This is a genomic window from Dactylosporangium sp. NPDC006015 (assembly GCF_040614215.1).
Lineage (GTDB): Bacteria > Actinomycetota > Actinomycetes > Mycobacteriales > Micromonosporaceae > Dactylosporangium > Dactylosporangium maewongense.
In genome coordinates, this window is sequence record NZ_JBEXUD010000001.1 from 424,269 (window position 1) to 480,780 (window position 56,512).

Consider the following 56,512-nt stretch of genomic DNA (forward strand, 5'->3'; position numbering starts at 1 on the left):
ACACGAGCAGGCCCAGGGTGCGCCGCTGGAGGACGGCGGGTGCGTCGATCACGCCGTCATCCTGGCGTAGGCACCGCAGCCCGCACCACTCCTTACCGCGGAGGCGGACGGCTACTCGTACTCCGCCAGCAGCGCCGCCAGGGCGGATACCGCGTCGGCCGCGTCGGCGCCTGTGGCGGACACCACCACCGAGGAGCCCGCGCGGGCGTTCAGCCCCATCACGCCGAGCACGCTGCGGGCATTCACCCGCCGCTCGCCTGCGGTGATCTCGACGGTACTGGTGAACCCCGCAGCTGCCCGCACCAGCGCGCCGGCGGGGCGTGCGTGCAGGTCCGCCGGCAACACCACCGTCGCCTCAGAGCTTGCGGACATCGCGGGCCTCCGTCGCCGCCCGGATGCATTCCGCGAGGTCGGCACCGGCGCCGGCCAGTACCGCCGAAGCCACCGCTCCCTCGACGAACGGCGCGTCCACCAGGGTGGCCGTGTTGGCGACCCGGTCCTCGAGCACGGTCTGCGCGGTGAGGACGGCGCTGCCCAGGTCCGTCAGGACCAGCACCCCGGCGCCCCGGTCGGCCCGGTCGATCGCGACCAGGATCCGGTCGTAGCTCGTGCCGAGCCCGCCGTCGTCCGTGCCACCCGCCGCCTCGATCGGCACCTCCTCCCCCGCGACCTGCACGAGCATGTCCCGCAACCCGTGCGCGAGCCGTTCGCTGTGTGAAACCAGCACGATTCCCACCATGTGTGCCACGTGAGCAATGCTATGCAGCCGCTGTACCGCCAAAATGCTAGGCATGAAGAAGTTCATCAACGATCCGGACGACGTGGTCCGGGAAGCGCTCGCCGGGATGGCCGCCGCGCACCCTGAGCTGCGCGTGGACCTCGACGAGCAGATCATCGTCCGGGCCGACGCGCCCCGCCCCGGCAAGGTCGGCCTCGTCTCGGGCGGTGGCTCCGGCCACGAGCCGCTGCACGGAGGGTTCGTCGGGCTCGGGATGCTCGACGCCGCGTGCCCCGGCGAGATCTTCACCTCCCCCGTCCCCGACCAGATCCTGGCCGCCACCAGGGCCGTCGACGGCGGCGCGGGGGTCCTGCACATCGTCAAGAACTACACCGGCGACGTCATGAACTTCGAGATGGCCGCGGAGGACGCCGAAACCCCGATCGAGAGCGTCCTCGTCGACGACGACGTCGCGGTCGACGGCTCCACCTGGACCGCGGGCCGCCGCGGTACGGGCGCCACCCTGCTGGTCGAGAAGATCGCCGGGGCGCTCGCGGAGCAGGGCGCGGCACTCGCCGAGGTCGCCGCCGTGGCGCGTGACGTCAACGAGCGGTCGGCCTCGTTCGCGATCGCCCTCACCGCCGGCACGACCCCGGCCGCCGGCAAGCCCGGGTTCGACCTGCCGGAGGACGAGATCGAGGTCGGCGTCGGCATCCACGGCGAGCCCGGCCGCGCCCGCGAGCAGCTGCGCCCCGCCCGTGACCTCGCCGCCCGCATCGTCGAGCCGATCCTCACCGCCAAGCCGCTCGCGCCCGGCAGCGAGGTGATCATGCTGGTCAACGGGCTGGGCGGGACACCGCTGCTGGAGCTCTACCTCATGTTCAACGAGGTCAGCCGTCTGCTGGCCGATGCTGGTGTACAGGTGGCCCGCAGCCTCGTCGGCAACTACGTCACCAGCCTGGACATGGCCGGGATCTCGCTCACGGTGTGCCGCGCCGACGAGCGGCTCCTGCGCCTCTGGGACGCCCCGGTCCGCACCCCCGGCCTGCGGTGGGGTGCCTGACATGGATGCCACCCCGACCTCCGGTGGCGTGCCCGGCGGGGACGCCACCCCGGCCTCCGGCGGCCTGACGTCCGGCACCGACGCGGCCCCGCCGTCCGGCACCGACACCGCCCCGCCGTCCGGCTCTGACGCCGCACCGCCGTCCGGCTCCGACGTGGCACCGCCGTCCGGTGGGGCGGCCGGGGTGGACGCCGCGCTGGCTCGTGCGTGGGTCGCGGCCGTCGCCGCCTCCGTCACCGCGCACGCCGCCGAGCTGACCGACCTCGACGCCGCCATCGGCGACGGCGACCACGGCGTCAACCTGCGCCGCGGGTTCGACGCGGTGGTCGCGGCCCTCGCCACGTTGGAGGCGGACACGGCCGGCGCGGTCCTGACGAAGACCGGCACGACCCTGGTGTCGAAGGTCGGCGGCGCCTCCGGCCCCCTGTACGGCAGCCTCTTCCGCGCCCTCGGCAAGACCCTGTCCGACGACTCGTCCGTCACCACCTTCGGTGCCGGCCTGCGAGCGGGCCTGGACGCGATCGTGCGGCTCGGCAAGGCCGAGCCCGGCGACAAGACCATGGTCGACGCGCTCACCCCGGCCGTCGCGGCGTTCGAGGCCGCGACCTCGTCCGGTCTCGTGGCCGCCGCCACCGCGGCGGCCACGGCGGCGGCGGACGGGGCGGCCGCGACGACGCCGCTGCAGGCCCGCAAGGGCAGGGCGTCCTACCTCGGCGAACGCAGCGTCGGCCACCAGGACCCGGGCGCCACGTCCACCGCGCTGATCTTCGCCGCTCTCGCCGATGTGACCTAGACCCCGAGGCTGCGCCCGATGATCTCCTTCATGATCTCGGTCGTGCCGCCGTAGATCGTCTGGACGCGGCTGTTCAGCCAGGCCTTCGCGACCGGGTACTCCATCATGAAGCCGTACCCGCCGTGCAGCTGGACGCAGCGGTCCGCCACCTTGTTCTGCAGCTCCGTGGTCCACCACTTCGCCTTGGCCGCGTCGGCGACCGTGAGCCGCCCCGCGTTCTGCTCGACGATGCACTGGTTCAGGAACGTCCTGGCGATCGTCACCTCCGTGTCGAGCTCGGCGAGCACGAACCGGTTGTGCTGGAACGACCCGATCGGCTTGCCGAACGCCTGCCGCGTCTTCGCGTAGTCGAGCGTGATCGCGAGCACCTGCTCGGCCGACGCCACGGCGGCGACGGCGATGCCGAGCCGCTCCCGCGGCAGGTTCGCCATCAGGTGGTAGAAGCCCGCGTTCTCCTGCCCGAGCAGGTGGTCGGCGGGGATGCGGCAGTCGTCGAAGAACAGCTCGGCGGTGTCGTTGGCCTTGAGGCCCACCTTCTCCAGGCGGCGCCCCCGCGTGAACCCGGGCGTCCCCGACTCGACCACGAACAGGCTGATGCCGTGCGCCCCGAGCGCGGGATCGGTCTTCGCCACCACGACGACGAGGTCCGCCAGCTCACCGTTCGTGATGAACGTCTTCTGCCCGTTGAGGACCCACTCGTCCCCGTCCCGCACCGCCGAGGTCCGCACCCCGGCGAGGTCGCTCCCGGCGCCCGGCTCGCTCATCGCGATGGCGGTCACGATGTCTCCGGAGCAGAACCCGGGCAGCCACCGCTTCCGCTGCTCCTCCGTCGCCAGGTCCGTCAGGTACGGCGCCACGACGTCGTTGTGCAGCCCGAACCCGAGCCCGGACGCCCCCGCCGCGACGATCTCCTCGACGAGCACGGCGTTGAAGCGGAAGTCCTTCTGCCCGCCGCCCCCGTGCTCCTCGTCGACGTCCATCCCGAGCAGCCCGGCCGCGCCCGCCTTCCGCCAGACCTCCCGGTCGACGATGCCGGCCTTGTCCCACTCGTCGTTGTACGGCACCGCCTCGCGGGCCAGGAACGCCTTGCACAGTTCCCGGAAGGCTTCGTGCTCGGCTTCGTACAGGTGCTGTTCCATGACGTGCAGTGTTCTCCGTGAGACGCGGTCTCGCCTACCCCCATCGTGCTCTGCCGGGCGGGCGGGAATCAGAGGCCGAGCATGCCGTACAGGTGGTCCGGTAACGGCTCGGCGCCGGCCGGCGCGGTGGTGGTCAGGCTGGTGCCGAAGTCGGTGTAGGTGGCGGTGACGGGGTTGTCGGGGATCTCGACCGTCATCGCGACGAGACGGTCGTGGTCGTCGACCGTCGCCTCGAACGGGATCCTGGTGGCCGCCTGCCCCAGCTGCATCACCTGCGGGATGTTGACAGGCCCCCAGGTGGTCACGCGGGTCATGTCGACGGTGCCGTTGTAGGAGCGGTCCTCGCGGCGTACGTCGTGCGTCGCGGCGATCAGCGCCTGGATGCCGGTCGGGTCCTTGACGGCGCTGAGACCGAGCGAGCCGGGCCGCGTGATGCGGGCGGGATCGACGCGGAACCAGGTGGCGCCGTCGAAGCCCGGCAGGGGCAGGCCGGTGAGCCGGGTGTACGCGGTCCCGCGCACCGCCACGGTGTCGATCTTCAGGGTGGCGCCGTCGGAGGTGACGCTGACCGTGGCGTCGAGCAGGTCCGCGACGGGGTCGATGCCGCCGGTGTAGCTGCCCTCCTTGGCCACCACCTTGAACCGGTAGCCGCCGTTGATCAGCGCGCCGAGGCTCTTCGCCAGCTCGCTCTGCGAGGGCGCGACCGACGGGCCGGCGGTCGGCTTCGGCGGGTCGCTCTTGCCGAACGAGCACCCCGCCAACGCCACCGCCGCGACCAGCCCCACCGCCAGCGCGCCCACCAGCCTGCCGCGCCGCACACCACCCCGCGAACCCGTCGGCCGAACGCTCCACGCACCGCCCGGCAGGCCCGCAGTGCGAACGCTCCACCCACCACCTGGCAGGCCCGCAGCCCGAACGAGCCGCCCGCCACCCGGCAGGCCCGCAGCCCGAACGAGCCGCGCGGACAGGCGGGCCGGTGCAGGCGACTGGCCCGGGGCGGATGGCCGGAGTGGCTGTTGTCGTGACATGGAGGTCAGCCGTTGAGCAGGCCGTAGACGGCGGCGGGGGCGGCGGCGACGTCGGCGGTCTTGGGCGCGGCGACCGCGACCGGCTGTCCGTGGCCGGTGTAGTCGACCGTCAGGGCCTGCTCGGCGACCGTGCCGTAGGCCGGGACCGTGATCTTCAAGGAGACCAGGTGCTTGCCGTCGAGGGTCGCGGTGAACGGGGCCGACTTGGCCTTGTCGCCGAGGGCCTGCAGCACCGCGGCGTCGTCGATGCCGAGGTCGCCGCCGCTGCTGAGGTCATAAGTGCCGGTGACGGTGGCCGGGTCGCTCTGCGTGGCGGTGGCGACGCGGGACATGAGGCCCTGGCTGACGGTCGGGTCCTTCGCCTCGATCAGCCCGATGATCGCGTCCTTCTTGACCTTCGATCGATCTAGCTTGTACCACTTCTTGGCGTTGATGCCCGTGGTCGGGATGCTGGTCTTGAAGTAGTAGTCGGTGCCGAGCGTGATGCCCTCGATCGTGTACTTGACGCCGCCGGCGGCAACCCCGTCGACCTTCACCTGCTGCTTGCCGGCGGGGTCGATCGAGCCCGTGAACGTGCCTTCGGGGATCTTCATCGTGTAGCTGTAGGCGCCCGCGTTGAGGTCCTTGACGGCCGCGGCGAGCGTGTCCTTCGCGGACGGTGCCTGCGACGCGCTGCCGCTGGAGCCCTTCGAGGCGTTGCTGGTCGTGTTGTCGTCGCCGCCCCCGCAGGCTGTCACCAGTGCCAGTGCGACCGTCGCGACGGCGATGCCGAACGTCCTGAACGTGCTGCTGCGCATGCCATTCCCTCCTTGATGACGCGCCCTGAGAACGCTGCTCCCTGCCCAACAGCGCGCAGACGACTTCGGGTGCGTCGATGGCCGCAGAACCCCGCAGCCACCCACGGAGACTAACCGCCGGGTCCGACAATTCCGCCCCGCGGGTCACGCCTGCAGCCGGGAGGTGCCGGCCAGGCGGCGCATCACCGCGTCGGCCACCCGTCCGGCGTCACGGGGGTCGAGGCAGGCCGTCGTGATACGGATCCCAGGGGGTGTGAGCAGCCGATACATGGATCCTGGCGCCACGGCGATGCCGTCCTCGCGCAGCCCTGCAACCATCGACGTCTCGTCCGGCACGGGGAGCCAGACATTGATGCCGCTGACGCCGCGGGCCGGCAGATCGCCGAGCGCGGCGCGCATCGCCTCCCGGCGGGTCGCGTAGACGTCGCGGGCGCGGTCGACCGTCGCGGTGGCGTCCGGGTCCTTCCACAGCTCGACGACCAGGCGCTGCAGGACGGTGGAGACCCAGCCCGCGCCGAGTCGCATTCGCCCTTCGATCCTTGCGATGGTCACCTCGTCGCCGACGACCGCCGCGACGCGGAGATCCGGCCCGTACGGCTTGGACAGCGACCGAACGTATGCCCATGCACCAGTCGAGCCGGCCAACGGGTGCGCCCGGTCGTGCGCGAGCTCCGCCGCGTGGTCGTCCTCCAGGACCAGCAGCTGCCGGTACATGCTGAGCTGACGCCGCAACGCAGCGGATCGCCGCCCGGAGATCACCGCTCCGGTGGGGTTCTGGGCGCGGGACGTCACGACCAGTCCGGCCACCCCCGCGCTCAGCGCCGCCCGCAGTCCTTCCTCGGTAGGGCCCTCGTCGTCGACGGGCACGGACACGGGCGTGTAGCCGAGCGCCGCGACCAGGTCCAGGAGGTTTGCCCAGCCCGGATCCTCGACCGCGACCTTGTCGCCGGGGCGCAGGTGCGCGACGAGGGCGCGCTCGATCGCGTCGAGGGCCCCGCCCGCGACGGTGAGGCGCCCGGACGGGATGCCGTCGGCGGCGAACCGCTCACCGGCCAGGTCGAGCAGCTCAGGCAGAGGGCCTCCCCCGGAGTAGCCGACCGCGGGCATGGTCTCGGCCAATCGGATCAGATGCGGCGCGTACATCGGCAGCAGCGCCCGATCGGGGGCACCGCTGGCCAGGTCGAGGCCGCCGGCGGGCACCGCCAACCCGTGCTGGCCGCGCCTGGCCACAGGGGGGCGCGGGCGGACCCGCGTGCCGCCGCGGCCCGCCGTCTCGACCAGGCCCCGCTCGCGTAACGACCGATAGGCGGCCGCGACGGTGGCGGGGCTCACACCGAGGTCTGCCGCGAGCGCGCGGACGGACGGCAGCGCCGCGCCAGGATCGAGCTCGCCGGTGCGGATGCCGCGCTCGACGCTGGCCGAAATCTGGGCTGCCGTCGCACCTGTCGGCTGGTACTGTACTGCCACAGTTCAGGGATTGTACTAGAACAAACGAGGTCATGGTGGAAACCTACCTGCGAACGCCGAAAACGACGCCGAGACGGATGAGCGAGCGCGCGTCGTACGACGCCGATCTGGTGCACTCGGTCCTCGATGAGGGATATGTCTGCCACGTCGGATTCGTCGTCGACGGCGAGCCGCGGGTCCTGCCGAACCTGCACGCGCGCATCGGCGACACGGTCTACCTGCACGGCTCGACCGGGAGCAGTTCGGCGCTCGCGGCCCGCCCCGGCGGCCTGCCGATCTGCGTGACGGTGACGCTGATCGACGGGCTGGTCCTCGCGCGCTCGCAGTTCCACCACAGCGCCAACTACCGCTCCGTGGTCGCGCACGGCGCCGCGCGGCTGGTCACCGACCCCGGCGAGCGCGACCGGGCGTTCGCGGCGCTGGTCGACAAGATCATGCCCGGCCGCGCCGCCGACAGCCGCCCGCCAGACACGAAGGAGCTGGCCAAGACCGCGGTGCTGGCCCTGACGCTGCAGGAAGTCTCGGCGAAGGTCCGCACCGGCGGCGTCGGCGACGACGAGGAAGACCTGCTCTTGCCGCATTGGGCGGGTGTTGTACCGCTGAAGCTCGTCACCGGGCAGCCAGAGCCCGCACCCGGCGTGCTCGTGCCGCTGCCCGGCTATCTTCGCCCCGCCGAGGACGGCTGGCGGGGCGCGCCGGCGCTGCGGGGACGGCACGTCGTGCTGGAGCGGCTCGACCACGTGCACACGGAGGGCCTGTTCGCGGCGCTCGACGACGCCGAGGTCTGGACGCACCTCACCGTCGCCCGACCCGCCTCGGCCGCCGGGATGGCCGCGATCGTGGACGCGGCGATCAAGGATCCGGCGCGGACTCCCTTCGTACAGCGGAATCCGTCGACCGGAGAGATCCTCGGCAGCACCTCCTTCTACGCGATCGACGAGGCGCGCCGCTCGATCGCGATCGGGCACACGATGCTCGGCCGCCCGCACTGGCGCACGGCGATCAACACCGAGTCGAAGCTGCTGCTCATGGCGCACGCGTTCGACACGTTGGGCGCGGTCCGGCTCGAGTGGCACACCGACATCCGCAACGAGCGCTCACAGCAGGCGATCGCGCGGCTCGGCGCGCAGCGCGAGGGTCTGCTGCGCGCGCACCGGCAGCGTCCCGACGGCAGCTGGCGCGACACGGTCTGCTTCTCGATGCTCGCCGACGAGTGGCCCGCGGCGCGGGACCGGCTGACCGCGGCGCTGGAAGCGGGCGGGCGCTGATGCTCGGCGTGACCAACCCCTGGACGTATCTGCTGGGCACGGCCGCGATCGTGCTCCTGCCCGGCCCCAACTCGCTGTACGTGCTGTCCGTCGCCGCCCGTCGCGGCGTGCGGGACGGATATCGGGGCGCGGCCGGGGTCTGGCTCGGTGACGCGGTGCTCATGGTCCTTTCGGCCGGTGGCGTCGCCTCGCTGCTGCACACGTATCCCTGGCTGTTTCTCCTGGTGAAGTACGCGGGTGCCGGCTACCTGGCCTATCTCGGCATCCGCCTGGTGGTCGACACCGTCCGGCGGTTACGGGCACCCGCCTCGGCGCCGCAGCCCGAGGCGCCGGCCGACCGCCCGTTCCGGCGCGCGCTGGTGATCAGCCTGCTCAACCCGAAGGCGATCCTGTTCTTCGTGTCGTTCTTCATCCAGTTCGTCGACCCCGGCTATGCCCACCCGGCGGTGAGCTTCCTGCTGCTCGGGATCGTCGCCGAGGTGCTGAGCGCGATCTATCTGTCCGTGCTCATCTTCGCCGGGCGGTATCTGGCCGAGCAGTTCCGCTCCCGGCGGAAGCTCGCCGCGGGGCTGAGCACCTCGGTCGGCGGCCTGTTCCTGGCGTTCAGCATCAAGCTGGCGACGGCCAGCATCTCCTAGCGCTGCGACTGGTCCCGTAACGCATGGAGGGTCCCCCACTGGTTATGGGGGACCCTCTTCGCTGCCCGGCCAGGCAAGTCATCAGTGCTCGACTATCAGGTCGGCGCGACCGAGGTCGCGGAGCAGGTCGTTGACGACGCGGTCGTCGTCACCCTGACGGCGCCGGTCGGCGGGGGCCCGTCCGCCGGTCAGCAGCGCCAGCCTGGCGCCACCGCCGGTCCGGGCCGGGCCGTCGCCGGCGGCGCCGCGGTAGACGAAGTAGTGCACGGCGGCGCGGACGCGGGCCCGGTCGACCGCGCTCGACCTGGCGGTGTCGGCGATCAGGCGGCGCAGCGCCTCAGCCATCCGCTCGGCATGCCCGACGTCCGTGGTGCCGCATCCGGTGCGCAGGGCGGCCAGGTATGCGTCCAGCTGGCGCAGCAGCACTTCCGACTCCTGGCGGATCGCCCGCTGGGCGATCGTGCGCTGTGCTGCCACCGGCTGCTCCTGTGTTCTGGGGATTGGTGCATCTTAGCCAAATTCCCCCTTTCGTACAAATCGGACTAATCCGATCGGCGGCGCCGGCCGGGCGGGGGAAAGTGTCGTACCCCGGGGGCAGGATGGAGGCATGGATGAGCTGGGTCGGTTCGGTGCGGCGACGCGGGAGTGGTTCGGTGCGGCGTTCGCGGCGCCCACCGCCGCGCAGGCGGGCGCGTGGCAGGCGATCAGCGCCGGCCGGCACGCCCTCGTGGTCGCGCCGACCGGCTCCGGCAAGACCCTGGCCGCGTTCCTGTGGTCCCTCGATCAGTTGGCGGCCCGACCAGACGTCGAGGCGGCGAAGCGCTGCCGGGTGCTGTATGTCAGCCCTCTGAAGGCGCTGGCGGTCGACGTCGAGCGCAACCTGCGGGCCCCCCTCGCCGGCATCAGGCAGGCGGCGGCGCGACTCGGGCAGGAGCCGCCCGACATCAGGGTCGGCATGCGCACCGGTGACACCCCGGCCGACGAGCGGCGCGCGTTCACCAAGACCCCGCCCGACATCCTGATCACCACGCCCGAGTCGCTCTTCCTGCTGCTCACCTCGCAGGCCAGGGAGTCGCTGCGCAGCGTCGAGACGGTGATCGTCGACGAGGTCCACGCGGTCTGCGCGACGAAGCGCGGCGCGCACCTGGCGCTGTCGCTGGAGCGGCTCGACGCCCTGCTGGAGCGGCCCGCGCAACGGATCGGCCTGTCCGCGACCGTCCGCCCGATCGAGGAGACCGCCAGGTTCCTCGGCGGGTCAGCGCCCGTCGAGGTCGTGCAGCCGCCCAGTGCCAAGACCATCCAGGTCGAGGTGCAGGTGCCCGTCGAGGACATGACCGCCCTCGGCGAGGCCGACCCCTCGCAGGACGACGACGGGGCGCCCAGGCAGGCGTCGATCTGGCCCGCCGTGGAGGAGCGGGTCCTCGACCTGATCGAGGGCCACCGCTCCACGATCGTGTTCACCAACTCTCGACGCGGCGCGGAGCGCCTCTGCGCCAGGATCAACGAGCTGTCCTCTGCCCGTGCCGGTGTCCCCGCACCCACCCCGCCACGGACGCCGGCGGAGATGATGGCGCAGGCCGGCACCGCCAACGGTGCCGCGCCCGTCGTGGCGCGCGCCCACCACGGCAGCGTCTCCCGCGAGGAGCGCAAGCACATCGAGGAGGCGCTCAAGTCCGGCCAGCTGCCGGCGGTCGTCGCCACCTCCAGCCTGGAGCTCGGCATCGACATGGGCTCCGTCGACCTGGTCGTGCAGATCGAGGCGCCGCCGAGCGTCGCCGCCGGCCTGCAGCGGGTCGGGCGCGCCGGGCACCAGGTCGGCGCCGTGTCCCGCGGCGTGGTGTTCCCGAAGCACCGCGGCGACCTCGTCTCGTGCGCCGTGGTCGCCGAGCGGATGGTCGAGGGCGGCATCGAGGAGCTGCGCTATCCGCGCAACCCGCTGGACGTGCTCGCCCAGCAGATCATCGCGATGGTCGCCATGGAGCCGTGGCACGTCGACGAGCTGGCGGCCCTGGTGCGCCGCACCGCCGTGTTCGCCGAGCTGCCCGAGTCGGCGCTGTTCGCGGTGCTCGACATGCTCGCCGGGCGCTATCCGTCGACCGCGTTCGCCGAGCTGCGCCCACGCATCGTGTGGGACCGCACCGACGGGGTCCTCACCGCCCGCCCCGGCGCCCAGCGCCTCGCCGTCACCAGCGGCGGCACCATCCCCGACCGCGGGCTCTTCGGCGTGTTCCTGGCCGGCGCGGAGAAGGCCGCCCGCGTCGGCGAGCTCGACGAGGAGATGGTCTACGAGTCCCGCGTCGGCGACGTGTTCCTGCTCGGCTCGACCTCGTGGCGCATCGAGGACATCACCCCCGACCGGGTGCTGGTCTCTCCCGCGCCGGGCGCCGCCGCGAAGATGCCGTTCTGGAAGGGTGACTCCCCCGGCCGCCCCGTCGAGCTCGGCCGCGCGATCGGCGCCCGCCTGCGCGGCTTCGTCAAGGCTGGCGACGAGGTCGCCCACCAGCAGCTGCGCAGCGGCGGGCTCGACGAGTGGGCCGCCGACAACCTCCTGGCCTACCTGCGCGAGCAGCGCGAAGCGACGCGTCACCTGCCCGACGACCGCACCGTGCTGGTCGAGCGGTTCCGCGACGAGCTCGGCGACTGGCGGATGACCGTCCACTGTGTCCTCGGTGCCCGGGTCAACGCGCCGTGGGCCCTGGCGATCACCCGCCGGCTCAACGAGCGCTATGGCGTCGACGCGCAGGTCATGCCCAGCGACGACGGCATCGTGGTCCGCCTGCCCGACGTCGCCGACGAGCCGCCCGGCGCCGACCTGGTCGCGTTCGACCCCGACGAGATCGCCGGCATCGTCGAGGAGACCGTCGGCACGTCGGCCATGTTCGCCGCCCGGTTCCGCGAGTGCGCCGCCCGTGCCCTGCTCCTGCCCCGCCGCGACCCGCGCCGCCGCCAGCCGCTGTGGCAGCAGCGGCAGCGCTCCGCCCAGCTGCTCGACGTCGCCCGCGACTACGCCGACTTCCCGATCACCCTCGAGGCCGCGCGGGAGTGCCTGCAGGACGTGTTCGACGTCGCCGGGCTCGTCGGCGTCATGCGCGACATCGCCGGGCGCAAGCTGCGCCTCGTCGAGGTGGAGACGCCACGGCCGTCACCGTTCGCCCGGTCGCTGCTCTTCGGCTATGTCGGCGCCTTCCTGTATGAGGGCGACTCACCGCTCGCCGAGCGCCGGGCCGCCGCGCTCGCCCTCGACCCGACGCTGCTCGCCGAGCTCCTCGGCCGGGTCGAGCTGCGCGACCTCCTCGACCCCGAGGTCGTCTCCGAGACCGAGCGCACCCTGCAGTGGCTCGGCGACCAGCGCACCCCGCGCGACGCCGAGGACGTCGCCGAGATGCTCCGCGTCCTGGGCGACCTGTCCGACGCCGAGCTCACCGCCCGCGGCGCCGACCCCGCGTGGGCGGCGGAGCTGGGCGCGCAGCGCCGCGCCATCCAGGTCCGCGTCGCCAGGGAGCCCCGCTGGATCGCGGTCGAGGACGCGGCCCGCTTCCGCGACGCCCTCGGCGTCGCGCTGCCCGTCGGCCTCCCCACTGCTTACCTGGAGCCGGTCGCGGACCCGCTCGGCGACCTCGTCACCCGCTATGGCCGCACGCACGCACCGTTCACCGCGGCGACCTGCGCGGCCCGCCTCGGGCTCGGCGTCTTCGTCGTCGAGCAGGCGCTGCGCCGCCTGCCGGCGATGGTCTCCGGCGAGTTCACGCCCGGCGGCGCCGGCACCGAGTGGTGCGACGCCGAGATCCTGCGGTTGCTGCGCCGCCGGTCCCTGGCCGCGCTGCGCCGCGAGATCGAGCCCGTGCCGCCCCGCGCGCTGGCCCGCTTCCTGCCGCAGTGGCACCAGGTCGGCTCGTCCCGGGCCCGGGGCATCGACGCCGTCGCCGCCGCGGTCGAGCAGCTCCAGGGCATCGCCATGCCGGCATCCGCCCTGGAGCGGCTGATCCTGCCTGCCCGCGTCGCCGACTACACGCCCGCCTACCTCGACGAGCTGTGCGCGTCCGGCGACCTGCTCTGGTCCGGGGGCGGCGCCATCGGCGAGCACGACGGGTGGGTCAGTCTCGCGTTCGCCGACACCGCGTCGCTGCTCCTCCCGCCGCCCGCCGACGTCGGCGGCCCTGTCCACGCCGCGATCCTCACCGCGCTCGCGGGTGGGCAGGCCTTGTTCCTGCGGACGCTGGCGGAGCGGGTCAACGAGATCCTCGCCTCCGCTCCGCCACCTTCCGCGGTGGGCAGGGAGCTGCCGCCCGCGGCCGGGTCGTCGCCGAAGGGAGGCGCGAGTTCGCCCTCTGCGGCTGGGTCGTCGTCCAGGGGCGGCGCGAGCTCGTCGTCCGTGGCTGGGGCCTCCGCGACCGAGGGCCGGGCGCGTCCGGGCGGGAAGGGTGTCAGGTCATCGACATCCGGTGGCGAGTCGACGCCGTGGTCGGTGTCCGGCGGCGGGTCCGTGGCGTTGCCAGCATCCAGCGGCGATGTCGGGGCGATGCCGGCGCCAGGCGACGGGTCCGTGGCGAGGCCGGCGCCAGGCGACGGGTCCGTGGCGAGGCCGGCGCCAAGCGGCGAATTCGGGGCGGCGTCGGCATCCGGTGACGGGTCCGTGGTGTCGTCGGGGGCCGGCGGGCCAGCGCCTTTGTCGGAGCCTGACAACGGAGCCGTGGCCTTGCCCGCAGCGGACGACGAGGCCACCACGCGGAGGCGTGCGGGCAGTTCCGCCGGTGGCGCGGAGCCTGATGCGGTCGTGCCGCCGCCGGTTCCAGTCGCCAGGCTGCGGAGGGCGAAGGCGGCACCCGGCTCGATCAGCGAAACCCTGCGCGGCGTCGAAGCGTCGCTCCACGCCGGGTCGGCTGGCTCACGCGACGCCGGCGGTCCGGGTGGGGACTCGGACGGTTGGGGTGCGCCGGGGTTCGTCAGCGAGGCGGAGGTGCTCGACGCTGTCTGGGATCTGGTGTGGGCCGGGCAGCTGTCCAACGACACGCTCGGTCCTCTGCGGGCGAAGCTCGGTGGTGGTGGAGCGCACAAGGCGAAGCCGGCGGCGCCGCGGTCGCGGTACCGGCGCGCTGGCATCGCGGCGGCGCGGGCGGCGCTCGCCGGTGGGCGGTCAGGGCCGCCGACCGGTGCCGGGCGGTGGCACCGGCTGCCCGATCGGGACCTCGACCCGACCCGCCGGGCGACCGCCAACGCCGAGCTGCTCCTGGACCGGCACGGGATCGTCACCCGTGGGGCGGTGATGGCCGAGGATCTGCCGGGGGCGTTCGCCGGCGTGTATCCCGTGCTCGCGGCGATGGAGGAGCGGGGCGCCGCCCGGCGGGGCTACTTCGTCGAAGGTCTGGGCGCGGCACAGTTCGCGCTGCCGGGGGCCGTCGACCGGTTGCGCGGCGGCACCGACACCCGCGACGCGTTGGTGCTCGCCTCGACCGATCCAGCCAATCCGTACGGGGCCGCGCTGCCCTGGCCCGAGCGGGTCGTCGACGCCGGTGACGGTGAGCGCTCCGGGCACCGGCCGGGGCGCAAGGCGGGCGCGCTCGTCGTCACGGTCGGCGGTGACCTCGTCATCTATGTGGAGCGCGGAGGGCGGACGCTGCTGTCGTACGTCGAGGACACCGAGCTGCTCGCGCTCGCCGCGAAGGCCCTCGCCGACGCCGTCCACGGCGGTGCGCTCGGCGCGATGTCGGTCGAGCGTGCCGACGGGGAGTCCATCCACGCGTCGGCGCTCGGCGACGCGCTGTCGGCAGCAGGGTTCCGGACCACCCCGAAGGGACTCCGCCTGCGGAACTGATCCACACCCGATCAAGCGCTCCACCCACGGAGCTGAGCCACACACCCGACCGAACGCTCCCCCGCGGAGCTGAGCCACACGCCCGACCGAACGCTCCACCCACGGAACTGAGCCACACGCCCGACCGAACGCTCCACCCACGGAACTGAGCCACACACCAGATCAGGCGCTCCACCCGCAGAGCTGAACCGCACCCAGCTGGACGCTTCGGCTGCGGAGCTGGCGACCGGCACGCGACCATCGCGTGTGACCGCGGAAGGAGACGGCGCGATGAGTGAACTCGCAGGCGAGCGGCGGGTCTCGCTGTTCGAGCACGCCGGTGGCGCTCCGGCGTTCCAGGCGCTGGCGGCGGCGTTGCATGAGCGGTGCCTTGCGGATCCGGTGCTCAACCATCCGTTCGGGCATCCGGGGCAGCATCCTGAGCATGTGCAGCGGCTCGGGACGTACCTGGCCGAGGTGTTCGGCGGTCCGCCCGCGTACTCGCAGACGTGCGGCACCCACTTCGGCGTGCTCGACCTGCACGCGCGGATGGGCGCCGAGGACGACCTCGGGGAGCGGTTCGTGCGTTGCTTCGTGCTCGCGTGCGACGACGCCGGCCTGCCCGCGGACCCGGAGTTCCGGGCGGCCCTGCGTGACTACATGACCTGGGCGGCGGCGGACGTCATGCAGTACTCGCCGCCGGACTCCCAGGTGCCCGCCGACGTCACGATGCCGCACTGGACCTGGGACGGACCGCGGTGAGCCGGCCCGGCGGCACGGGTCAGACCGGCTCGGCGCGGCGCTCCAACTGGATGATCTCGTCGCCGTCGAGGAGGTGGGTGGTGCGGCCGTTCGGGACGTAGCCGGCGGCGGCGTAGAGACGCTGGGCGCGTTCGTTGGATCGGCGGGTCCACAGCGTCGTGCGGGTGTAGCCGAGGGCGTGGACCGCGCGGAGGAGGTGCTGTCCGTAGCCGTTCGACCAGTGGGAGGGGTGGACGAACACCATCGACACGTGACCGTACCCGGGAATCAACGTACCCTCGCCGTCGTCGGCGCGCCCCGGCTCGACCAGGGCCATGCCGACCACCGTCCCGGCCTCGGCAGGCATCGCCCCGGGTCCGCTCGTCGCCGCCGCGACCCGCGCCGGAGCGACCTCGGACTCACCCCGTCCGGCCGTCGAACCAGCGGGTGCCGACCCGTCCGCAGCACCCGTGCGTCCAGTCGGGGGACAGGCAGGTCCGGCGAGTGGCGGTGCGGGCTCGGACGGAGCTGGAACAGCCACCGGTCCAGCAGGTCCGGGCGCGGCGAGCACGTCCGCCGGAGCCACAGATTCCGTCGGGGAATGGGCAGATCCGGCCACGGAACCGGCGAGGTGCGGTGCGGGCTCGGTGGGCGCCGACCCGAATGAAGCTGGAGCAGCCACCGGACCGGCAGGCCCAGGCTCGGGCAGGGTGGCGATCAGGACCTGAGCGTCCGGGGCGGCCAGTTTCTCGCGGACGCGGGCGAGGCGTTGTGGGGTTGGCGGGAGGCCGCGGGCGGCGTTCGCCGCGTGCCAGACGTCGGCTGCGGCGGGCAGGTCGGCGGGGTGGGCAGAGCGGACGGCGATCACTCGGACGATTGAAGCACCTGACGGGTCAGTGGGGTCAGTCGCTGGCAGAGGGTGGGATGGGGCCAGGTGACGTCGCGGAGCTCGTCTGTGTAGGAGCTCCAGTAGTGGCCGCTGCCGTCGTGGTCGAAGTAGGCGTGGGACTCGTACGCGACGCGGTGCAGCGGGTCGTGGATCCAGGCTCGCGGGTGCATGAGGCCCCACGAGGGCGGGCCCATCGGCATGTAGCCGCTGACGAGCAGGGCGCGGCGGTCGCCGATGGCGCGGAGGGCGTCGACGGTCTGCTGGGCGGCGCGTTCCCAGATCAGGGCGCCGGCGCGGCCGTCGGCGGCGAGGCGGGTGGGTTCGTTGAGGAGGCCCAGGCCGATGACGGCGGGGTTGTCGGCGGCGGGGGCCATGCGGCGCCAGAAGTCCGCCAGCGCGGTGGTCGGCAGGCCGGGGGCGCCGAGACGCAGCAGGGTCTGCTGGTGGCGGCCGCCGCCGAGAGCGAAGTCGCCGTACCCGTGCAGGTCCAGTACGACGAGGAGGCCGGCGGCGCTGGCGTGGTCGAGCGCGAGGCGGACCCGGGCGACCTCCTCGGAGGACAAAGGCCCGAAGGGGACGGGCTGGAGGCGTTCCCAGTTGACGGCGAGGCGGACGAGGCGGATGCCGCGCGAGGCCAGGAACTCGTAGCTGGAGGGGGTCTCGTACGTGTAGTCGTCGCCGTACCGGCCGGGGTTGGCGCTGCCGAAGCCGCCGTTGACCTCGGAGGTGGCGAAGGAGCCGGCGGCCAGGTTGACGCCGCGGAGGTAGCCGGCGGAGGTGCCGTGGCGCTCGACGACGTGGGCCTGCGGGCCGACGACGTCGACGTCCATGCCGTGCGCGACCGGGCGGTAGACGGCCATCGGGTAGTTGGCCGGCCAGGTGCCGGCCGCCCAGGCGGTGACGGGCAGCCCGACGGCGTCGGCGGCGGTGTACCAGGCCTCGGCGACCGCGGACCACTGCGCCGCGTCGCGGTCGGCGGGCCAGCCGATCTCCCCGATGAACCCGGTCGCGTTGTTGCGGCGCAGCCAGGCGGAGAAGTTGGCCAGCCCGGCGACGGCCCTGGCCTGGACGATGTCCGTGGTGCACACCGTCTGCAGCGCGCGCGGCCACGACACCGGCACCACCAGCGCCGTCACGAGCAGCAGCAGCACCATCGCCAGCGCCGGAGCTTTGCGAGCCACCGCACGCCACTGCCCGACCGCCCCCGGGTCACACCCCCGGGAACCCCGAAAAGCGGCTCACAGGCAGGGCCTAGGCCTTCCTGGCCACACCCCCGTAGACGGAGACCTGGGTGTCGGTGACGTCGGGTGAGACCTCGGCGTCGGGGCGCCACTTCGTGACGAGCGGCAGGCCGGGGTCGACGAGCTCCAGCCCGGTGAAGAACCGGGCGATGTCGGCGTGCGGGCGGACCTGCATCGTCACGCCCTGGCGGGCGTAGATGGCGGCGACGTGCTCCCAGGCGACGGGGTCGAAGTCGCCGGTGAGGTGCGACAGCGCGAGGTAGCTGCCGGACGGCAGGGCGTCGACGAGCTCCTGCACGATCCGGTACGGCTCGTCGGCGTCGCCCACGAAGTGCAGGATCGCGATCAGCAGCAGGCCCACCGGCTGGTCGAAGTCGATGACCTCGCGCAGCTGCGGCGAGTCCAGGATCCGGCGGGTGTCGCGCAGGTCGGCGTCGATGTACTCGGTGCGGCCCTCGGGCTTGCTGGTCAGCAGCGCGCGGGCGTGGGCGAGGACGATCGGGTCGTTGTCGACGTAGACGATCCGGGAGTCGGGCGCGATCGCCTGGGCGACCTCGTGCACGTTGGGTGACGTCGGGATGCCGGTGCCGATGTCGAGGAACTGCCGGATGCCCGCCTCGCGGGCCAGGTGCTCCACCGCGCGGCGCAGGAACGCCCGGTTCTCGCGCGGGGGGATGCGGCTGTTGGGGTTGGCCCGCAGGCCGGCCTCGGCGGCGCCCCGGTCGGCGGGGAAGTTGTCCTTGCCGCCCAACAGAAAGTCGTAGACCCGGGCCGGGTGTGGCCGGTCCGTCTGCAGGTCGACCGGCTCGCGGGCCTCGTCGGGCTTGGGCTTCATCCAGTCGGCGCCTGACATGTCCCACTCTCCGCCAGTTGTGATGCCATGTGTGATCGATCGGACGGCTGGATCATATGCCGGGACATCACCCTCCGTCACTCTCGACCACGTGCGGCGACGATGCGGCTACGTGGCGTGAACGATGGTCACGCGGTCGCCGGCCCGGACGCCGAGCAGCTCGGCGGCGCTGCCACCGTTGACCGCGACGGCCAGGTAGTCGGCGGAGTCGGTGAACACCACGAGCCCGCCGGCGGGCGCGTCGCCGAAGGTGCCGCCCGAGACGGCCGGCGCACCGTTGACGGTGACCACGCCCCCGGGGAAGGAACCGGGCGAAGCCAGCTGCAGGTTGCCGAACCGGTCGACCGTCAGTACCGAGGCCACCACACCGGACGGCGTCACCTCGAGGAACGGCGGCGGTAGTCGTACAAGAGCCGCGGTGGCACTTCCTGCCAGGGACAGGTCGGCGCCGGCGGCGAGGCGGGCGGCCACCGGGGCGAACACGTCGCGGCCGTGGAAGGTGCGCGACACGTCCGGCGCGAACCACGCCGCGTTGGTGAGGTGGACGGCGCGACGGATGCCGCCGAGGGCCTCCGCCGCCGGGATCAGCAGGCCGTTGTCCGGCCCGACGAGGAACCCGCCGTCCGCGGCCTCGATCGCGATCGGCCGGCGTGCGGTGCCGACCCCGGGATCGACGACGGCGAGGTGTACGCCACGCGGCAGCGACGGCACGGTCTGTGCCAGCACGTGCGCCCCTCGGCCGATGTCGCCGGGCGGCACGAGGTGCGTCACGTCGATGACCCGCGCGGCGGGCGCCAGGCGGGCGATCACCCCGTGGCAGGCGGCGACGAACCCGTCCTCGAGCCCGTAGTCGGTGGTGAAGGAGATCCAGGGGTCCATCAGGATAGTGTCGGACGCATGCGGCTCTGCGTGTTCATCGAACCTCAGCTCGGCGCCACGTACGAGGACCAGCTCGCCTTCGCGCAGCACGCCGAGCGGCTCGGCTTCGAGGGCTTCTTCCGCTCGGACCACTACATGGCGACCCGCGGCGGGGCGCCCGGCCCGACCGACTCGTGGGTGACGCTCGGCGCGCTCGCCCGCGAGACGTCCACGATCCGCCTCGGCACGCTGGTGTCCTCGGCGACGTTCCGGCTTCCGGGGCCGCTCGCGGTGGCGGTGGCGCAGGTCGACGCGATGAGCGGTGGCCGGGTCGAGCTGGGGCTCGGCACCGGATGGTACGAGCGGGAGCACCTGGCGTACGGGGTTCCGTTCCCCCCGGTCGGCGAACGGTTCGACCGGCTGGAGGAGCAGCTGGAGATCGTGACCGGGCTGTGGGCGACGCCGGACGGCGCCACGTTCAGCTACCAGGGCCGCCACTACGACCTCATCGACTCGCCCGCGCTGCCGAAGCCCGCGCAGCGGCCCGGCCCGCCGATCATCGTGGGCGGCAAGGGCCTCAAGCGGACCCCGCTGCTGGCGGCGCGGTTCGCCGACGAGTTCAACGTGCCGTTCTCGAGCCTGGCGGAGACCACCGCGTCCTACGACCGGGTCGTCGCCGCGATCGAGGCCGAGGGGCGCGACGGGCGGGCGCCGATCGTGTTCTCGTTCGCGCAGACGATCGTGTGCGGCGCGACCGAGGCGGAGGTCCGGCGGCGGGCGGAGGCGTCCGGGCTCGACCCGAAGGGGCCGCCGGCGTCGGGCGGGCAGTTGTACGGCACGCCGGCGCGGGTGGCGGAGCAGCTGGCCGACTTCATGAAGGCGGGCGCGTCGCGGGCGTTCCTGCAGGTGCTCGACCTGCACGACCTGGAGCACCTCGACCTGCTCGCCACGGAAGTCGCGCCGCTGCTCCCATAAGCTAGGCCGGTGCCCGAAGGCGACACCGTCTGGAACACCGCCCGCGTGCTCGCCGACGCCCTGGACGGTCACGAGCTGACCCGCAGCGACTTCCGGGTGCCGAAGCTCGCGACCACGGACCTCGCCGGCTGGCGGGTGCACGAGTCCGCCAGCTACGGCAAGCACCTGCTGCTCCGCCTGACCCGCGAGCCCGACCGCGCCTACACGCTGCACTCGCATCTGCGGATGGACGGGGCGTGGCGCACGTACCGTCCGGGCGAGCGCTGGACCGGCCGCCCCGCGCACCTGATCCGGGTCGCGCTGCACACCCCGACGGCCGTCGCCGTCGGCTTCCACCTGCACGAGCTCGCGCTGGTGGCGACCAGGGACGAGCGCCAGTTGATCGGGCACCTCGGGCCCGACCTGATGGGCGACGGCTGGGACCCGGCGGAGGCGGTCGCGCGGCTCGCCGCCAGGCCCGACCGGCACATCGCCGACGCCCTGCTCGACCAGCGCAATCTCGCCGGCATCGGCAACCTGTACAAGGCGGAGGTCCTGTTCCTCAGGGGTGTCAACCCGTGGACCGAGGTCGGCGCGGTGCCGGACCTGCCCGCGATGGTGGACCTGGCGCACCGGCTGCTGAACTCCAACCGGGGCCGCTGGACGCAGACGACGACCGGTTCGCTGCGCCGCGGCGAGACCAACTGGGTGTTCGAGCGCGCCGGGAGGGAATGCCGTCGATGCGGCACCCGGATCGAGCGCTGGACCGGCGGCGACCACGACCGGATCACGTACTGGTGCCCGCGCTGCCAGCCGGTTGTCTCCGCGACACCTGGCCCGTAGGCTGCGAACTCGCTGGTCAGGCGAGGGAGTGCTGGGCGTGCACGGAGTTCACCGGTTGGGTCCGACGGATCGGACGCTGCTGTGGGGCACGGCGGCGCTGATCGTGTTCACGCTGGGTGCCGTCACGGTCGCGCGTTCGAACGGCGGACCGGTCGTGGGCGCCGACGACACCCACCTCTGCTACAACTCCGCGGGCGTCGGGGCCGCCTGCCTGCCGCCGGCTCCCACCGGTTTCGGCGATGCCACTGTACCGTCAGCGCCGACATCGTCACCCATCGTCACGACCTCGTCAGCGGCGCCACCACCGGTGGTGCCGTCAGTGGTGCCGCCGGTGGTGCCTCCGACCACCTCGAAGCCGCCCTCATCCACCGCCGTCTCGCGGTCGCCGGCGGCGAAGAAGACCGTCCCGGCGTGGGCGGTGGGCGTCGCCTACAAGGTCGGGGCGCAGGTGACGTACCAGGGCGGCGTCTATGCGTGCAGGCAGGCGCACAGATCACAGTCGGACTGGTCACCGCCCGCCGCTCCCGCGCTGTGGAGTCGGCTGTCGTGAGGCTCACGCCCGCGCACTGATCGTTGCGGGCACGCGGTAGGGTCTTGGGCGTGACGCTGGGTGTGGTGTTGTACCGGTGCATCACCGGCTGAGCCGGCGGGGGCTGTTCGCCGCCTCGGCCGCCGCGCTCGTGGCTTCCGCGCTCGGCGCCTGCGACGGCACTCCGCTCGCCTCCGCGACCCCGGTCCCGACCCTGCGACCGCCCGACGGCACGCCGCTGGCCGTCTGGGAGCTGACCGGCGGCCTGGTCGGCACGGCGATGCTCGCCCTGCGCGCGCCCCGCCTCGTCGTCTTCGGTGACGGCGACGCGATCGCCGACGCCGCGTACCGGTCCCGCCTCGACCCGGACGCGCTGCAGAGCCTCGCCGCGGGCCTGCTCGCCGACCTGGGCTCCAGCGACGCGCAGAAGCCGCGGTCCGCGGCGCCGACGATCCTCAACGCGCCCGTGACGAGGGTGAGCACGTGGTCGCCGTCGGGGCCGCTCGCGTTCACCGCCGAGGGGTTCGACGAGCTGAAGACCGACCACGTCTACGCCGACGTCCTCTACAACGCCCGCGACCGCCTCGCCGCCGTGCACAAGTCGGTGGCGGCGACGGCCCAGCCGTACCTGGCGGACCGGGTGAGGCTGGTCGCGATGCCGGTCGACGGCGAGCCCGCCACCGTGAACCCGTGGCCGGCAGACGTGAAGCTGCCCACCCCCGACGCCGGCGGCCTCCGCAAGGCGGACCTGTCCGGCGAGGACGCGCGGGCCGTGGTCCGCACCCTGACCCGCGACCTGGACCAGCGCGGCGCCTGGCCCGCGTACACGTCGGCGTCCGGCGACACGGTCAGAGCCAGCTGGCGCTACCTGCTCCCCAACGAGTAACCGCCGCGCGGCGCACGGGACGCGGCGCGCTTCAGGCGGTGCTGGCCCGCGGGGTCGAGCGCAGGTCCGACATCGCCTCGGCGACGCCCTTCAGGAACGCTGTCGCATCCGCCAGGTTGCCGATCGTGGCGCTGTCCTCGGCGACGCAGCCGGCCGCCGCCGTGACGAACTGCTCATACGCCGACACGCCCTGCTCCAACTGCGCCGCCAGGGACGCGTGGGCGGGCCGGAGCGAGTCGCCGGCCGGGCCCAGGCTCATGGCACGCTCGACGGACGCGGTCCGCTGGGCCAGGTCGCGCAGCGACTGCTCGGCGACGGTCGCGTCCAGCACGGCGGCCTCCGCGTGCGGGCCGAGCCGGCCGACCAGCCCGGCGAGCATGGCCGAGGCGCGGTCGAGGCGCCGCCACGGCTCGGCGACCGTCAGGCCGCGGAGCTTGAACGACTCGCGCTGCCGGCCGAACTCCGCGATCGCCGTGCGCCCCGCGGGCAGCTTGGCGACGATCCCGACGAGCTTCTCCCGGGCCTGGGCACCGACGAGGGCCGGGTCGGGCTCGGGCGGCACCGGCAGGGCCCGGAAGGCCCGCAGGTCCATCCAGCGCCAGATGGCGATCGCGATGGAGCCGCCGGCACCGGCCGCCCAGAAGGCGTCGGGCAGCCCGAGGCCGCTGTACGGCACGAGAATCGCGGTGGCGCCGGTCAGCAGGCCGGCCCGCACGGACCAGCCACGCGCGGAGCGGTGCAGCCGCCGCAGTCGCTTCAGATGCTTCGCCCGCTCCGACGCCATGACCGGCACTCCCCCCAATAGACCTTGAACTCGTCAGCCGGCGCTGGCGGTGTCCCCCGCTTGCTTGTCCTTCAGGCTCGCCCGGATCTCGTCGAGGCGGGCGACGCCGGCGTCCCGCGGGCCCGGGGAGGCCGCGGCGGGCGTGCTGGGCGTCGCGGGCGCGGCGGCGAGCTGGTCGCCGGCCATGCTCGCGCGGATCTGGTCGAGGCGGGAGCTGCCGGCCATGTCGAGCGTGGTGCGCTGGACCTCCAGCATGCGGCCCTCGACGGAGTTGGAGGCGAGCTCGGCGCGGCCCATCGCGTTGGCGTAGCGGCGCTCGATCTTCTCGCGCACCTCGTCGAGCGACGGCGTGTTGCCCGGCGCGGCGAGGCCGCTCATCGACTCGAGGGACTTGGCGACGGTCTCCTGCATCTTGGCCTGCTCGAGCTGGCTGAGCAGCTTGGTGCGCTCGGCGAGGCGCTGCTGCAGCAGCATCGCGTTGTTCTCGACCGCGCGGCGGGCCTGGGCGGCCGCGTTGAGCGACTGGTCGTGCAGCGTCTTCATGTCTTCCATGCCCTGCTCGGCCGCGACGAGCTGGGTGGCGAAGATCTGCGCGGTCTGCTCGTACTCCACGGCCTTGGTCTCGTTGCCCTCGGCGCGGGCCTTGTCGGCGAGGGTGAGCGCCTGCCGGGCCGAGGCCTGCAGCTTCTCGACCTCACCCATCTGCCGGGACAGCCGCATCTCGAGCTGCCGCTGGTTGCCGATCACGGCCGCGGCCTGCTGCACCAGGGCCTGGTGCTGGCGCTGCGCCTCCTCGATCGCCTGCTGGATCTGCACCTTCGGATCGGCGTGCTCGTCGATCTTGGCGCCGAAGAGCGCCATCAGGTACTTCCAGCCCTTCACGGCGGGATTCGCCATCTCGCGGTCCTCTCTGCGCCGGCACTACAAACGTGCGGCTTCCATCGTGTCAGGCGAGCGCGAGAGCGTCACGCCCAGCGTCAACTCAAACGGTGGGATAATGCGGACAAAGCGGTGTGAAACACGTGCGACTCAGGGTGATCTCAGGGATGCGCACTACTGCACCTGCTCCCCGGTGAGCGCCGAGCGTGACAGCCGCTCCGCCTCCGCCAGACCGTCGCGCATGCCCTCCAGTCCCGCGGCGAGCTCTGCCACCTTCACCGCCGTGAGCGACGTGCCGACGTCGGACGCCGCGTGGAGGGCCAGCAGCTCGGCCATCCGCGCGACCAGCCCTTCGAGACCCAGTACAGCGGACTGCATCCGCGCGAGCAGCATCTCGCGGGCGTCGTGCAGCCGCCGTGCCACACCGAGCTGGTCGGTCACCGCCCGCAGGGCCCGCTCCCGCTCCGCCCGCAACGGCCCCGCCGGCAGCCCGTCGATCCCCTGCGTCAACTGCGCCCGGTCGTGCTCGAGCCGGGCGACGTCGATGCCCGCCGACGTCCGCTCGATCAGCGTCACCTGACCGGCGAACCTGATCAGATCTCCCAGCGCCTCGGCCGCCCGCTCGTCGACCCCGGCCACCTGCACCCGCAGGACGGCGTCGGAGGGCGTCTCCGCTTGCCGATGCAGCGTCTGTACCGCCGACTCTGCCCTCCGCAACCACCGCTCAGCGTCCCCACCACGCGCCGGCACCGGCAGATGCCGCGCGGACCGCCTACCCGGCCCCCGCCCGAACAGCGCACCGACGCCGATCCGGACGCCGTACACGACGCCGGCAACGGCAAGCCCCACCGGAATCCCGGCAAGCACCCCAGCCGGAGCGAGCGCGGCGCCGACCGCCCCACCCACTCCACCCAGCACACCGGCCGCGACGAGCCCCCAGGGCTCGGTCAGCTGCTCCTTCACACCCACAACTGCAAGTCTGCCTTCCACTGACGAGCACCGAACAAGACCGAAGTCAATCCGACTGTCAGAAGCCACCAAGCACACCCGGCCCCCAGTGTGGCAGGCCCGATCGAGTCCGCCACGCCTCCCGTTTCGCCGCGGCGTCGCCGGTACGGCCCGCCGCCCCTCACCCTCCGCCCGCAGCCGGACGGGGCACCCAAGCAACGGCCGAAACGCACGGCCGGCGGCCCGACGGCGATGGGCGAGCGGCGGCGGCACAGCGGAGACACGGGCGGCGGCTCGACGGAGGCACGACAGGGACCCGAACGGCGCCTACGGCGCGGCCGACGGGCCAGTGGCCCTCTGGCTATGGGCAGCATGGAGGGACGGGTGGTCGCGGAAACGACCGGTGGCGCGCGAAGGCGTCAGGCGGCGTAGACGACTTCGCGCGGGTTGCGGGTCGCGCGCAGTGTCGTGCGGAGCGGGCCGTCGTGGCGCACCGCTACCGACAGCTTCGCGTCGGTGGTGACCTTGGTCTTCGGGCCGCTGCGGCCGGACAGCCGGGCTTCCGGCGCGGACGGGCCTGCTCCCGCGGCGGCTGGGTCGGATGCGGGCGCGGCGTCCTGCGTGGACTCGGGCGCACCGACCGGGACGAGCACGCGTGGCAGGTCCTCCGCGGTGGCGAGCGTGTCGCTCACGTCGCGCAGCACCTCGGACAGCGCGGCACCGAGCGCCTCACAGATGGCGGCCAGCAGCTCGCTGGACGCCTCCTTCTGCCCGCGCTCGATCTCGGACAAATAGCCGAGACTGACGTTGGCGGCGGTCGACACCTCGCGCAGGGTCCGGTGCTGGGCCTGCCGCCGCGCACGCAGCGCGTCACCGATCACTCGACGAAGCAGCACCTTGGCACCCCCTCTGAGGCAGTCCGCGAATGGGTTCCCCGCGAAAACTGGTACCCGCCACGGTACCTGGTGCGGCGCCGATCGACACCCTACCCCGCCGTTATCGCGAGGTGATGGTGGTCGCCAGCACCTCGGCGAGGAGCGTGACGGCCGCTTCGACGGCGCCCGCGCGGACCTCGGAGCGGTCACCCGGCAGGGTGAGCTCCCGGACGGCGGCGTGCTCGGGCAGGGGTCCGGCGACGGCGACGTACACCCTGCCGACAGGCTGGCCACCCTGCGGATCCGGGCCCGCGACGCCGGTCGTGGCGGCCGCCCAGTCGGCGTCGCAACGCTCCCGCGCCCCGGCGGCCATGGCGGCCGCGACGGACGGATCCACCGGTCCATGCGAGTTCAGCAGCGGCGGCGGTACATCCAGCAACGCCGCCTTCAAATCCGTCGCATACGCGACCATCCCGCCGCGGAACACCACGCTCGCCCCGGGCACGGCGACGAACTCGGCGGCCAGCAACCCTCCGGTCAGCGACTCGGCGACCGCGAGCGTCTCGCCCCGCCCCTGCAGCGTCGTCAGCACCTCAGCCGCACTCACGCCGTCACCTCCGCCACGTCCCGGCGCCGCGCGCACCGAAGGCGAGCCCGCGTACACCGAGGGCGAGTTTGCGTGGGTCCAGGGCGAACGGTCCGCTCATGCGACCGGCTCGTCCGCCACGGGCGCGACCGCCGGCGCGGCGATCGGCGTGCTCAGCATCTGGTCCTGGGCGGCCAGCCGGTCGGCCTCGCCGAACGTGTCCGGCCCGCCACTCGCGACGCTCGCGCGGCGGCGGCGCAGGGAGTCGCGGCGCACCCGGTACGCCCGCACGACGTAATCCAATCCAGTGACGACCGTCACGATGAGGGCGCCCGCCATCAGCCACGGTCCCACGGCGGCGAGCCCGTCCGGCAGCGGCGTGAGGTACCAGCCGATCGCCAGGATCTGCAGGGCCGTCTTCGCCTTGCCGCCCCGGCTCGCGGGGATGACGCCGTGCCTGATCACCCACAGGCGCAGGGCGGTGACCCCCCACTCGCGCACGAGGATGAGCACGGTCACCCACCAGGGCAGCCGGTCGTACAGCGACAGCAGCACCAACGCCGCGCCGGTCAGCGCCTTGTCGGCGATCGGGTCGACGACCTTCCCGAAGGAGGTGACCAGGTTGTACGTGCGGGCGATCCACCCGTCGACGTAGTCGGTCGCCGACGCGACGACGAACGTGATGCCCGCCGCGAGCTGCCAGCCGGTGTCGGTCAGCCCGCCCGCCACGACGAAGAAGACGAAGACCGGGACGAGCACCATCCGCACGACGGTCAGGACGTTGGCCGCGTTGAGCAACGGGACGGGCTTGAGAACGGTCATGAGGCCGCCGGACTGATCATCTCGATCGGGACGGCGACCAGGTCGACGCCGACGCTGTCGACGACCCTGGCCCGGACGAGGTCACCGGGGCGCAGCGAGAACGGGTCGAGCCCGTCGCCGACGACGAGGGTCGTGGAGCCGTCGACCTCGGGCGCCTGGTGCCCGGCGCGCCCCTCGACCGAGTCGTCGAGGAGATAGTCGACGAGGACGTCGACCTGGGATCCGATCCGGTCGGAGGCACGCTGCGCGCAGAGCTCCTCGGCGAGGGCGCTCATCCAGTCGTACCGCTTCTTGATGTCGCTCTCGGACACCTTGTCGGGCAGGTCGGCGGCCTCGGTGCCGTCCTCGTCGCTGTAGTCGAACACGCCGACCGCGTCGAGGCGGGCCTCGGTGAGGAAGCGGGCCAGCTCGTCGACGTCCTCGCGGGTCTCGCCCGGGAAGCCGACGATCACGTTGCTGCGGGCGCCGGCCTCCGGGTCGAGCTTGCGCACCGACTCGAGCAGCTCCAGGAACCGCTCGGTCGACCCGAAGCGCCGCATCCGCCGCAGGACCGGCTCGCTGGAGTGCTGGAACGACAGATCGAAGTACGGCGCGACGCCCGGCGTGGTCGCGATCGCCTCGACCAGCCCCGGCCGGGTCTCGGCCGGCTGCAGGTACGACACCCGCACCCGCACGATGCCGCTGACCGCCGCCAGCTGCGGCAGCAGGCGCTCCAGCAGGCGCGGGTCGCCGAGGTCCTTGCCATACGAGGTGGAGTTCTCGCTGACGAGCACCAGCTCGCGGACGCCGGTGGACGCCAGCCACTCCGCCTCGGCGAGCACCTCGTCCGGGGTCCGGGACACGAACGCGCCGCGGAACGACGGGATCGCGCAGAACGAGCAGCGCCGGTCACAGCCGCTGGCCAGCTTGAGGGGCGCGACGGGCCCCTTCTCGAGCCGCTGCCGCATCACGCCGCGCAGGTGCGCCGGCAGGTGGCCCGGCACGACCACCTCGACCGCCTCGCGGCGCGCCACCGGGGTCAGCGGCAGCAGCGTGCGCCGGTCGCGCGGCGCGTGCGAGGCGATGGTCTCGCCGGCCATGATCGCGTCGAGGCGCGCCGCCATGTCCGGGTAGTGGTCGAAGCCGAGCACCGCGTGCGCCTCGGGCAGCTCACCGGCCAGCTGTTCGCCGTACCGCTCGGCGAGGCACCCGGTCGCGACGACCTTGGCGCCCGTGTCGGCGGCGGCGAGCAGCGTGTCGATCGAGTCCTGCTTGGCCTTGGCGACGAACCCGCAGGTGTTGACGACGACCACGTCCGCGTCGGTGCCGTCGGTGGTGACCGCCCAGCCGCCGGCCGCGAGGCGGGCGGCCAGCTCCTCGGAGTCCACCTCGTTACGAGCGCAGCCGAGGGTGAGCAGGGCGACGCGACGGTCAGCATTGGCGGGCATGCTCCGAGGGTACCGGGCCGATCGGGGCTCAGGCTGCGGGGAAGGGGTCGCGGAACGTGAACGCATCGGATGACGGGCCCTCGCGTCGCAGCAGGTCCAGCCGCTCTCCCGCCTCCTCGACCGTCGGGATGTGCCCCGCCGGGATCCACCAGTTGACGGCGTACACGTCCCCGAGTGGCACGAACCACTCGCGCCGCCGTCGCAGCACGTCGAGGTGACCGCTGCGGAACGTGAAGTCCCGCAGCGTCTCGAGGCTCTCCCACACGGACAGGTTGACGAGCAGGTCGCCGCCGAACGGGCGCAGCGAGGTCGCGTCGGCCCCGCCGCCGTCGACGAGCCGCCAGACGAACCCCGGCCAGCCGTCGGCGATGGCGTTGATCCGGTCGAGGTCCCCGTAGAAGCCGGCCATGCGGGGGTCTTCCTTCGGCCCGACGGTCCGGCCGACGTTCAGCTGCGCGAGGTGGAAGGTCATGGCGTCATTCTAAAACTAACCGTGGTTATTTTTGGTACCGCCTAACGGTCACACAGCACCCGTCCGGCCGGGGGTCGATCTGGACCCGCTCCCCGAGCGCCCCTTCCAGCAGCGCCAGGTTCGCCCCGCAGACCAGCGCCGCGTGCGTCCTCGCCACCCCGTCGAACGGGCAGTTCCGCAGCCGCCACACCGCACCGTCCTCGTACGGCTCGTACCCCAGCCCCCGCAGCAGCTCCTCGTCGCTGGTCGCGTCCCGCTTCAGGCGCTCGCCCTGCCGCCGCGCCGCCTCGTACAGGACCGGCTCCACCCCGGCCTCCTCGACGGCGTCGGCGAACACCGTGGCCAGGGTCCGGTAGTCCCGCGGCGGCAGGCTCAGCTCATGTTCGGCCGCGGCTCGCCGGTACAGCTTCGACGGCCGCCCCGCGCCGGGCCCGCTGCGCCCGTTGACCCGCGCGAACGACACCTCGACCAGTCCCGCCTCGGCCAGCCGGTCCAGATGGTGCGCGGCCAGGGTCCGCCCGATGCCCAGCCCGTCCGAGACCGCGTTCCGGCTGACCGCCTCCCCGCTGCGGGCGACGTACTCGTACACGGCCCGGCGCTGCGGCTCGGCCAGCGCTGCGATCGCATCGGCATCCACCCGACCAATCATCCCAGCAGGACAGCCACCACGGTCAGCGTCACCATCGACACCGCCGTGGACGCGACGACGGCGTCCCGCGGGAAGCGCCCGTCGACGCCGTACGCACGGGCGAACACGAACGTGTTCTGCGCGGTCGGCAGCGCGGCACACAGCACCGCCGCGAACAGCCCTGCGCCGTGCAGCCCGAGGACGTACCTGGCGAGCAGGAAGCACACGAGCGGCTGGACGCACGACTTGAGCACCACCGACAACGCCACCTCGACCGGGCGGGCGGGCGCCTGGTCGGGGTCGTTCGCGCGTACCAGCGACAACCCCAGCGCCACGAGGGCGGACGGCACCGCGGCGTCGCCGAGCAGCGCCGCGACCCCGGCCAGCAGCGGCGGCAGCTTCAGCCCCGCGGCCCCGAGCGCCACCCCGGCGACGCAGGCCAGCATCACCGGACTCCGCAGCGGCACCGTCACCAGCCGCCGCCACGCCCGCCCATCTGCTGTTTCGATCCGAGCCAGGTCCAGCGTCCCCAGGATCACCGGCGTGAGGATGGTCGTCTGGATGAGCAGCACCACCGCGATGAACGACGCGTCCCCGAGCACCTGCACCGCCACCGGTATGCCGAGGTTCCCCGCGTTGACGTACCCGGCCGCCATGCCCGCGATGGTCTGCTCCCCCAACGACCGCCGGAACCCCCACCGCGCCACCCCGAACCCGACCGCGCCCACCACCACCGTGGCACCCACGAACGCGGCGACCCCCTCCCCCGCGAACCCGGCGACCGGCCGCCGACTCAACGTGTCGAGCAGCGCCGCGGGCATCGCCACGTAGAACACGAACCGCCCGAGCACGTCCACCGCCCCGAGCCCCAGCACCCCGGTCCGCCCGGCGACGTAACCGACAGCGGTAAGCGCCCAGATCGGCACGAACGCCGCTAACACCCCCACCTCACCACGGCGCCCTCCCCCAGCGCGACCACCCTCACCCGCTCACCCATGTCACCCACCCCGTCCCGCGCGCCGGCCCTCCCTCGGACTGTCGCATCGTCCCCTCACCCGCCAGCACCACCCCGCCCGCAGCGTCACCTTGAGCACACGACCCACGACCCACGACCCACGACCGCCGCCTCCGCCCGCCCGTTGATCGAAGGACGGACCTGGCCACGATGGCGACCACCCCCATCCTTCGATCACGCCCACGCCCACGAAGATCAGCGGCCGCCAACCGGCGGCAGCCTGGGGACACCCACCGCACCGCCGCCCCCGACCAACTGGCGCCACCCGAACGCAGCAAGAGCAACACGGCAGCCACCGAGCTCCTCCCGCAGGAACCGCGCGATCACGCCTCGCCCCACACCTCCCGTCCCCGCGCACCATGACTCGCGGCCATGAGGTCCATGAGGCGTCCCGCCTTGGTGAAGCCAACGCGTAACTGAGTCACGCGCCGTCGTCGGAGTCCTGGAGAGCGGCGAGACCTCAGGAACTCATCAGGCCTGACAAGAACGTCGCAGGCCTTGCAACCCTCCAAGAGCCGACGACGCCACGGGTCTCCAGGAACTCCATGAGGCAGCTGGCCGGCCTGGGAGGGGCCGCCGCGCACCTCGCGCGTCCCCAGCCACGAGAGCAGCAGCCGCTTGCGCGACAGCGGGTCAGGCGTCGACTTCGGCGGCCTTGAACGGTGCGGCCCCTCGGAAGCTCGTCAGGGCTTGAGAAGGACGTCACGGCCCTTGGACAGCCCTCGGAAGAGCCGGCGACACCGCACATCTCCATGAAGCCCACGAAAGCGGCCAGCCTTGACGAGGCCGGCGCCGAGCTTGCAGGACCCAGCCGCGGAAGTGACAGCCGCTTGCGCGGCACCGGGGTCAGGCGCCGCCTTCGGAGCCCTTCAAAGCGGTGAGGACCTCAGGGAGAACGTCGCGGACCTTGGAAGCCCCCGGAAGGCCGACAACGCGGCGGGTCTTCACCCAGCCCACATGGCCTGCCGGCCTTGACGAAGCCGACACGCAGCTCACGTGCCCCCGTCGCAGAAGCAGCAGCCGCTTGCGTAGCAGCGGGGTCAGGCGCCGGCTTCGGAGTCCTAAAAAGCGGCGAGGACCTCAGAGCTCGTCAGGCTTGATGAGGACGTCGCGGGCCTTGGAGCCCCCGGAGAGGTCGACAACGCCGCGGGTCTCCGTCAAAGCCCACGTGGACGGCCGGGCTTGACGAGGCCGGCGCGCAGCTTGCAGGGCCCCGCCGCGGGAGTTGCAGCCTCTGCGTGGCAAGCGGGGTCAGGCGTCGTCTTCTGAGTCCTTCAGAGCGGTGAGGACCTCGGGGAGCTCGTCAGGCTTGATGAGGACGTCGCGGGCCTTGGAGCCCTCGGAGGGGCCGACGATGCCGCGGGTCTCCATCAGGTCCATGAGGCGGCCGGCCTTGGCGAAGCCGACGCGCAGCTTGCGTTGCAGCATGGAGGTGGAGCCGAACTGGCTGGTGACGACGAGCTCGATGGCCTGGAGCAGGAGGTCGAGGTCGTCGCCGATCTCCTCGTCGACCTTCTTCTTGGTGTCCTCGGGCTTGGTGGTGACGCCGTCGCGGAACTCGGGCTCGCGCTGCTCCTTGCAGAACTTGACGATGTCGTTGATCTCGGTCTCGCTGACCCAGGCGCCCTGGATGCGGATGGGCTTCGAGGCGCCCATCGGCAGGAAGAGGCCGTCGCCGCGGCCGATGAGCTTCTCGGCGCCCGGCTGGTCGAGGATGACGCGGGAGTCGGCGAGCGACGACGTCGCGAACGCCAGCCGCGACGGCACATTCGCCTTGATGAGACCAGTGACGACGTCGACGCTGGGGCGCTGCGTGGCGAGGACCAGGTGGATGCCGGCCGCGCGGGCCAGCTGCGTGATGCGCACCACCGAGTCCTCGACGTCGCGCGGCGCGACCATCATGAGGTCGGCGAGCTCGTCGACGACGACCAGCAGATACGGGTAAGGGCGGATCACCCGCTCGCTGCCCGGCGGCGCCGTGATCTGCCCGGCGCGGACCTTGCGGTTGTAGTCGTCGATGTGGCGGACGCCGGCGGCGGCCAGGTCGTCATAGCGCATGTCCATCTCGCGCACGACCCAGTCGAGCGCGTCGGCGGCCCGCTTCGGGTTGGTGACGATCGGCGTGACCAGGTGCGGGATGCCTTCATAGCTGGTCAGCTCGACCCGCTTCGGGTCGACCAGCAGCAGCCGCACCTCGTCGGGCGTCGCCCGGGTCAGCAGCGACACGAGCAGCGAGTTGAGGCAGCTCGACTTGCCCGCGCCGGTCGCGCCGGCGATCAGGATGTGCGGCATCTTCGCCAGGTTGGCCAACACATAGCCACCCTCGATGTCCTTGCCGAGGGCCACGATCAGCGGGTGATGGTCGCCGGCCGCGACGCGCGAACGCAGCACGTCGCCGAGCGCGACATTCTCGCGGTCGGGGTTGGGGATCTCGACGCCGACGGCGCTCTTGCCGGGGATCGGGCTCTGGATGCGCACGTCGGGCGACTTCACCGCATAGGCGATGTTGCGCGACAGGGCGGTGATCCGCTCGACCTTGACGCCGTGGCCGACCTCGACCTCATAGCGTGTGACCGTCGGGCCGCGGGTGAAGCCGGTGACGAGCGCGTCGACGCCGAACTGCTCGAACACGCTCTGCAGCGCCGCGGTCACCTCGTCGTTGGCCCGGGTGCGGCCGCGCGGGGCGTCGCCGGTGCCGAGCAGGTCCGGCGGCGGCAGCTTGTAGTCGGTGTCGGTGAGCGCGAGCTGCTCGGCGCGGGTCGGCAGCGGCGAGTGCTCCGGCGGGTCCTTCTCCTTCTCTTTCTCCTTGGCCTTCTTGCGCGAGGCGGCCGCGGGCCGTGGCAGCACGACGGTGTCGTGCACGATCGCGTCGTCGCCGAAGCCCCCGCCGGGGCCTCGGTCGGGGCCTCGGTCGGGGCCTCGGTCGGGCGCCGAGGCGTCGTAGCCGAGCGGGCCCTCCTCGTCGTCGAGCGGGTGCGGCAGCGCGGCCTGCCGGCGGCGGGCCGGTGCGCGGCGCGCCGGGCGCGGCTCCGGCTCCTCGTAGAGCTCCTCGAACTCCTCGTCGACGTCGAGGGTCGGGTCCTCGACGCGCCCGAGCGCGAGGTCGCGCAGCTGCCGCCAGCGCTGCGGGATGCGGCTGATCGGGGTGGCGGTGACGACCAGCAGGCCGAACCCGGCGAGCAGGAGCAGCAGCGGGACCGCGACCCAGGAGGTCACGGCCTTCTCCAGCAGGCCGCCGGCGGCGCGGCCGAGCAGCCCGCCGGCCTTGTCCATGAGCTGGGGGGCCTCGGGGCTGCCTGCCGCGAGGTGCATGAGGCCGGTGCCGCCGAGGAAGAGCGCGCTCCAGCCGACGAGGCCGCGGCCGCGGTGGTCCTCCTCGGGGTCGGAGCGCATGACCCGGATGCCGCCGACGACCAGCAGCACCGGCAGGATCGCCGCGGCGCCGCCGATGAACGTGTGGCAGATGCCGGCGAGCCAGTGCCCGACGGGCCCGGCGGACTGGAACCACAGCGCGGCGGTGAGCAGCACGGCGAGGCCGATGAGGCCCAGGCCGGCGCCGTCGCGGCGGTGCTCGGGGTCGAGCCCGCGCGCGCTGGCCGCCTGGCGGCCCACGGCCCGCGCGGCCCAGCCGACGCCGTGTGCGACACCCATCCAGACCGCGATCATGCCCCGCCCGAGCAGCCCGAGCGGCGTGGCGACCACGGCGCCGCCGCGCCGGCGCGCCCGTGGCGTCACCGTGCGGCGCGCCGCCGGAGCCCGCTTGGCGGCGGCCCGGGAGGTCGAAGCCGAGGTCGAGCGGCCAGTCGAGGCCGCAGCCGTCCGCTTCGCCGGAGTCGTCCGTTTGGACGGCGTGCTCGACCCGCCGCGGGCGCTGGGGGTGCCACCGCGGCCGGCCTGAGAGGTGCGGCCCGCCATGGTCACACCGTAGCGGTAGGCTCCGACATTTCTTCGGAGCGGCGGGTCGTGTTCCGGCGCTTTCTGTAGCGTACGTAGATCCCGACGTAGGACACCGCCACCAGTACACCCACCAACACCTGCAACAGATGGGTGTAGCGCTCCGGATAGAGGACGCCTTCGATGTACTGGTCGATGAAGCCGCGCCCGACGCCGGTCTCGCCGGCCTTGCGGCGGGCCCAGTGCTCGACCAGCGTCAACGGGCAGGTGAGCGGGATGCTCACCACGGCGAGGCCCCAGGCGGCGGCCGCGAGATGCGGCCACAACGCCCTGGGCCAGCGCCAGGCGAGGAACCCGCCCAGCACCACGTACGCGAGATAGCCGAAGTGCACGACGAGCACGGTGGACGCCAGCACCTCGTACATCTCGCTAGACCTCCACCACCGTCGGGACGATCATCGGCCGGCGCCGGTACGCCTCGTTGACCCAGCGTCCGACGGTGCGCCGCACGATCTGCTGCAGCTGGTGCGGATCGGTGATGCCCTCGGTCGCGGCCTTGTTGAGCGCATCGGTGACCAGCGGCAGCACCGCGGCGAACACCGCCGGGTCGTCGGAGAAGCCCTTCGCCGACACGGTCGGGCCGGCGACGACCTTGCCGGTCACCGAGTCGATGACCACGGTCGCCGCGATGAACCCGCCGTCGCCGAGGATGCGGCGCTCGGTGAGCAGCGACTCGCCGACGTCGCCGATGGCGAGGCCGTCGACGTACACGTACCGCGACCGGATGTGACCGACGAGGGAGGCCTTGCCGTCGACGAGGTCGACGACGTCGCCGTCCTCGCAGAGCACGACCCGGTCGTCGGGGACGCCGGCGTCGCGGGCGAGCTGGGCGTGCGCCCGCAGGTGCCGCCACTCGCCGTGGACCGGCATGAAGTTGCGCGGCTGCACCACGTTGAGCAGGTAGAGCAGCTCACCGGCGGGTGCGTGCCCGGACACGTGGACCTTGGCGACGTCCTTGTGCACGACGAGCGCGCCGGCCCGGGACAGCTGGTTGATCACGCGGTACACCGCGGTCTCGTTGCCCGGCACCAGCGACGACGCGAGCACGATCGTGTCGCCCTCGCCGATCTGCACGTGCCGGTGATCGCCGTTGGCCATCCGGCCGAGGGCGCTCATCGGCTCACCCTGCGAGCCGGTCGACATCAGCACGACCCGGTCCTCGGGCAGCCCCATCGCCTCGTCGATCGGCACCAGCAGCCCCGCGGGGATCCGCAGCAGCCCCAGGTCGCGGGCGATGCCCATGTTGCGCACCATGGACCGGCCGATCAGCGCGACCTTGCGGCCGTGCAGGTGCGCGGCGTCGAACACCTGCTGGACCCGGTGCACGTGCGACGCGAACGACGCGACGATGATCCGTCCCTTGGCCCGGCCGAAGGTCCGCTCCAGGACCGGGCCGATCTCCCGCTCCGGGGTGACGAACCCGGGGATCTCCGCGTTGGTCGAGTCGGACAGCAGCAGGTCGACGCCCTTGGCGCCGATCCGGGCGAACCCGGCCAGGTCGGTGATCCGGCCGTCGAGCGGCAGCTGGTCCATCTTGAAGTCACCGGTGTGCAGCACGGTGCCGGCCGTCGTCGTCACGGCCACCGCGAGCGCGTCCGGGATGGAGTGGTTGACCGCGAAGAACTCGCACTCGAACGGCCCGAGCCGCTCGACCTGGCCTTCCTTGACCGTCAGCGTGTACGGCTCGATGCGGCGCTCGGCGAGCTTCGCCTCGACCAGCGCGAGGGTGAACTTCGACCCGACGAGCGGGATGTCGGGCTTGTGGGCGAGCAGATACGGCACGGCACCGATGTGGTCCTCGTGGCCGTGGGTGAGCACGATCGCCTGCACCTGGTCGAGCCGGTCGAGGATCGACGAGAAGTCGGGCAGGATCAGGTCGACACCGGGCTGCTCCACGTCGGGGAAGAGCACCCCGCAGTCGATGATGAGCAGCTTGCCGTCGAGTTCGAACACCGTCATGTTGCGCCCGATGGCGCCCAGCCCGCCCAGCGGCGTGACCCGCAGGGCTCCTGGAGTGAGGGGCGGCGGTGGTTCGAGCTCGATGTGTGCCACCGTCATAGGGCCACTCCGAGGTCGTTGTGATGTGCCATCTGGTCTGCGGTGCCAATCGTGCGGCCCGCCTCAGCGCAATCCTCCCGCAGCCGGCCGAGCTCCGCCGCGTTCGCCGGCACCAGCGGCGGGCGCACCGGCCCGGCGGGCAGGCCCAGCAGCGTCAGGGCGGCCTTGGTGAGGATGACTCCCTGCGTGCGGAAGAACCCGCAGAACGCGGGGAGCAACTGCAGGTGGAGCGCACGGGCGCGGGCGACGTCGCCCTCCTCGTGCGCCAGGATCATCCGCTTCGTCTCCGGCCCGAACACGTGCGTCGGCACGCCGACCACGCCCACGGCACCGACCGACAGCAGCGGCAGGGTCAGCTTGTCTTCACCCGAGTAATACGCCAGATCGGTGCGCTTGATCACCCAGGCGCTCTCGCCGAGGTCGCCCTTGGCGTCCTTCACCGCGACGACCCGGTCGTGCTCGGCGATCCGGCACATGGTGTCGGTCTCGATCGCCACACCGGTCCGGCCGGGGATGTCATACACCATCACCGGCAGCCCGGAGGCGTCGCCGATCGACCGGAAGTGCTGGAGGATGCCCGCCTGCGGGGGTTTGTTGTAGTACGGGGTGACGACGAGCAGTCCGTCGGCGCCCGCCTTCTCCGCGGCGCGGGCCAGCTCGATCGTGTGGTGCGTGTCGTTGGTGCCGACGCCGGCGATCACCGTGGCCCGATCGCCGACGGCCTCGATGACGGCCCGCAGCACCTGGTCCTTCTCGGCGTCGCTGGTGGTCGCCGACTCGCCGGTGGTCCCGTTGACCACCAGGCCGTCATGGTCCTGGTTGTCGACCAGGTGAGCGGCCAGCCGCGCCGCACCGTCGACGTCGAGCGAACCGTCAGCGCGGAATGGCGTGACCATCGCGCTGAGCAGCCGGCCGAACGGCCGGCCGGGGTCGGAACCGGTGCGTGTCATACGCACAACCTAGCGGACGCCTTCCGGTCGCTCAGCTCAAGATTCCCAGCTGTACTGAGCGGCGGCGACCTCGGTGCCGTCAGCCAGCGTACTGATGGTGAAATCCGCGAATACGTTCGGCGCCACGCGCTGCAGCTCCTTGAGGCACGCGATCGCCACCTCACGGATCTCGACGTCCGCCGCCTCCGTCGCCCGCATCGTCACGAAATGCCGCCACGCCCGGTAGTTGCCGGTCACGACGATCTTCGTCTCGGCCGCGTTGGGCAGCACCGACCGCGCCGCCTGCCGGGCCTGCTTGCGCCGGCTGGTGCCGTTCTCGACCTCGCTGAACCTGGCCTCCAGGCCCTCCAGCAGCTCGTTGTACGCGCGCAGCGCCGCCTCGGAGGCCTCGACGAACACCTTGTGCAGCGCCGGGTCCTCGGCGATCACGTCCGGCTCGACCATCTGGGCCTCGCGACCCGGCACATACCGCTGCGACAGCTGCGAGAAGGAGAAGTGCCGGTGCCGGACCAGCTCGTGCGTGAACGACCGGGACACCCCGGTCAGGTAGAACGTGACGGTGCCGTGCTCCAGCACCGACAGGTGCCCGACCTCGAGAATGTGCCGCAGGTAGCCCTCATTGGTCGCGGTCGCCGGGTTGGGCTTCTTCCACGACTGGTAGCACGCCCGGCCCGCGAACTCCGCCAGCGCCTGACCGCCATCCGCGTCCGTGTCCCACGGCACGTCCGCGGGCGGTTCGAAATGGGTCCAGGCGATGGCTTTGGCTTCGAGCATTTCAGGAGCCTACTAAACGAACAGCCAGTCGAATGGCGCCCACGGCAGGTTCCTGACCACTGAGAATATGAGCCACGCCACGAGGAATCCGATCAGCGTGCCGCTGGACAGCTGCATCATCGGCAGCACCTTACGGTTCGCCAGCCGGTTGATGGTCCAGCTCGCGTACATGTACGCGAGGAACGGCGCGGCGAACACCAGCATCGCGTGGTGGTGCGCCGCGGCCGGGATGTCACCGTGCAGCAGATACCAGGCCGCGCGTGTGCCGCCGCACCCCGGGCAGTCGAACCCGGTGAACAGCTTCATCACGCACGTCGGCGCGTCGGTCGCACCCGCCTGCGTCGGCCGCATGAGCAGCGTATAAGCCACCCCGCCGGACACCAGCGCCGTCAGGCCGAGCGGCGACACCCACCTCGGCGTCCGCTCCGCCAGCCTCGCGAGCCGCCCCTTCGGCGGTGTCACGTAGGCATACTGGTAGCCATACGGCGGCACCTCGTGACCACCCGCGCCAGGCTGGACCACGTCCGCGGCGGACCCACCGGGCAGAAGGTGCGCGGCCATCCCGTCACTGGCGGGCACGGCCTGAAGGGGTGACGTCACGCTCTTCACGCTACACCGTCCCAGCCACCATCCCCGCCACCGAGCACGCCCACGATCATGCGGCGGCAGCGCAGTCGTCAGGCCGGGCGGTCAGGCGGTCATCGCCTTGGCCAGGTCCACCGCGAAGTCACCCGCGACCGGTAATTCCACCCGCTCCAGCCCCAACCACCCCGCGAACCGCCGCAGCTCCGCCCACAGCGCCGAAGCCACCTCGAGGCGGGAAGGGGCGCCGCGCCCGGTCAGGGGCTCCACCCACACGGCCGGCACCAGCAGGGTCGAGGAGCGCCGGTCGGCCTTGAGGTCGACGCGGGCCACCAGGCGGTCACCCAGGAGGAACGGCAGGACGTAGTAGCCGTAGAGGCGCTGGAGCGGCGGCACGTAGATCTCGATGCGGTAGGTGAAGCCGAACAGCCGCGCCACGCGGGCCCGCTCCCACATCAGCGGGTCGAAGGGGCTGACGAGGGTGGCGGCGCCGATGCGGCGGGGAGTGGGGGCCTCGTGGTGCAGGTAGGCGCGGGGCTGCCAGCCCTCCACCTCGGTGGGGATGAGCTCGCCGGACTCGACCAGCTCGGCGATCGCGGTGCGGGCGCCGGCCAGGGGCAGGCGGAAGTAGTCGCGCAGCTCGGCCTCCGCGGCGATGCCGAGGGAGCGGGCCGCGACGCGGACCAGGTCGCGGTAGGCGTCGGCCGGGTCGGGGGTGGGGGCGGCGAGGACCGCGGCGGGGAAGATGCGCTCGGGGACGTCATAGACGCGGGCGAAGGACGAGTTGCGGCTGGCGACGCTGACCTCGCCGGTGTAGAAGAGCCACTCGATCGCGGTCTTGGTGTCCGACCAGTTCCACCCCCAGTGGTCCTTGCTGCGGGGCTTGGCCAGGTCACCCTCGACCTCGTTGGCGGTCATGGGGCCCTTCGCGCGGATCTCTTCGAGGACCCGGCGGATCAGGTCGGGCTGCTCGCGGGCCAGGCGGACCATCCGCCCCCACGCGGCGCCGGACTGCATGCGCCAGCGCAGCGCCGGGTGCAGGTGGACCGGGACGAGCGACGCCTCGTGGGCCCAGTATTCGAACAGCTCGCGGGGGCGCCGGTAGGCCATCCTGTCGAGCAGCTCGGTCGGGTAGGGGCCCAGGCGGCTGTAGGCGGGCAGGTAGTGCGCGCGCTGGACGACATTCACCGAGTCGATCTGCAGCAGACCTGTGCGGCCGAGGACCCGCTTCAGGTGGCGCCGCTCGGGGACGCCGGTGGGGACCCTGTCGGCGAAGCCCTGGGCGGCGAGAGCGATCCTCCGCGCCTGCGTAAGTGTCAGCACCCCGCGAGGCTAACCCCGGGGTATGACAAAAAGGGGCGGCCCGAAGGCCGCCCCCTGGAACGAACGATCTATGCGCCGACGAGCGGCCGGGAAGGCTCCCCGGCGTCCTTCGCGTCGAAGGCGGCGCTCACCCGCCGGTCGATCTCGACGAGGTCCGGGTCGGGCACGTCCTCGACGACCGGGCCGGTGGAGGTGGCCGGGTTGGCCCGGCGCGCCGGGCCGGAGCTCTCCGAGGCGGGCTCCCGGATCGGCAGGGTGATCAGCAGGGCGATCATGAGCAGGATGTACGCGTTGCCGCCGATCAGGCCGAGGCCGTCGAACTTCATGTGGAAGGCCCACGGCGTGCGGCTGCACAGCAGCAGGTACGAGAAGATCCCGAAGATCATGATGTGGCGCCGGCGGCGGGCTTCGGTGCTGCGGTCGGTCGCGTGGTCGAGCAGGACCGCCATCGAGGGCAGGACCCACACGAGGTGGTGGATCCAGCTGATCGGGCTGATCATGCAGCCGACGAGACCGGTCAGCGCCAGCCCGGCGAGCTCGTCGCCGGCCTTGACCGCCTTGCGGACCCGCCACGCCCAGACGGCGAGCGCACCGAGCACGAGCAGCGCCCACAGCGGCTTCATCGGGTCCGGGTTGAACAGGCGGGCGACGAGGCCGCTGAGCGCCTGGTTGGACACGAACGTCGCGGAGCCGACGCGGTCGGTGTTCCACATCGCGTCGGTCCAGAAGACCCGCGAGGCGTCCGGCGCGAAGGTCGCCGCGGCCCAGGTCGCGGCGGCCGCGGTGGCCGTGGAGACGGCGGCGGCGCGCCAGCGGCGGGTCACCACGAGGTACAGGATGAACACACCCGGCGTGAGCTTGATCGCGGTGGCCAGGCCGACGCCGATGCCGCCGAGGCGCGAGCCCCCGCGGACCAGCAGCAGCAGGTCACCGACGACCATGAAGAGCAGCAGGATGTTGACCTGGCCGAAGTTGACGGTCTCGCGCACCGGCTCGAAGGCGGCGACGATGCCCATCGCGATGGCGAGGGAGAACCAGAACTGCCAGCCCTGACGCTTGATGACCGGGCCGATGAGCCAGGTGACGATGCAGCCGAGGGCGACGACGTTCATCGTCACGCTGATCGCGATCGCGGTGTGCCACCCGATCAGCGCCATCGGCGACATCAGCGCGGCGGCGAACGGTGGGTAGGTGAAGCCGTACGGCGTGCCGGGCACCAGGTAGTCGTAGATGTCGCCACCCTTGTTCACCCAGTAGTCCATGGCGCCGTAGTAGACCTTGAGGTCGAAATACCCGTTTCTCGCCGCGGCCACGTACAAGAAGGCCCACACGACGGCCCACACGGCCGCCACGATGAGCACCTGCTTGACCCGGGGCCGAAGCTTGGGCCGGACGGCCGTCAACACGGCGACTCGTCCTCGCTCCGCCACTTGTGCTGCCCTCCACTCGCTCGTTGCTGGCTACCTGCTGCCTGACTCAACGGTTGCTCGGGTCCAACTGTGACGAGCCGCCGCTACCCAGCCACGTGGCTCTTCACACAAATTCCGTAGCCACTCCGTGGCGCGGAACACACATCCGTAGGCTGCTGCGTCATGACGCACGGGTTCGTCCGACCGGCGCGACTCGACGACGTCGTCGAGATCACGCGAATCCAACTCACGACCTGGCGGGTCGCCTATCGGCGACTCCTGCCCCAACACATCCTCGACCAACTGGACGAGGACTGGATTACCCGCAGGTGGCGGGACGCAATCACGGAGCCGCCGACCCCCGAGCACCGGGTCCTGGTCGCGGTGGAGCAACAGGAGTCGCCCAGCGCCGGACCGACCTCAGCATACGTCGTGGGTTTTGCCGCGTCAGGTCCGGCAGACGACACCGCACTGGCTCCGGAGGAAGATCACACCGTCTTGACGAAGGCCGCCGCGATCACCGATGTCCTGGTTGAACCGAGGTGGGGACGGCGCGGCCACGGCAGCCGATTGCTGGCGGCTAGTGTGGATTTGTGGCGTACTGACGGATTCACGACAGCGCTTGCCTGGACATTCGCTGAAGACCGTGTTACGCGTCGATTTCTGGAGAGTTCCGGCTGGGCCCCGGACGGGGTCAGCCGGTCACTCGATGTTGATGATCTGCTCGTCCCGCAGGTCCGTTGGCACACGTCGCTCGAGGCCCAGGAAGACCCAGTCGTTACCTCGATGTGACCCTGTTGCGCCCGAATTGGGGCTTCCGGATCCCAGTATCTGGAATCATCAGACGAAACGCGAATCGGTTACGCAACGTGACGCTAGTCGAGCAGCGGGCCGAGCCCGACGGTCAGTCCCGGCCGGGTGACGACGGCGCGGACGGCGAGCAGTACCCCCGGCATGAAGGACTTCCGGTCGAACGAGTCGTGCCGGATGGTGAGCGTCTCCCCTGCGGCGCCGAAGAGCACCTCCTGGTGCGCGACGAGCCCGCGGGCCCGCAGCGAGTGCACCGGGATGCCTTCGACGTCGGTGCCGCGGGCCCCCGCCATCTCCTCAGTGGTGGCGTCGGGCACCGGCCCGAGCCCCGCGGAGGCCCGCGCCGAAGCGATGAGCTGGGCGGTGCGCAGCGCCGTGCCGCTGGGCGCGTCGATCTTCTGCGGGTGGTGCATCTCGACCACCTCGACCGACTCGAAGTAGCGGGCGGCGCGCGCCGAGAACTCCATCATCAGCACCGCGCCGACGGCGAAGTTCGGCGCGACGACGATGCCGACGCCCGGCGCGGACGCCAGCAGGGACCGCACCTCGTCCAGCCGCTCGGTGGTGAAGCCGGAGGTGCCCACCACCGCGTGCACGCCATGCGAGACGCACCACCGCAGCGTGTCCATCACCGCGTCCGGCGTGGTGAAGTCGACGAGCACGTCGAAATCGGGCGCCAAGGCGTCACCGACGTCCAGCGACGCCACGAGCGAGAGATCCGAAGCGGCGGAGACGGCCTGGCAGGCCTCAGTGCCCATACGGCCGCGCGCGCCCAGCACGCCGACCCTGATCTGCGAAGTCACGCGGGATAATTTATCCCAAAGCTCCTGCGAAGGCGTTGTCGTCGAACTCCCCGATCACCGCGAGGGACATCGGGCGCGACAGCAGCTCGCCGGCCACCTGACGGACCATCTCGGGCGTGACGAGGTCGACCCGGCGCAGCACCTCGTCGACGGAGAGCAGCTCGTCATACAGCAGCTCACCCTTGCCGAGACGGCTCATCCGGGACCCGGTGTCCTCCAGGCCCAGCACGACGGCGCCCTTGAGCATGCCCTTGCCGCGCTCGACCTCCACGTCGGTGACGCCCTCCTCCGCGACCCTGGCCAGCTCGTCCCGGGTGATGGCGAGGACCTCCTCGACCTTGCCGGGCGCGCAGCCGGCGTAGACCCCGAAGAGCCCGGCGTCGCTGTACTGCGACGTGAAGGAGTAGACCGAGTAGGCCAGCCCGCGCTGCTCGCGGATCTGCTGGAACAGCCGGCTCGACATGCCGCCGCCGAGCACGTTGTTGAGCGCGCCGAGGGCGAAGCGGTTGTCGTGCTGGCGCGGGTACCCCACGCAGCCGAGCACCACGTGCGCCTGCTCGGTGTCCTTGGCGCGGACCACGATCTGCCCGGACCGGGACGGCACCCTCGTGGTGCGGGAGCGCCGCGGCGCCGGGTCCGTGGCGTCCGACAGGCCCGAGAACGCCGCCCGGACCGCCTTGACGACCTTCGCGTGGTCGAGATTGCCGGCGGCGGCCACGACCATCTGCGACGGCTGGTACCGCCGGCGGTAGAAGCCGTCGATCTGCTTGCGGGTCAGCGCCGAGATGCTCGACACGGTGCCGGAGATCTGCCGGCCCAGCGGGTGGTTGCCGAAGATCGCCTCGGTGAAGACGTCGTGCACCTCGTCGCCGGGCTCGTCGTCGTGCATGGCGATCTCCTCGAGGATCACGCCACGCTCGGTCTCGACGTCCGCGTCGGTCAGCACCGAGTCGATGACCAGGTCACACACCACGTCGATGGCGAGCGGCAGGTCGGCGTCGAGCACGCGCGCGTAGTAGCACGTGTACTCCTTGGCGGTGAACGCGTTGGTCTCCCCGCCGACCGCCTCGATCTGCGAGGAGATCTCCAGCGCGCTGCGCCGCTTGGTGCCCTTGAAGAGCAGGTGCTCCAGGAAGTGGGACACCCCGGACAGTGCCGGGGTCTCGTCCCGTGAGCCGATGCCGACCCAGACGCCGAACGACACGCTTCGCATCGACGGAATTGCCTCGGTCAGGATGCGCAGCCCGTTGGGCAGCACGGTGCGGCGCACCGTGCCACCCAGCGGGTCATCTGCCAACGTCTGGGTCAGCGGTCGACTCACCATGTCTCAGCTGTGCCGGTTCCGCCGACGACGGAACTCGCCACCGTCCTCGCCACCCTCGGCGGAGCCGCCCTCGGCGGAGCCACCCTCGTCCGAGCCGCCCTCCGACGAGGAAGGCGCCGACGACTGACGGGGGCCGCGGTCGCCGCGGTCACCACGGTCGCCGCGCTCACGCGAGCGGGGGCCACGGTCACCACGGTCCCGGCCGGCCGGCCGGTCGCCGCCCGCGGGGGCACCGCCACCCGCCGCCGCGGCCTCGGCCGCCGCGGCGGCCTCCGCCTCGGACAGCACCTTGTCCAGGTAGATCTTGCCGCGGTTGTCGATGTCCGCGATCTGCACCTCGACCTTGTCGCCGACGTTGAGGAAGTCCTCGACCCGGTCGACGCGCTTGCCGTTGCCCACCTTCGAGATGTGCAGCAGGCCGTCGCGCCCCGGCAGCAGCGAGATGAACGCGCCGAACGCGGCCGTCTTCACCACGGTGCCGAGGAACTTGTCGCCGACCTTCGGCATCGTCGGGTTGGCGATGGCGTTGATCCGCTCGACCGCGGCCTCGGCCGACGGGCCGTTGGTCGCGCCGACGTAGATCGTGCCGTCGTCCTCGATGCTGATCTCGGCGCCGGTCTCGTCCTGGATCGCGTTGATGGTCTGGCCCTTGGGCCCGATCACCATGCCGATCTTGTCGACGGGGATCTTGACCGTGGTCACGCGGGGCGCGTACTGGCTCATGCCGGCCGGCGACTCGATCGCCTCGGCCATCACGTCGAGGATGACGTGCCGCGCGTCGTGGGCCTGCTGCAGGGCGCCCGCGAGGACGTCCGACGGGATGCCGTCGAGCTTCGTGTCCAGCTGCAGGGCCGTCACGAAGTCACGGGTGCCGGCGACCTTGAAGTCCATGTCGCCGAAGGCGTCCTCGGCACCGAGGATGTCGGTGAGCGTCACGTACTCGGTCTTGCCGTCGACCTCGTCGGAGATGAGGCCCATCGCGATGCCCGCGACCGGCGCCTTCAGCGGCACACCGGCGGACAGCAGCGCCATCGTCGAGGCGCAGACGGAGCCCATCGAGGTGGAGCCGTTGGAGCCGAGCGCCTCGGAGACCTGACGGATCGCGTAGGGGAACTCCTCGCGGGCCGGCAGCACCGGGATCAGGGCCCGCTCGGCGAGCGCGCCGTGGCCGATCTCGCGCCGCTTCGGCGAGCCCACCCGGCCGGTCTCACCGGTCGAGTACGGCGGGAAGTTGTAGTTGTGCATGTAGCGCTTGGACTTCTCCGGCGCCAGGGTGTCCAGCGTCTGCTCCATGCGCAGCATGTTGAGCGTGGTGACGCCCAGGATCTGGGTCTCGCCGCGCTCGAAGAGGGCCGAGCCGTGCACCCGCGGGAGCACCTGGACCTCGGCGGTCAGCGGACGGATGTCGCGCGGGCCGCGGCCGTCGATGCGGACCTGCTCGCGCAGGACACGGGCGCGGACCTCGTTCTTGGTCAGCGACCGCAGCGCGGCGCCGATCTCCTTCTCGCGACCCTCGAAGCCCTCGGCGAGGCGCTGGAAGGCGGCCTCCTTGATCCGGTCGAGGGCCTCCTCGCGCTCCGCCTTGGAGGAGATGCGCAGCGCCTCGGAGACCTCGTCCTTGACCGCGCCGGCGACGGCCTCGTAGGCGTCGGGCTGGTAGTCGAGGAAGGTCGGGAACTCCTGGACCGGCTTCGCGGCGACGGCCGCCAGCTCGGACTGGGCCCGGCACAGCTCGCGGATGGCGGGCTTGGCGGCCTCGAGGCCACCGGCCACGACCTCCTCGGTCGGCGCGGGCGCGCCGCCGGCGACGAGGGCCACGGTGTGCTCCGTCGCCTCGGCCTCGACCATCATGATCGCGACGTCGCCGTCGGGCAGGGTGCGGCCGGCGACGACCATGTCGAACGTGGCGCGGCCGAGCTCCTCGAGCGTCGGGAACGCGATCCACTGGCCGTCGACGTGGGCCATGCGGGTGGCGCCGATCGGGCCGGAGAACGGCAGACCGGACAGCTTGGTGGACATCGAGGCGGCGTTGATCGCCACGACGTCGTAGGGGTGGGCCGGGTCGAGGGCGAGGATCGTCTCGACCACCTGGACCTCGTTGCGCAGGCCCTTGACGAAGCTGGGGCGCAGCGGCCGGTCGATCAGGCGGCAGGTGAGGATCGCGTCCTCGCTGGGACGGCCCTCGCGGCGGAAGAACGAGCCGGGGATCCGGCCCGCGGCGTACATCCGCTCCTCGACGTCGACCGTCAGCGGGAAGAAGTCGAACTGGTCCTTCGGCGACTTGCCGGCCGTCGTCGCCGACAGCACGACCGTCTCACCCAGCTGGGCGAGCGCGGAACCGGCGGCCTGACGGGCGAGGCGGCCCGTGGAGAACGTGATCTCCCGGGTGCCGAACGCGCCGTTGTCGATGACCGCGGTGCTGGAGTGCGTACCGAGATTGCTCTGCTCGGTCATGTGTTGTGGTGCTCCTTCGGGTTGTGGTGCGCCCAGGCGGAGCTGTCTGCGGCCGGTCTTCGATCGAAGCTCACGGGGCTGATCTGCCCGGAAGCCACTACCGAGGACCGGTGCGCCGACACGCTCGGCGGGGCGACTGCTCCATACCAGTGTGTCACTACACGAAGGGGAGCGACGCATGGACGCCGCTCCCCACCGTGCGAGTCGTTATCGCCGCAGGCCGAGCCGCTCGATCAACGAGCGGTAGCGGGCGATGTCGCTGCGCTGCAGGTAGTTGAGCAGGCGGCGGCGACGGCCGACCAGCAGCAGCAGGCCGCGCCGGCTGTGGTGGTCGTGCTTGTGCTTCTTGAGGTGTTCGGTGAGGTCCGCGATCCGCTTGGTCAGCATCGCGACCTGGACCTCCGGCGAGCCGGTGTCCCCTTCGCCGGTCGCGTACTTGCCCATGATCTCGGTCTTCTGCGCAGAGTCGAGCGCCATGTTCTCCCTTAAAGGTTGGATCTGAACGGGCCAGCCCCGCGGCGTCGTGCAGGCAGCCTGACCCCCGCCGGTCACCCGGCGTCGACACAAGGCTAACAGACGGGACGGTCCAGCACTCGTCTGGCCTGTGCGACGTCGTCGTGGATCTGCTCGACCAGCGGCTCGACGCCGGTGTACACCCGCTGCTCACGGAGGCGTTCGACGAAGTCGACGGCGATCCGCTCGCCGTAGAGGTCGCCGGCGAAGTCGAGCAGGAAGGACTCGACCCGCCGCTCCTTGCCGGAGAACGTCGGGTTGGTGCCGATGGAGACCGCCGCGCGGTGCGGCTCGCCGTCCCGGTCGCGGGTCACCCAGGCGGCGTAGATGCCGTCGGCGGGGACCGCGGCGTTCGGCGCGGTCAGCAGGTTGGCCGTGGGGAAGCCCAGCTCACGGCCGCGCTGGTCGCCCCGCACGACGACGCCCTCGACGCGGTGCGGGCGGCCCAGCGCGCGGGCGGCGGCGACCACGTCACCCGCGTCGACGCAGGCCCGGATGTAGGTCGAGGAGAACACGGTGCCCTCGTCGGCCACCAGCGGCGCGCCCTCCACCCCGAAGCCGAACGTGCGCCCGAGCCGGTGCAGCAGCTGCAGGTCACCGGCGGCCTTGTGGCCGAACCGGAAGTTCTCCCCCACCACGACCAGCGCGGTGTGCAGGTGCTCGACCAGCGCGTCGTGGACGAACGCCTCCGGCGACAGGTGTGAATACTCGACAGTGAACGGGATGACGCACAGCACGTCGACGCCGAGCGCCTCGATCAGCTCCGCCTTGCGGGACGGCTCGCTCAGCACCGCCGGGTGCGACCCGGGCCGGACCACCTCCGACGGGTGAGGGTCGAAGGTCAGCACGACCGACCGCACGCCCAGCTCGCCGGCCCGCTTCACGACGTGCCCGATCACCTGCTGGTGCCCCCGGTGCACGCCGTCGAAGACGCCGATCGTGGTGACCGCGCGCCCCCATCCACCCGGCGCTGCCTGCGTTCCCCGCCACCGCTGCATGGTTGCGAGCCTAACTCTTGTGGCGTTTCCGGCAGGTGTACGGGTGGCGACAGCCGCTCGTGTGACATTTGCGGCGGGTGTACGGGTCGCGGCGGGCGCTCGTTTTACGTTTGCGGCAGGTGTACCGGTGGTGTCAGGGCACGAGCACGATCTCCGGCCGCGCCCGGCCGTCCTTCTCCCGGACGATGGCGAGCACGCTGCCGTCCGGCGCGAAGACCGCGTACGGCTCGGCGACCCCGATCGGGGCGAGCGACCCGCCGTGCGAGAGCGTCTTCGCCTCGACCTCGTCGGCGTCGCGGCGGGGGAAGGACCGTGCGGCGGCGGCCGGCAGCGGCATCGTGACCGGGTCGTCCCGCTCGGCCAGCTCGTCCAGGGTCGCCGCCTCGGCGAGGGTGAACGCGCCGACGGCCGTGCGGCGCAGCGCGGTCAGGTGCCCGCCGACGCCGAGCGCCGCGCCGAGGTCCCGGGCGAGCGCGCGGATGTACGTCCCGGACGAGCACGCGACGTCGACGTCGACGTCGACCCACGTGTCCGAGCGGTTGATGCCGAGCACCTCGAGGCGGGCGACGGTGACCGGCCGGGCCTGCAGCGCGACCTCCTCGCCGGAGCGGACCCGGTGGTAGGAGCGGACCCCGTTCACCTTGATCGCCGACACGGCGCTGGGCACCTGCAGGATCTCCCCGCGCAGCGGGGCGAGCCCGGCGTGCACGTCGCCGTCGGTGACCCCGCTCGCGTCCACAGTGGACACGATCTCGCCCTCGGCGTCGTCGGTGACGGTCGCCTGCCCGAGCCGGATCGTGCCGCGGTACTCCTTGGTGCTGCCGATGACGTACGTGAGCAGCCGGGTCGCCTTCTCCACGCCGATGATGAGCACCCCGGTCGCCATCGGGTCGAGGGTGCCGCCGTGCCCGACCCTGCGGGTCTTCGCCAGCCGCCGCATCCGCGACACCACGTCGTGCGAGGTCATCCCGCCGGGCTTGTCGACGACGACGAGCCCGCCCTGCGTTGCTGCCTTCTGCGCCACGACGGGTCAGCCTAACCGCCGTGCACAGTGAGGGTGTGCCACAGGTACTTCAACAGCTGTAGCCGCTCGGGATCGGCGTGGGCGGCGCGGGCGGCGCGGCCGATCAGCTCGGCGTCGACGAAGGGCCGCGACCAGCGCTCACACAGCAGCACCGCCAGGGGGCGCACCTCGGGACCCCGGAACTCGTCGTCGATCTCGTCCGGGCTCAGGCGCGGCCCCGCCCGCCATTCGAGCTTGATGCCGTACCGGTCCGCGAGCGTCTCCGCGGCGGGCAGGTGGCCGGCGAAGCTGTCGTCGAGGACGAGCGCCGCCACGTCCCGGGCGAGGTCGACGGGGCCGTGGACCTGCGCCTCGACGTAGTCGTCGAGCGGTCCGGCCGCGGCGACGTGGTCGGCGAGGCCCGCCAGTACCGGCGCCAACGCGTCGAACACGCCCGCCTCCCGGGGCTCGTGGAAGCTGTCCCCCAGGGTGAACGTGGCGCGCGTGTTGACCTCTGGGCGCAGGCGCAGGTGGGCGGAGCCGAAGCGGCGGGCGGCGCCGGCCGGGTGGCGGCGCAGGTCGAGGGCGCCGTACTTGGGCCGGTCGGCGGGCACGACGCCGGGCCGCTGGTAGGCGCCGCCGAACATGCGCTCCTCCCAGCGGTCGCGGTCGCCGCCCGGGTGCGCCGTGAGGCCGCCGTTGGAGATTCCGGTCTCGAACTGGCTGCGGAACCGGCCGTCGGCAAGCAGCCCCGCGATCACGGTGCGGCCGCCGGCGTCGATGCGGTCGGGATGGAAGTTGATCGTCACGACGGCGTCGACCGGGTCGGTGCGCGGGCCGGCCGCCGCCCGCACGTGCCCGAGCGCCTCCAGCTGCGCGGCCGTGAGCTGTGCGTCCACGGCGCGCAGTATGTCAGCGGACCGCGCCGGCCACCGCCCATTTGTCGCCGGTGAGGCGCCACAGCAGGCCGCCCAGGCGCAGCGCGATGAACAGGCACAGTGCGACCCACACCCCGCGCAGGCCGGCGTCGAGCAGGTACGCCAGCCAGATGCCGGGCAGGAAGCCGCCGAGCGCCGAGACGAACGTGAGGTTGCGCAGGTACCGCACGTCGCCGGCGCCGAGGAAGACCCCGTCGAGCGCGAAGACCACGCCGGCGGCCGGCATCATCGCGACGAACCACCACCAGGCGGTCTTCGCCTGGGCGTACACCTGATCATCGGCGCCGAACCAGGGCCGGACGGTGGCGAGGGCGGCCGCGACCAGGACCGCGAACACGGCGCCGGAGACCAGCCCGGCGGCGGTGATGCGGCGGGCGAGCAGGCGTGCCTCGTCGACCTGCTCGCCGCCGAGCGCGGCGCCGACGAGGGACTGCGCGGCGATCGCGACAGCGTCCAGGGCGAGCGCGGTGAAGAAGAACAGCTGGATCGCGATGAGGTGCGCGGCGAGGCTGGCGGTGCCGAAGCGGGCCGCGACCGCCGACGCGGACAGGAAGCACGCCTGGAACGCCGCACCGCGCAGCAGCAGGTCGCGGCCGAGCACCAGCTGGTGGCGGATCACGTCCAGGTGCGGCCGCAGCGGGACCCGCTCGGTCAGCAGCGCCCGGACGAACAGCAGGCCGGCCGCCGTCTGCGCGACGACGTTCGCGATCGCGGAGCCGGCCAGGCCGAACCCCAGCGGGTGCACGAGCAGGGGGCAGAGCACGGCCGACAGCGCGTTGGCGCCGAGCACGTAGTAGAGCGGGCGGCGGGTGTCCTGCACGCCGCGCATCCACCCGTTGCCCGCGGTGCCGAGCAGCAGGCCGGGCGCGCCCAGGGCGGCGATGCGCAGCCAGTCGGCGGCGCCGTCGGCGACCGGGCCGGGCGACCCCGCGACGGCACGGGTCAGCGGCCCGGCGAACACCTCGAGGACCACCATGATGACGACCCCGCCGGCGAAGGCCAGCCAGGACGCCTGGACGCCCTCGGCGACCGCGGCACCGCGCTGCCCGGCGCCGAAGCGGCGCGCGGCGCGGCCGGTGGTGCCGTAGGCGAGCACGTTGCCCAGCCAGACGGCGAGCGCCATGATCTGTCCGCCGATGGCGAGCGAACCCAGCTCCTCGCGGCCGAGGTGCCCGACGACCGCCGTGTCGACGAGGACGTAGAGCGGCTCGGCGGCGAGCACCACGAGCGCGGGCAGGGCGAGGGCGGCGACACGACGCATCGGGGTCACCGCGACAGCGTAAGGAGAAGCCTCCCTACACGCTACTTACAGGGTGATCAGCCCCGGCGGTCCATCGACATCTGCAGGGCGGCACGGGCGCGCTCACGCGTCTCGGTGGTGGGCTCCTGCGGCTTGGGCTGGGACTTCGGCTGCTCAGGCATGACGGTCTCCTGACTCGGTGACGCGGTTGGAGTATCGACGGTCCGATCGCAGGGGCGCCGGGGTCACCGGCGGCCACGCCAACACACGACGAGGAGACCGACTGTGGGTGGTGTCGGCCTGCAACGTGGATCGGTGGGTCTGGCGCATCTGTTCCTCGCTTGGCGGCTGTGGTGTTTCCTGGGCCGTGAGACGCCCGCCGCCGGGTTCCGCTGGAAGCGGTCAGCCCCGGGACGGGCAGCGAAGAATTCGTACGATGCGCATATTCCTAAGCTATCGTTCAGTTCCACGATGTGCGACGTCATCCCGCGATCTGGACGCAGTTACCGGCGGGTTCACCTGTCGGAAGTCCGTCAGGGCGTTCGTCGGGGCGTACGGCAGGACGCTCGTCAACGCGCCAGGAAGTGCCAGCCGAGCCACCACCAGAAGCCGAACATCGCGATCCGGCCGACCGGCAGCGGGCCGACCCGGTAGCGCATGACGACGCCGCAGACCTCGCCGAGCGTCGGCACCTTCGAGCCCTCCCGCCGGGCGGCGATCTCGACCACCGCGAAGAGCCCCAGCGACACGGCGAACGCGGCCGCGATGCCCACCTGCGCAACCGTCATCGCCGCACCCCCGCCATCGCTGCCTTCCCCGCCCGCGCGACCGTCATCGCCGCACCATCGCCCAGAAGGCCCACAGCCAGCCGAAGTAGGCGGCGGCGCGGGCCAGGTAGTGCTCCAGCAAGGGGTCGGCGAGGCGGGACAGCGTCGGATAGGCCCGCGACCCGATCAGGAACGTGACGCCCTCGATGACCGCGAAGAGCCCGACCGGCAGCAGCCACCACGCCGCCGCCCGGGGCAGTCGCGCCGGCGCGGGACGCTTCGGCACGGTGGCGGACATGCCGAGCCACAGCAGCGCTCCCCCGGCGCCGAGGACGAGCAGGTTGGCCCGCAGGGAGAACGACGGCAGCGCCCCGCCCACCAGGGCGATCAGGGCGAAGACCGGGGCGAGCACAACCGGGCGGGCCCAGCCCCGGTCGACCTCCGCAACCAGCTCAGGTCGGTCCATCCATCGATTGTCACCGGCGCGACACCCGGTGTGCCAGCGATGTCAGCCCCCGTTTAACCCTGATCTGCCAGGACGACCGATTCCGTGAGCGCGGTGCGGATCGCGGCGATCACCTCGTCGACCGTGCCGGTCGCGCTGAACCCGGCCGCGAAGCGGTGCCCGCCGCCGCCGAGACCGACGGCGACCCGGCTGACGTCGACGGCGCCCTTGCTGCGCAGCGAGACCGACCACTCGTGCGGCCCGATGGGCTTCACCACGCAGGCGACGTCGGCCTCCGCGACGCAGCGCACGGAGTCGATGAGCGCCTCCACCGCGCCCGCGGGCTGGCCGAACTCGGCGAGGTCGTCCAGCGTCACGTAGGTCCACGCGAGGCCGAGCCCGCCGGCGGGCTCGAACGCGGTGCGGGCCAGGGCCACGCCGAAGAGCCGGACCGCGCGGTGGGGCCGGGTGTCGAACAGGCGGCGGGAGATGTCGCCGACGGGGATGCCGGTGGCGATGAGCCGGGCCGCGAGCTCGTGCACCGCCGGCGTGGTCGAGCTGTGCTTGAAAGAGCCCGTGTCGGTGGCGAGCGCCACGTACAGGCACTCGGCGATCTCGGCGTCCAGGGCCACGCCGAGCCGGCCGAGCAGCCCCTCGGCGACGACCGACGTCGCGGCGGCGGACGGGTCGATGAGGTTGACGGCCCCGAAGCCGGGGTTGGACGCGTGATGGTCGAGCACGATGCCGACCGGGGCGGCGGCCAGCACGCCGGCGAGGTCGCCGAGCCGCTCGACGCTGGCGGCGTCGAAGACCAGCATCGCGTCGGGCGTGGGCGCGGGCGGCGTGACGGCGGCCGCCGGCACCAGCATGGACACGCCCGGCAGCTCGTCGAAGGGCGCGGGCACGGTCAGCGGGCCGGGGAAGGTCGCCTCGACGACCAGCGACGGGGCGAAGCGGCGCAGCCCCAGCGCGAAGCCGAGCATGCTGCCGAGGGCGTCACCGTCGGGGTTGACGTGGCAGGCGAGCAGCACGCGAGCGCCCGGGGGCAGGCCGCGCAGCGCTGAGACAGCTGCGGCCCACTCCCCGGGCGACGGTTGCGGTGCGGTCACCGACGGTCCTGGCCGACGACGACCTCGTCGTCGGCGCCTTCGGCCCCCGCCTCGTCGTCGACCTTGTAGGGCTGGGCGTCGCCCGCATAGTGCGCCCCGGCGGCCCGTCGCTGGACCTCCGCGTCGGCGTTGCGCGCGGTCGCCAGCAGGTCGTCGATGTGCTTCACGTGCTCCGTCACGTCGTCGTGCACGAAGGTGAGGCTCGGCGAGTGGCGCAGCCCCAGGGCCTTGCCGACGGTCGAACGCAGCAGCCCCTTGGCGCTCTCCAGCGCCGCCGCGGTGCCCGACTGTGCCGTCGCGTCACCGAGCACCGTGTAGAACACGGTCGCCTCACGCAGATCAGCGGTGATCCGCGCGTCGGTGATCGTGATCATCCCCAGCCGAGGGTCCTTGACCTGCGTCCGCACCACCGATGCGACGAGCTCTTTCACCCGCTCGGCGTGCCGGCGCACCTTTGCCGGATCCGTCATCTCGAACACCTCCGCAGCCAAAACGATCTGACCAACGCTCTGACACTACCCGCGCCGCGACCTGGAGGCCGCGTCCAGCGCCCCGGACCAGGCGCGGGTTTACTCGTCATCGTCACCGTGCAGCCGGCGGCGCACGGAGAGCAACTCGATCTCGGGGCGGCCCGCGACCGCCCGCTCGATGGTGTCCAGGACCTCCCGCACGTGCCCGGCCTCGGCGGCGACCACCGCGACGCCGACCTCGGCGCGTCCGTGCAGGTCGAGGGCGCCGACCTCGGCGACCGACACCTCGAACTTGCGCAGGTAGGCCACCAGCGGCCGCACGTAGGCGCGCTTGGCCTTCAGTGAACGGGAGTCACCGGGCAGAAGCATGTCGAAGACCGCGGTTCCGGTATACACGGCCCAAGATCCTAACGACTCTACGGAAGTCTGGCCACCAAGATAAAAGCAGGTGAGACCGGGAGTGGTGCGGCGTCCTCGACGATCGGGCGCGGGCTGCGCCGGGGCAGCCCGGCGCCGGCGCCGCCGCCGAGGCCCGGGTACACGTAGATCGACGTCGGGTCGACCGCGTCGACGGCGGCGGTCACGGCCGGAAGGCTCCGGAAGCGGTCCCAGTCGCCGGTCTCGGCGAAGCCGAGCTCCAGCACGACCCCGAACGGCTCGGCCTGCCAGATGAAGTCATGCGCCCCGTGCGTCACAGCGGCCTCGAGCAGCGACCGCGACCAGGCGTCCCGCCACTGCCGCGCCGGGGTAGCCCCGTCGCGGACCTCGATCGACCACCAGACGAGGTTCATGACGCATCGACGGTACGCCCGAAACCAACATCAAAGAAAGGGCCGCCGCGAACCCGCGGCGGCCCCTCTCAGCTGGACGGCATCAGCCGCGCGGCTTCTCCCGCAGCTCCCAGGTCTCGATGACGTCACCGAGCTGGATGTCGTTGAAGTTGCCGAGCGTGATACCGCACTCGAAGCCCTCGCGGACCTCGGTGGCGTCGTCCTTGAAGCGGCGCAGGCCCGCGATGGTGAGGTTGTCGGAGATGACAGCCCCGTCGCGGAGCAGGCGCGCCTTGCTGTTGCGCCGGATGAGCCCGGTGCGGACGATGCAGCCCGCGATGTTGCCGAAGCGCGACGAGCGGAAGACCTCGCGGATCTCCGCCGTGCCGAGCTCGACCTCCTCGTAGATGGGCTTGAGCATGCCCTTGAGCGCGGTCTCGATCTCCTCGATGGCCTGGTAGATGACCGTGTAGTACCGGATCTCCACGCCCTCGCGGTCGGCCAGCTCGCGGATGCGACCCTCGGCCCGCACGTTGAACCCGATGACGATCGCGTCGGACGCGCTCGCCAGGTTGACGTCGTCCTGGGTGACGGCGCCCACGCCCCGGTGGATGATCCGGAGCTGGACCTCGTCGGCGACGACGATCTTGACCAGTGCGTCCTCGAGCGCCTCGACCGAACCCGAACCGTCACCCTTGAGGATGAGGTTGAGCGTGGTCTTCTCGCCCTCCTTGAGCTGGTCGAACAGGTTCTCCAGGGTGACCCGGCCGGTGCGCGAGGCCATCTCGGCCGCGCGGCGGCGGGCCTGCCGCTGCTCGGCGATCTGGCGCGCGGTGCGGTCGTCGTCGGTGGCGAGGAACGTGTCACCGGCGCCGGGCACCGAAGT

55 protein-coding genes and 1 pseudogene (2 of these 56 only partly in view) are annotated in these 56,512 nt (G+C 72.3%); 11 read left to right on the forward strand and 45 right to left on the reverse strand.

Annotated elements, in window-relative coordinates; all coding sequences use genetic code 11:
* The 3 genes in view from ABZ321_RS01875 to dhaM are tightly spaced (at most 59 nt apart) and all read right to left on the reverse strand, a layout consistent with a single transcriptional unit that may run on beyond the window.
* Window positions 1-52, reverse strand: partial view of an MFS transporter gene (locus ABZ321_RS01875; protein ID WP_344507756.1) — the 5' end (the start) only. Its footprint begins 1,172 nt before the window's first position; the window shows 52 of its 1,224 coding nt (coding positions 1-52); it begins with the start codon at window positions 50-52; the stop codon falls past the left edge of the window.
* Window positions 53-111: 59 nt separating this feature from the next.
* A complete protein-coding gene (locus tag ABZ321_RS01880) occupies window positions 112-372 on the reverse strand; it encodes an HPr family phosphocarrier protein (protein WP_354888582.1) in 261 nt (86 codons plus the stop codon).
* Window positions 356-727, reverse strand: a complete 372-nt coding sequence (dhaM, locus tag ABZ321_RS01885) for a dihydroxyacetone kinase phosphoryl donor subunit DhaM (RefSeq protein WP_344507760.1) — start codon at window positions 725-727, stop codon at window positions 356-358. The genes ABZ321_RS01880 and dhaM overlap by 17 nt, the downstream gene beginning before the upstream one ends.
* 64 nt (window positions 728-791) lie before the next feature.
* Here dhaM and dhaK point away from each other — a divergent pair, with 64 nt between their 5' ends.
* On the forward strand, window positions 792-1,781 hold the full coding sequence (gene dhaK, locus ABZ321_RS01890) for a dihydroxyacetone kinase subunit DhaK (protein WP_354888585.1): 990 nt from the start codon (window positions 792-794) through the stop codon (window positions 1,779-1,781).
* Window position 1,782: 1 nt separating this feature from the next.
* On the forward strand, window positions 1,783-2,574 hold the full coding sequence (dhaL, locus tag ABZ321_RS01895) for a dihydroxyacetone kinase subunit DhaL (protein WP_354888588.1): 792 nt from the start codon (window positions 1,783-1,785) through the stop codon (window positions 2,572-2,574).
* Here the strand turns inward: dhaL and ABZ321_RS01900 are convergent.
* From ABZ321_RS01900 to ABZ321_RS01915, 4 genes are all read right to left on the reverse strand, one after another.
* Window positions 2,571-3,713, reverse strand: a complete 1,143-nt coding sequence (locus ABZ321_RS01900; RefSeq protein ID WP_354888591.1) for an acyl-CoA dehydrogenase family protein — start codon at window positions 3,711-3,713, stop codon at window positions 2,571-2,573. The two genes, dhaL and ABZ321_RS01900, sit on opposite strands and share 4 nt — an antisense overlap.
* Window positions 3,714-3,781: 68 nt before the next feature.
* Window positions 3,782-4,531, reverse strand: a complete 750-nt coding sequence (locus ABZ321_RS01905) for a hypothetical protein (protein WP_354888594.1) — start codon at window positions 4,529-4,531, stop codon at window positions 3,782-3,784.
* Window positions 4,532-4,746: 215 nt separating this feature from the next.
* Window positions 4,747-5,538 (reverse strand): hypothetical protein, encoded by a 792-nt coding sequence (locus ABZ321_RS01910; protein ID WP_354888597.1) that lies wholly within the window; start codon window positions 5,536-5,538, stop codon window positions 4,747-4,749.
* 144 nt (window positions 5,539-5,682) lie between these two features.
* Window positions 5,683-7,005 carry an aminotransferase class I/II-fold pyridoxal phosphate-dependent enzyme gene (locus ABZ321_RS01915; protein WP_354888600.1) on the reverse strand — a complete coding sequence of 441 codons (1,323 nt, stop codon included), beginning with the start codon at window positions 7,003-7,005 and terminating at the stop codon, window positions 5,683-5,685.
* Window positions 7,006-7,082: 77 nt separating this feature from the next.
* Here ABZ321_RS01915 and ABZ321_RS01920 point away from each other — a divergent pair, with 77 nt between their 5' ends.
* Both ABZ321_RS01920 and leuE read left to right on the forward strand, forming a co-directional pair.
* A complete protein-coding gene (locus ABZ321_RS01920) occupies window positions 7,083-8,273 on the forward strand; it encodes a bifunctional pyridoxamine 5'-phosphate oxidase family protein/GNAT family N-acetyltransferase (RefSeq protein WP_354888603.1) in 1,191 nt (396 codons plus the stop codon).
* Window positions 8,273-8,911: a leucine efflux protein LeuE gene (gene leuE / locus ABZ321_RS01925; protein ID WP_344507775.1), complete on the forward strand. Its 639-nt coding sequence runs from the start codon at window positions 8,273-8,275 to the stop codon at window positions 8,909-8,911. Before ABZ321_RS01920 ends, leuE begins: the two co-directional genes overlap by 1 nt.
* Window positions 8,912-8,992: 81 nt before the next feature.
* Here leuE and ABZ321_RS01930 read toward each other — a convergent pair whose 3' ends face one another.
* Window positions 8,993-9,388: a hypothetical protein gene (locus ABZ321_RS01930; protein ID WP_344507776.1), complete on the reverse strand. Its 396-nt coding sequence runs from the start codon at window positions 9,386-9,388 to the stop codon at window positions 8,993-8,995.
* A 130-nt stretch (window positions 9,389-9,518) separates the two neighbouring features.
* On the opposite strand from ABZ321_RS01930, the gene ABZ321_RS01935 reads away from it, so the two are divergent.
* On the forward strand, window positions 9,519-14,723 hold the full coding sequence (locus tag ABZ321_RS01935; protein WP_354888607.1) for a DEAD/DEAH box helicase: 5,205 nt from the start codon (window positions 9,519-9,521) through the stop codon (window positions 14,721-14,723).
* 270 nt (window positions 14,724-14,993) lie between these two features.
* Window positions 14,994-15,464, forward strand: a complete 471-nt coding sequence (locus tag ABZ321_RS01940; protein WP_344507778.1) for an oxidoreductase — start codon at window positions 14,994-14,996, stop codon at window positions 15,462-15,464.
* Window positions 15,465-15,483: 19 nt separating this feature from the next.
* On the opposite strand, the gene ABZ321_RS01945 is transcribed toward ABZ321_RS01940, so the two are convergent.
* The 4 genes from ABZ321_RS01945 to ABZ321_RS01960 all read right to left on the reverse strand — a co-directional run bounded on the left by ABZ321_RS01945 (window position 15,484) and on the right by ABZ321_RS01960 (window position 19,311).
* Entirely contained in the window at window positions 15,484-15,810 is a 327-nt protein-coding gene (locus ABZ321_RS01945) for a GNAT family N-acetyltransferase (RefSeq protein ID WP_354888611.1), read from the reverse strand.
* A 497-nt stretch (window positions 15,811-16,307) separates the two neighbouring features.
* The gene (locus tag ABZ321_RS01950; protein ID WP_344507782.1) at window positions 16,308-17,513 is read right to left on the reverse strand and encodes a cellulase family glycosylhydrolase; all 1,206 of its coding nucleotides are present in this window, start codon (window positions 17,511-17,513) and stop codon (window positions 16,308-16,310) included.
* Window positions 17,514-17,583: 70 nt separating this feature from the next.
* The gene (locus ABZ321_RS01955) at window positions 17,584-18,426 is read right to left on the reverse strand and encodes an SAM-dependent methyltransferase (protein WP_344507784.1); all 843 of its coding nucleotides are present in this window, start codon (window positions 18,424-18,426) and stop codon (window positions 17,584-17,586) included.
* 108 nt (window positions 18,427-18,534) lie between these two features.
* Window positions 18,535-19,311 (reverse strand): SAM-dependent chlorinase/fluorinase, encoded by a 777-nt coding sequence (locus ABZ321_RS01960; RefSeq protein WP_354888980.1) that lies wholly within the window; start codon window positions 19,309-19,311, stop codon window positions 18,535-18,537.
* A 12-nt stretch (window positions 19,312-19,323) separates the two neighbouring features.
* On the opposite strand from ABZ321_RS01960, the gene ABZ321_RS01965 reads away from it, so the two are divergent.
* The 4 genes from ABZ321_RS01965 (at window position 19,324) to ABZ321_RS01980 (ending at window position 22,496) form a co-directional block, all read left to right on the forward strand.
* Window positions 19,324-20,259 carry an LLM class F420-dependent oxidoreductase gene (locus ABZ321_RS01965; protein WP_354888615.1) on the forward strand — a complete coding sequence of 312 codons (936 nt, stop codon included), beginning with the start codon at window positions 19,324-19,326 and terminating at the stop codon, window positions 20,257-20,259.
* Window positions 20,260-20,268: 9 nt separating this feature from the next.
* Entirely contained in the window at window positions 20,269-21,081 is an 813-nt protein-coding gene (locus ABZ321_RS01970; protein WP_354888618.1) for a DNA-formamidopyrimidine glycosylase family protein, read from the forward strand.
* Between the two features lie 55 nt (window positions 21,082-21,136).
* Window positions 21,137-21,631, forward strand: a complete 495-nt coding sequence (locus tag ABZ321_RS01975; protein WP_354888621.1) for a carbohydrate-binding protein — start codon at window positions 21,137-21,139, stop codon at window positions 21,629-21,631.
* Window positions 21,632-21,707: 76 nt separating this feature from the next.
* Window positions 21,708-22,496 (forward strand): hypothetical protein, encoded by a 789-nt coding sequence (locus ABZ321_RS01980; RefSeq protein ID WP_354888624.1) that lies wholly within the window; start codon window positions 21,708-21,710, stop codon window positions 22,494-22,496.
* 31 nt (window positions 22,497-22,527) lie between these two features.
* Here the strand turns inward: ABZ321_RS01980 and ABZ321_RS01985 are convergent, their stop codons facing one another.
* The 18 genes and pseudogenes from ABZ321_RS01985 to ABZ321_RS02070 all read right to left on the reverse strand — a co-directional run bounded on the left by ABZ321_RS01985 (window position 22,528) and on the right by ABZ321_RS02070 (window position 41,979).
* Window positions 22,528-23,280 (reverse strand): hypothetical protein, encoded by a 753-nt coding sequence (locus ABZ321_RS01985; RefSeq protein WP_344507791.1) that lies wholly within the window; start codon window positions 23,278-23,280, stop codon window positions 22,528-22,530.
* A 33-nt stretch (window positions 23,281-23,313) separates the two neighbouring features.
* Entirely contained in the window at window positions 23,314-24,177 is an 864-nt protein-coding gene (locus ABZ321_RS01990; RefSeq protein ID WP_344507793.1) for a PspA/IM30 family protein, read from the reverse strand.
* Window positions 24,178-24,333: 156 nt separating this feature from the next.
* Window positions 24,334-25,122, reverse strand: a complete 789-nt coding sequence (locus tag ABZ321_RS01995; RefSeq protein WP_354888628.1) for a hypothetical protein — start codon at window positions 25,120-25,122, stop codon at window positions 24,334-24,336.
* Window positions 25,123-25,526: 404 nt separating this feature from the next.
* Window positions 25,527-26,003, reverse strand: a complete 477-nt coding sequence (locus ABZ321_RS02000) for a helix-turn-helix transcriptional regulator (protein WP_344507797.1) — start codon at window positions 26,001-26,003, stop codon at window positions 25,527-25,529.
* Between the two features lie 100 nt (window positions 26,004-26,103).
* The gene (locus tag ABZ321_RS02005; RefSeq protein WP_344507799.1) at window positions 26,104-26,589 is read right to left on the reverse strand and encodes a CinA family protein; all 486 of its coding nucleotides are present in this window, start codon (window positions 26,587-26,589) and stop codon (window positions 26,104-26,106) included.
* Window positions 26,590-26,829: 240 nt separating this feature from the next.
* A pseudogene (gene pgsA, locus ABZ321_RS02010) lies at window positions 26,830-27,390 on the reverse strand (CDP-diacylglycerol--glycerol-3-phosphate 3-phosphatidyltransferase); the annotation flags it as partial.
* Window positions 27,387-28,817 carry a 30S ribosomal protein S12 methylthiotransferase RimO gene (gene rimO / locus ABZ321_RS02015; protein WP_354888632.1) on the reverse strand — a complete coding sequence of 477 codons (1,431 nt, stop codon included), beginning with the start codon at window positions 28,815-28,817 and terminating at the stop codon, window positions 27,387-27,389. The pseudogene pgsA and the gene rimO, both read right to left, overlap by 4 nt.
* A 28-nt stretch (window positions 28,818-28,845) precedes the next feature.
* Window positions 28,846-29,289 (reverse strand): DUF3291 domain-containing protein, encoded by a 444-nt coding sequence (locus tag ABZ321_RS02020; RefSeq protein WP_354888635.1) that lies wholly within the window; start codon window positions 29,287-29,289, stop codon window positions 28,846-28,848.
* 25 nt (window positions 29,290-29,314) lie between these two features.
* The gene (locus tag ABZ321_RS02025; RefSeq protein WP_344507805.1) at window positions 29,315-29,926 is read right to left on the reverse strand and encodes a helix-turn-helix domain-containing protein; all 612 of its coding nucleotides are present in this window, start codon (window positions 29,924-29,926) and stop codon (window positions 29,315-29,317) included.
* Between the two features lie 8 nt (window positions 29,927-29,934).
* Window positions 29,935-30,864: an AEC family transporter gene (locus ABZ321_RS02030; RefSeq protein ID WP_354888638.1), complete on the reverse strand. Its 930-nt coding sequence runs from the start codon at window positions 30,862-30,864 to the stop codon at window positions 29,935-29,937.
* A 1,319-nt stretch (window positions 30,865-32,183) separates the two neighbouring features.
* The gene (locus tag ABZ321_RS02035) at window positions 32,184-34,847 is read right to left on the reverse strand and encodes a DNA translocase FtsK 4TM domain-containing protein (RefSeq protein ID WP_354888640.1); all 2,664 of its coding nucleotides are present in this window, start codon (window positions 34,845-34,847) and stop codon (window positions 32,184-32,186) included.
* 2 nt (window positions 34,848-34,849) lie between these two features.
* Window positions 34,850-35,251 carry a DUF2784 domain-containing protein gene (locus tag ABZ321_RS02040; RefSeq protein WP_344507811.1) on the reverse strand — a complete coding sequence of 134 codons (402 nt, stop codon included), beginning with the start codon at window positions 35,249-35,251 and terminating at the stop codon, window positions 34,850-34,852.
* Window positions 35,252-35,255: 4 nt separating this feature from the next.
* Complete coding sequence (locus ABZ321_RS02045; protein WP_344507813.1) at window positions 35,256-36,944, reverse strand: ribonuclease J; 1,689 nt, start codon at window positions 36,942-36,944, stop codon at window positions 35,256-35,258.
* A complete protein-coding gene (dapA, locus tag ABZ321_RS02050) occupies window positions 36,941-37,894 on the reverse strand; it encodes a 4-hydroxy-tetrahydrodipicolinate synthase (RefSeq protein ID WP_344507815.1) in 954 nt (317 codons plus the stop codon). The genes ABZ321_RS02045 and dapA overlap by 4 nt, the downstream gene beginning before the upstream one ends.
* A 36-nt stretch (window positions 37,895-37,930) precedes the next feature.
* Window positions 37,931-38,668 carry an FAD-dependent thymidylate synthase gene (thyX, locus tag ABZ321_RS02055; protein WP_344507818.1) on the reverse strand — a complete coding sequence of 246 codons (738 nt, stop codon included), beginning with the start codon at window positions 38,666-38,668 and terminating at the stop codon, window positions 37,931-37,933.
* 12 nt (window positions 38,669-38,680) lie between these two features.
* Window positions 38,681-39,229, reverse strand: a complete 549-nt coding sequence (locus ABZ321_RS02060; protein WP_344508171.1) for a DUF2752 domain-containing protein — start codon at window positions 39,227-39,229, stop codon at window positions 38,681-38,683.
* A gap of 129 nt (window positions 39,230-39,358) precedes the next feature.
* Window positions 39,359-40,573, reverse strand: a complete 1,215-nt coding sequence (locus ABZ321_RS02065; protein ID WP_354888645.1) for a crosslink repair DNA glycosylase YcaQ family protein — start codon at window positions 40,571-40,573, stop codon at window positions 39,359-39,361.
* Window positions 40,574-40,641: 68 nt separating this feature from the next.
* Window positions 40,642-41,979 carry a glycosyltransferase 87 family protein gene (locus ABZ321_RS02070; RefSeq protein WP_344507821.1) on the reverse strand — a complete coding sequence of 446 codons (1,338 nt, stop codon included), beginning with the start codon at window positions 41,977-41,979 and terminating at the stop codon, window positions 40,642-40,644.
* 186 nt (window positions 41,980-42,165) lie between these two features.
* Here ABZ321_RS02070 and ABZ321_RS02075 point away from each other — a divergent pair, with 186 nt between their 5' ends.
* Window positions 42,166-42,774, forward strand: coding sequence for a GNAT family N-acetyltransferase (locus tag ABZ321_RS02075; protein ID WP_344507823.1), 609 nt, complete (start codon window positions 42,166-42,168; stop codon window positions 42,772-42,774).
* Window positions 42,775-42,857: 83 nt separating this feature from the next.
* Here ABZ321_RS02075 and dapB read toward each other — a convergent pair whose 3' ends face one another.
* From dapB to infB, 15 genes are all read right to left on the reverse strand, one after another.
* Window positions 42,858-43,595 carry a 4-hydroxy-tetrahydrodipicolinate reductase gene (gene dapB / locus ABZ321_RS02080; RefSeq protein ID WP_344507824.1) on the reverse strand — a complete coding sequence of 246 codons (738 nt, stop codon included), beginning with the start codon at window positions 43,593-43,595 and terminating at the stop codon, window positions 42,858-42,860.
* Between the two features lie 10 nt (window positions 43,596-43,605).
* Entirely contained in the window at window positions 43,606-44,919 is a 1,314-nt protein-coding gene (locus ABZ321_RS02085; protein ID WP_344507825.1) for a pitrilysin family protein, read from the reverse strand.
* 3 nt (window positions 44,920-44,922) lie between these two features.
* A complete protein-coding gene (locus tag ABZ321_RS02090; protein ID WP_344507827.1) occupies window positions 44,923-47,373 on the reverse strand; it encodes a polyribonucleotide nucleotidyltransferase in 2,451 nt (816 codons plus the stop codon).
* Window positions 47,374-47,580: 207 nt separating this feature from the next.
* The gene (rpsO, locus tag ABZ321_RS02095; RefSeq protein ID WP_344507829.1) at window positions 47,581-47,850 is read right to left on the reverse strand and encodes a 30S ribosomal protein S15; all 270 of its coding nucleotides are present in this window, start codon (window positions 47,848-47,850) and stop codon (window positions 47,581-47,583) included.
* A gap of 92 nt (window positions 47,851-47,942) precedes the next feature.
* Window positions 47,943-48,884, reverse strand: coding sequence for a bifunctional riboflavin kinase/FAD synthetase (locus ABZ321_RS02100; RefSeq protein WP_344507831.1), 942 nt, complete (start codon window positions 48,882-48,884; stop codon window positions 47,943-47,945).
* Between the two features lie 133 nt (window positions 48,885-49,017).
* Entirely contained in the window at window positions 49,018-49,908 is an 891-nt protein-coding gene (gene truB, locus ABZ321_RS02105; RefSeq protein WP_344507833.1) for a tRNA pseudouridine(55) synthase TruB, read from the reverse strand.
* 11 nt (window positions 49,909-49,919) lie between these two features.
* The gene (locus ABZ321_RS02110; RefSeq protein WP_344507835.1) at window positions 49,920-50,786 is read right to left on the reverse strand and encodes a DUF3626 domain-containing protein; all 867 of its coding nucleotides are present in this window, start codon (window positions 50,784-50,786) and stop codon (window positions 49,920-49,922) included.
* A 13-nt stretch (window positions 50,787-50,799) separates the two neighbouring features.
* Entirely contained in the window at window positions 50,800-52,086 is a 1,287-nt protein-coding gene (locus ABZ321_RS02115; RefSeq protein WP_344508173.1) for an MATE family efflux transporter, read from the reverse strand.
* A gap of 548 nt (window positions 52,087-52,634) precedes the next feature.
* A complete protein-coding gene (locus tag ABZ321_RS02120; RefSeq protein WP_344507837.1) occupies window positions 52,635-52,853 on the reverse strand; it encodes a DUF6186 family protein in 219 nt (72 codons plus the stop codon).
* A gap of 43 nt (window positions 52,854-52,896) precedes the next feature.
* A complete protein-coding gene (locus ABZ321_RS02125) occupies window positions 52,897-53,298 on the reverse strand; it encodes a hypothetical protein (protein ID WP_344507839.1) in 402 nt (133 codons plus the stop codon).
* Window positions 53,299-53,351: 53 nt separating this feature from the next.
* Window positions 53,352-54,386, reverse strand: coding sequence for a bifunctional oligoribonuclease/PAP phosphatase NrnA (locus ABZ321_RS02130; RefSeq protein ID WP_354888654.1), 1,035 nt, complete (start codon window positions 54,384-54,386; stop codon window positions 53,352-53,354).
* A complete protein-coding gene (rbfA, locus tag ABZ321_RS02135) occupies window positions 54,383-54,856 on the reverse strand; it encodes a 30S ribosome-binding factor RbfA (RefSeq protein WP_344507843.1) in 474 nt (157 codons plus the stop codon). Before rbfA ends, ABZ321_RS02130 begins: the two co-directional genes overlap by 4 nt.
* Window positions 54,857-54,955: 99 nt before the next feature.
* A complete protein-coding gene (locus ABZ321_RS02140; RefSeq protein WP_344507844.1) occupies window positions 54,956-55,252 on the reverse strand; it encodes a DUF503 domain-containing protein in 297 nt (98 codons plus the stop codon).
* A 20-nt stretch (window positions 55,253-55,272) separates the two neighbouring features.
* Window positions 55,273-55,647, reverse strand: a complete 375-nt coding sequence (locus ABZ321_RS02145) for a hypothetical protein (protein WP_354888659.1) — start codon at window positions 55,645-55,647, stop codon at window positions 55,273-55,275.
* A gap of 82 nt (window positions 55,648-55,729) precedes the next feature.
* Window positions 55,730-56,512, reverse strand: the end of a protein-coding gene (gene infB / locus ABZ321_RS02150; protein WP_354888662.1) for a translation initiation factor IF-2. It continues 2,271 nt past the right edge of the window; 783 of the gene's 3,054 nt are visible here — the last part of the coding sequence; its start codon lies beyond the right edge, outside the window — the gene reads right to left on this strand; the stop codon is at window positions 55,730-55,732.

Excerpts from the sequence above, each read along its gene's own strand:
- dapA (WP_344507815.1), bottom strand. The coding sequence starts at position 37,894 with ATGACACGCACCGGTTCCGACCCCGGCCGGCCGTTCGGCCGGCTGCTC.
- ABZ321_RS02145 (WP_354888659.1), bottom strand. The coding sequence starts at position 55,647 with ATGAACCTCGTCTGGTGGTCGATCGAGGTCCGCGACGGGGCTACCCCG.
- dhaL (WP_354888588.1), top strand. The coding sequence starts at position 1,783 with ATGGATGCCACCCCGACCTCCGGTGGCGTGCCCGGCGGGGACGCCACC.
- ABZ321_RS02125 (WP_344507839.1), bottom strand. The coding sequence starts at position 53,298 with ATGGACCGACCTGAGCTGGTTGCGGAGGTCGACCGGGGCTGGGCCCGC.
- ABZ321_RS02075 (WP_344507823.1), top strand. The coding sequence starts at position 42,166 with ATGACGCACGGGTTCGTCCGACCGGCGCGACTCGACGACGTCGTCGAG.
- ABZ321_RS02045 (WP_344507813.1), bottom strand. The coding sequence starts at position 36,944 with ATGACGGTGGCACACATCGAGCTCGAACCACCGCCGCCCCTCACTCCA.
- rpsO (WP_344507829.1), bottom strand. The coding sequence starts at position 47,850 with ATGGCGCTCGACTCTGCGCAGAAGACCGAGATCATGGGCAAGTACGCG.
- ABZ321_RS01990 (WP_344507793.1), bottom strand. The coding sequence starts at position 24,177 with ATGGCGAATCCCGCCGTGAAGGGCTGGAAGTACCTGATGGCGCTCTTC.
- ABZ321_RS01920 (WP_354888603.1), top strand. The coding sequence starts at position 7,083 with ATGAGCGAGCGCGCGTCGTACGACGCCGATCTGGTGCACTCGGTCCTC.
- ABZ321_RS01880 (WP_354888582.1), bottom strand. The coding sequence starts at position 372 with ATGTCCGCAAGCTCTGAGGCGACGGTGGTGTTGCCGGCGGACCTGCAC.
- ABZ321_RS02100 (WP_344507831.1), bottom strand. The coding sequence starts at position 48,884 with ATGCAGCGGTGGCGGGGAACGCAGGCAGCGCCGGGTGGATGGGGGCGC.
- ABZ321_RS01940 (WP_344507778.1), top strand. The coding sequence starts at position 14,994 with ATGAGTGAACTCGCAGGCGAGCGGCGGGTCTCGCTGTTCGAGCACGCC.
- ABZ321_RS02115 (WP_344508173.1), bottom strand. The coding sequence starts at position 52,086 with ATGCGTCGTGTCGCCGCCCTCGCCCTGCCCGCGCTCGTGGTGCTCGCC.
- ABZ321_RS01910 (WP_354888597.1), bottom strand. The coding sequence starts at position 5,538 with ATGCGCAGCAGCACGTTCAGGACGTTCGGCATCGCCGTCGCGACGGTC.
- ABZ321_RS02060 (WP_344508171.1), bottom strand. The coding sequence starts at position 39,229 with ATGGCCGCGCACCTTCTGCCCGGTGGGTCCGCCGCGGACGTGGTCCAG.
- ABZ321_RS02040 (WP_344507811.1), bottom strand. The coding sequence starts at position 35,251 with ATGTACGAGGTGCTGGCGTCCACCGTGCTCGTCGTGCACTTCGGCTAT.
- ABZ321_RS02120 (WP_344507837.1), bottom strand. The coding sequence starts at position 52,853 with ATGACGGTTGCGCAGGTGGGCATCGCGGCCGCGTTCGCCGTGTCGCTG.
- ABZ321_RS01900 (WP_354888591.1), bottom strand. The coding sequence starts at position 3,713 with ATGGAACAGCACCTGTACGAAGCCGAGCACGAAGCCTTCCGGGAACTG.
- ABZ321_RS01955 (WP_344507784.1), bottom strand. The coding sequence starts at position 18,426 with ATGTCAGGCGCCGACTGGATGAAGCCCAAGCCCGACGAGGCCCGCGAG.
- rbfA (WP_344507843.1), bottom strand. The coding sequence starts at position 54,856 with ATGACGGATCCGGCAAAGGTGCGCCGGCACGCCGAGCGGGTGAAAGAG.
- rimO (WP_354888632.1), bottom strand. The coding sequence starts at position 28,817 with ATGCCCGCCAATGCTGACCGTCGCGTCGCCCTGCTCACCCTCGGCTGC.
- ABZ321_RS01985 (WP_344507791.1), bottom strand. The coding sequence starts at position 23,280 with ATGGCGTCGGAGCGGGCGAAGCATCTGAAGCGACTGCGGCGGCTGCAC.
- ABZ321_RS02020 (WP_354888635.1), bottom strand. The coding sequence starts at position 29,289 with ATGACCTTCCACCTCGCGCAGCTGAACGTCGGCCGGACCGTCGGGCCG.
- ABZ321_RS02085 (WP_344507825.1), bottom strand. The coding sequence starts at position 44,919 with ATGGTGAGTCGACCGCTGACCCAGACGTTGGCAGATGACCCGCTGGGT.
- thyX (WP_344507818.1), bottom strand. The coding sequence starts at position 38,668 with ATGCTCGAAGCCAAAGCCATCGCCTGGACCCATTTCGAACCGCCCGCG.
- ABZ321_RS01935 (WP_354888607.1), top strand. The coding sequence starts at position 9,519 with ATGGATGAGCTGGGTCGGTTCGGTGCGGCGACGCGGGAGTGGTTCGGT.
- dhaK (WP_354888585.1), top strand. The coding sequence starts at position 792 with ATGAAGAAGTTCATCAACGATCCGGACGACGTGGTCCGGGAAGCGCTC.
- ABZ321_RS02035 (WP_354888640.1), bottom strand. The coding sequence starts at position 34,847 with ATGGCGGGCCGCACCTCTCAGGCCGGCCGCGGTGGCACCCCCAGCGCC.
- leuE (WP_344507775.1), top strand. The coding sequence starts at position 8,273 with ATGCTCGGCGTGACCAACCCCTGGACGTATCTGCTGGGCACGGCCGCG.
- ABZ321_RS01945 (WP_354888611.1), bottom strand. The coding sequence starts at position 15,810 with ATGCCTGCCGAGGCCGGGACGGTGGTCGGCATGGCCCTGGTCGAGCCG.
- ABZ321_RS01965 (WP_354888615.1), top strand. The coding sequence starts at position 19,324 with ATGCGGCTCTGCGTGTTCATCGAACCTCAGCTCGGCGCCACGTACGAG.
- ABZ321_RS02090 (WP_344507827.1), bottom strand. The coding sequence starts at position 47,373 with ATGACCGAGCAGAGCAATCTCGGTACGCACTCCAGCACCGCGGTCATC.